54 protein-coding genes, 1 other RNA gene and 2 pseudogenes (2 of these 57 cut by a window edge) are annotated in these 54,828 nt (G+C 72.1%); 29 read left to right on the plus strand and 28 right to left on the minus strand.

Annotation, left to right across the window (positions count from 1 at the left end; all coding sequences use genetic code 11):
• The 4 genes from ACIRDU_RS02590 to ACIRDU_RS02605 form a co-directional block, all read left to right on the plus strand.
• Positions 1–1,692 carry the 3' portion of a protease pro-enzyme activation domain-containing protein gene (locus ACIRDU_RS02590; RefSeq protein ID WP_403573359.1) on the plus strand. 249 nt of this gene lie to the left of the window's left edge, so only the last 1,692 of its 1,941 coding nucleotides appear in the window; the start codon falls outside the window, past its left edge; it ends in the stop codon at positions 1,690–1,692.
• Positions 1,693–1,770: 78 nt separating this feature from the next.
• Positions 1,771–3,525: an NAD+ synthase gene (locus ACIRDU_RS02595; protein ID WP_403573362.1), complete on the plus strand. Its 1,755-nt coding sequence runs from the start codon at positions 1,771–1,773 to the stop codon at positions 3,523–3,525.
• Positions 3,526–3,583: 58 nt separating this feature from the next.
• A complete protein-coding gene (locus ACIRDU_RS02600; RefSeq protein WP_403573365.1) occupies positions 3,584–3,886 on the plus strand; it encodes an ArsR/SmtB family transcription factor in 303 nt (100 codons plus the stop codon).
• Positions 3,883–4,275 carry a VOC family protein gene (locus ACIRDU_RS02605; RefSeq protein ID WP_403573368.1) on the plus strand — a complete coding sequence of 131 codons (393 nt, stop codon included), beginning with the start codon at positions 3,883–3,885 and terminating at the stop codon, positions 4,273–4,275. Before ACIRDU_RS02600 ends, ACIRDU_RS02605 begins: the two co-directional genes overlap by 4 nt.
• A 318-nt stretch (positions 4,276–4,593) precedes the next feature.
• On the opposite strand, the gene ACIRDU_RS02610 is transcribed toward ACIRDU_RS02605, so the two are convergent.
• From ACIRDU_RS02610 to ACIRDU_RS02625, 4 genes are all read right to left on the minus strand, one after another.
• Positions 4,594–5,811, minus strand: coding sequence for an MFS transporter (locus ACIRDU_RS02610; RefSeq protein WP_403573371.1), 1,218 nt, complete (start codon positions 5,809–5,811; stop codon positions 4,594–4,596).
• A 136-nt stretch (positions 5,812–5,947) separates the two neighbouring features.
• A complete protein-coding gene (locus ACIRDU_RS02615) occupies positions 5,948–7,000 on the minus strand; it encodes an endonuclease/exonuclease/phosphatase family protein (protein ID WP_403573374.1) in 1,053 nt (350 codons plus the stop codon).
• 179 nt (positions 7,001–7,179) lie between these two features.
• Positions 7,180–7,818 carry a TetR/AcrR family transcriptional regulator gene (locus ACIRDU_RS02620; RefSeq protein ID WP_403573377.1) on the minus strand — a complete coding sequence of 213 codons (639 nt, stop codon included), beginning with the start codon at positions 7,816–7,818 and terminating at the stop codon, positions 7,180–7,182.
• Positions 7,819–7,892: 74 nt separating this feature from the next.
• Entirely contained in the window at positions 7,893–9,494 is a 1,602-nt protein-coding gene (locus ACIRDU_RS02625) for an MFS transporter (RefSeq protein ID WP_403573380.1), read from the minus strand.
• A gap of 203 nt (positions 9,495–9,697) precedes the next feature.
• On the opposite strand from ACIRDU_RS02625, the gene panB reads away from it, so the two are divergent.
• The 3 genes from panB to ACIRDU_RS02640 all read left to right on the plus strand — a co-directional run bounded on the left by panB (position 9,698) and on the right by ACIRDU_RS02640 (position 12,562).
• Entirely contained in the window at positions 9,698–10,573 is an 876-nt protein-coding gene (panB, locus tag ACIRDU_RS02630; protein WP_403573383.1) for a 3-methyl-2-oxobutanoate hydroxymethyltransferase, read from the plus strand.
• A 151-nt stretch (positions 10,574–10,724) separates the two neighbouring features.
• Positions 10,725–11,744 (plus strand): ATP-binding cassette domain-containing protein, encoded by a 1,020-nt coding sequence (locus ACIRDU_RS02635; protein ID WP_403573386.1) that lies wholly within the window; start codon positions 10,725–10,727, stop codon positions 11,742–11,744.
• On the plus strand, positions 11,741–12,562 hold the full coding sequence (locus ACIRDU_RS02640; RefSeq protein WP_403573389.1) for an ABC transporter permease: 822 nt from the start codon (positions 11,741–11,743) through the stop codon (positions 12,560–12,562). Before ACIRDU_RS02635 ends, ACIRDU_RS02640 begins: the two co-directional genes overlap by 4 nt.
• A 20-nt stretch (positions 12,563–12,582) precedes the next feature.
• Here ACIRDU_RS02640 and ACIRDU_RS02645 read toward each other — a convergent pair whose 3' ends face one another.
• Complete coding sequence (locus ACIRDU_RS02645; RefSeq protein ID WP_403573392.1) at positions 12,583–15,861, minus strand: BTAD domain-containing putative transcriptional regulator; 3,279 nt, start codon at positions 15,859–15,861, stop codon at positions 12,583–12,585.
• Between the two features lie 314 nt (positions 15,862–16,175).
• Here ACIRDU_RS02645 and ACIRDU_RS02650 point away from each other — a divergent pair, with 314 nt between their 5' ends.
• The gene (locus ACIRDU_RS02650; RefSeq protein WP_403573395.1) at positions 16,176–16,976 is read left to right on the plus strand and encodes a site-2 protease family protein; all 801 of its coding nucleotides are present in this window, start codon (positions 16,176–16,178) and stop codon (positions 16,974–16,976) included.
• Between the two features lie 10 nt (positions 16,977–16,986).
• Here ACIRDU_RS02650 and ACIRDU_RS02655 read toward each other — a convergent pair whose 3' ends face one another.
• The 3 genes from ACIRDU_RS02655 to ACIRDU_RS02665 form a co-directional block, all read right to left on the minus strand.
• Complete coding sequence (locus ACIRDU_RS02655; RefSeq protein WP_283969852.1) at positions 16,987–17,166, minus strand: hypothetical protein; 180 nt, start codon at positions 17,164–17,166, stop codon at positions 16,987–16,989.
• A gap of 84 nt (positions 17,167–17,250) precedes the next feature.
• Positions 17,251–17,970 carry an NADPH-dependent F420 reductase gene (npdG, locus tag ACIRDU_RS02660; RefSeq protein WP_403573399.1) on the minus strand — a complete coding sequence of 240 codons (720 nt, stop codon included), beginning with the start codon at positions 17,968–17,970 and terminating at the stop codon, positions 17,251–17,253.
• 38 nt (positions 17,971–18,008) lie between these two features.
• Positions 18,009–19,082 carry an exo-alpha-sialidase gene (locus ACIRDU_RS02665; protein WP_403573402.1) on the minus strand — a complete coding sequence of 358 codons (1,074 nt, stop codon included), beginning with the start codon at positions 19,080–19,082 and terminating at the stop codon, positions 18,009–18,011.
• Between the two features lie 118 nt (positions 19,083–19,200).
• Here ACIRDU_RS02665 and ACIRDU_RS02670 point away from each other — a divergent pair, with 118 nt between their 5' ends.
• Positions 19,201–19,803, plus strand: coding sequence for a hypothetical protein (locus tag ACIRDU_RS02670; RefSeq protein WP_403573405.1), 603 nt, complete (start codon positions 19,201–19,203; stop codon positions 19,801–19,803).
• Positions 19,804–19,848: 45 nt separating this feature from the next.
• Here the strand turns inward: ACIRDU_RS02670 and ACIRDU_RS02675 are convergent, their stop codons facing one another.
• Positions 19,849–20,082, minus strand: a complete 234-nt coding sequence (locus ACIRDU_RS02675) for a hypothetical protein (protein ID WP_392116702.1) — start codon at positions 20,080–20,082, stop codon at positions 19,849–19,851.
• 58 nt (positions 20,083–20,140) lie between these two features.
• Here ACIRDU_RS02675 and map point away from each other — a divergent pair, with 58 nt between their 5' ends.
• Both map and ACIRDU_RS02685 read left to right on the plus strand, forming a co-directional pair.
• Positions 20,141–20,998, plus strand: coding sequence for a type I methionyl aminopeptidase (map, locus tag ACIRDU_RS02680; RefSeq protein WP_403573408.1), 858 nt, complete (start codon positions 20,141–20,143; stop codon positions 20,996–20,998).
• Between the two features lie 125 nt (positions 20,999–21,123).
• Positions 21,124–21,771 (plus strand): heme oxygenase (biliverdin-producing), encoded by a 648-nt coding sequence (locus tag ACIRDU_RS02685; RefSeq protein WP_403573411.1) that lies wholly within the window; start codon positions 21,124–21,126, stop codon positions 21,769–21,771.
• 30 nt (positions 21,772–21,801) lie between these two features.
• Here the strand turns inward: ACIRDU_RS02685 and ACIRDU_RS02690 are convergent, their stop codons facing one another.
• A complete protein-coding gene (locus tag ACIRDU_RS02690) occupies positions 21,802–22,446 on the minus strand; it encodes a PhzF family phenazine biosynthesis protein (protein ID WP_403573414.1) in 645 nt (214 codons plus the stop codon).
• A gap of 163 nt (positions 22,447–22,609) precedes the next feature.
• On the opposite strand from ACIRDU_RS02690, the gene efeO reads away from it, so the two are divergent.
• The 4 genes from efeO (at position 22,610) to ACIRDU_RS02710 (ending at position 27,127) form a co-directional block, all read left to right on the plus strand.
• Positions 22,610–23,758 carry an iron uptake system protein EfeO gene (gene efeO / locus ACIRDU_RS02695; protein ID WP_403573417.1) on the plus strand — a complete coding sequence of 383 codons (1,149 nt, stop codon included), beginning with the start codon at positions 22,610–22,612 and terminating at the stop codon, positions 23,756–23,758.
• 11 nt (positions 23,759–23,769) lie between these two features.
• Positions 23,770–25,005, plus strand: coding sequence for an iron uptake transporter deferrochelatase/peroxidase subunit (gene efeB, locus ACIRDU_RS02700; RefSeq protein ID WP_403573419.1), 1,236 nt, complete (start codon positions 23,770–23,772; stop codon positions 25,003–25,005).
• 4 nt (positions 25,006–25,009) lie between these two features.
• Positions 25,010–25,843 carry an iron uptake transporter permease EfeU gene (gene efeU, locus ACIRDU_RS02705; protein ID WP_403573422.1) on the plus strand — a complete coding sequence of 278 codons (834 nt, stop codon included), beginning with the start codon at positions 25,010–25,012 and terminating at the stop codon, positions 25,841–25,843.
• 291 nt (positions 25,844–26,134) lie between these two features.
• The gene (locus ACIRDU_RS02710; protein ID WP_403573424.1) at positions 26,135–27,127 is read left to right on the plus strand and encodes a hypothetical protein; all 993 of its coding nucleotides are present in this window, start codon (positions 26,135–26,137) and stop codon (positions 27,125–27,127) included.
• Positions 27,128–27,160: 33 nt separating this feature from the next.
• Here the strand turns inward: ACIRDU_RS02710 and ACIRDU_RS02715 are convergent, their stop codons facing one another.
• Entirely contained in the window at positions 27,161–27,901 is a 741-nt protein-coding gene (locus tag ACIRDU_RS02715; protein WP_403573427.1) for a bifunctional DNA primase/polymerase, read from the minus strand.
• Between the two features lie 208 nt (positions 27,902–28,109).
• Here ACIRDU_RS02715 and ACIRDU_RS02720 point away from each other — a divergent pair, with 208 nt between their 5' ends.
• On the plus strand, positions 28,110–28,967 hold the full coding sequence (locus ACIRDU_RS02720; protein WP_403573430.1) for a glycerophosphodiester phosphodiesterase: 858 nt from the start codon (positions 28,110–28,112) through the stop codon (positions 28,965–28,967).
• Here the strand turns inward: ACIRDU_RS02720 and ACIRDU_RS02725 are convergent.
• Positions 28,946–29,587 (minus strand): TetR/AcrR family transcriptional regulator, encoded by a 642-nt coding sequence (locus ACIRDU_RS02725; protein WP_403573433.1) that lies wholly within the window; start codon positions 29,585–29,587, stop codon positions 28,946–28,948. The two genes, ACIRDU_RS02720 and ACIRDU_RS02725, sit on opposite strands and share 22 nt — an antisense overlap.
• Positions 29,588–29,693: 106 nt before the next feature.
• Between ACIRDU_RS02725 and ACIRDU_RS02730 the strand changes: the two genes are divergently transcribed.
• Together ACIRDU_RS02730 and ACIRDU_RS02735 are read left to right on the plus strand one after the other, a co-directional pair.
• Positions 29,694–29,903, plus strand: coding sequence for a DUF6243 family protein (locus tag ACIRDU_RS02730; protein ID WP_403573436.1), 210 nt, complete (start codon positions 29,694–29,696; stop codon positions 29,901–29,903).
• Positions 29,904–30,035: 132 nt separating this feature from the next.
• A complete protein-coding gene (locus ACIRDU_RS02735; protein ID WP_403573439.1) occupies positions 30,036–31,385 on the plus strand; it encodes a S28 family serine protease in 1,350 nt (449 codons plus the stop codon).
• Here the strand turns inward: ACIRDU_RS02735 and ACIRDU_RS02740 are convergent.
• From ACIRDU_RS02740 to ACIRDU_RS02750, 3 genes are all read right to left on the minus strand, one after another.
• Positions 31,382–32,365 carry a small ribosomal subunit Rsm22 family protein gene (locus ACIRDU_RS02740; protein WP_403573442.1) on the minus strand — a complete coding sequence of 328 codons (984 nt, stop codon included), beginning with the start codon at positions 32,363–32,365 and terminating at the stop codon, positions 31,382–31,384. The genes ACIRDU_RS02735 and ACIRDU_RS02740 overlap by 4 nt on opposite strands.
• 353 nt (positions 32,366–32,718) lie before the next feature.
• The gene (locus ACIRDU_RS02745; protein WP_403573444.1) at positions 32,719–33,897 is read right to left on the minus strand and encodes a serine hydrolase domain-containing protein; all 1,179 of its coding nucleotides are present in this window, start codon (positions 33,895–33,897) and stop codon (positions 32,719–32,721) included.
• Complete coding sequence (locus ACIRDU_RS02750; protein ID WP_403573447.1) at positions 33,840–35,147, minus strand: multidrug effflux MFS transporter; 1,308 nt, start codon at positions 35,145–35,147, stop codon at positions 33,840–33,842. Before ACIRDU_RS02750 ends, ACIRDU_RS02745 begins: the two co-directional genes overlap by 58 nt.
• 110 nt (positions 35,148–35,257) lie before the next feature.
• Here ACIRDU_RS02750 and ACIRDU_RS02755 point away from each other — a divergent pair, with 110 nt between their 5' ends.
• Both ACIRDU_RS02755 and ACIRDU_RS02760 read left to right on the plus strand, forming a co-directional pair.
• Positions 35,258–36,292 (plus strand): Gfo/Idh/MocA family protein, encoded by a 1,035-nt coding sequence (locus tag ACIRDU_RS02755; RefSeq protein WP_403573449.1) that lies wholly within the window; start codon positions 35,258–35,260, stop codon positions 36,290–36,292.
• 48 nt (positions 36,293–36,340) lie between these two features.
• On the plus strand, positions 36,341–37,099 hold the full coding sequence (locus ACIRDU_RS02760; RefSeq protein WP_403573451.1) for an SDR family oxidoreductase: 759 nt from the start codon (positions 36,341–36,343) through the stop codon (positions 37,097–37,099).
• 276 nt (positions 37,100–37,375) lie between these two features.
• On the opposite strand, the gene ACIRDU_RS02765 is transcribed toward ACIRDU_RS02760, so the two are convergent.
• From ACIRDU_RS02765 to ACIRDU_RS02775, 3 genes are all read right to left on the minus strand, one after another.
• Positions 37,376–38,518 carry a D-alanyl-D-alanine carboxypeptidase family protein gene (locus ACIRDU_RS02765; RefSeq protein WP_403573454.1) on the minus strand — a complete coding sequence of 381 codons (1,143 nt, stop codon included), beginning with the start codon at positions 38,516–38,518 and terminating at the stop codon, positions 37,376–37,378.
• Between the two features lie 74 nt (positions 38,519–38,592).
• Positions 38,593–39,579, minus strand: coding sequence for an aldo/keto reductase (locus ACIRDU_RS02770; protein ID WP_403573457.1), 987 nt, complete (start codon positions 39,577–39,579; stop codon positions 38,593–38,595).
• 58 nt (positions 39,580–39,637) lie between these two features.
• A complete protein-coding gene (locus ACIRDU_RS02775) occupies positions 39,638–39,964 on the minus strand; it encodes a nuclear transport factor 2 family protein (protein WP_403573460.1) in 327 nt (108 codons plus the stop codon).
• A gap of 157 nt (positions 39,965–40,121) precedes the next feature.
• Here ACIRDU_RS02775 and ACIRDU_RS02780 point away from each other — a divergent pair, with 157 nt between their 5' ends.
• The 3 genes and pseudogenes from ACIRDU_RS02780 (at position 40,122) to ACIRDU_RS02790 (ending at position 41,636) form a co-directional block, all read left to right on the plus strand.
• Positions 40,122–40,679: a DoxX family protein gene (locus ACIRDU_RS02780; protein ID WP_403573463.1), complete on the plus strand. Its 558-nt coding sequence runs from the start codon at positions 40,122–40,124 to the stop codon at positions 40,677–40,679.
• Between the two features lie 56 nt (positions 40,680–40,735).
• Positions 40,736–41,062 (plus strand): annotated as a pseudogene (locus ACIRDU_RS02785) (MazG-like family protein); the annotation flags it as partial.
• Positions 41,063–41,252: 190 nt separating this feature from the next.
• Entirely contained in the window at positions 41,253–41,636 is a 384-nt protein-coding gene (locus ACIRDU_RS02790) for a peptidase inhibitor family I36 protein (RefSeq protein ID WP_403573465.1), read from the plus strand.
• Positions 41,637–41,700: 64 nt separating this feature from the next.
• Here the strand turns inward: ACIRDU_RS02790 and ACIRDU_RS02795 are convergent, their stop codons facing one another.
• The 7 genes and pseudogenes from ACIRDU_RS02795 to ACIRDU_RS02825 form a co-directional block, all read right to left on the minus strand.
• Positions 41,701–42,780, minus strand: coding sequence for a peptidoglycan-binding protein (locus ACIRDU_RS02795; RefSeq protein ID WP_403573468.1), 1,080 nt, complete (start codon positions 42,778–42,780; stop codon positions 41,701–41,703).
• A gap of 100 nt (positions 42,781–42,880) precedes the next feature.
• Positions 42,881–43,864: a helix-turn-helix domain-containing protein gene (locus ACIRDU_RS02800; RefSeq protein WP_403573471.1), complete on the minus strand. Its 984-nt coding sequence runs from the start codon at positions 43,862–43,864 to the stop codon at positions 42,881–42,883.
• 104 nt (positions 43,865–43,968) lie between these two features.
• Positions 43,969–44,415: a peptidoglycan-binding domain-containing protein gene (locus ACIRDU_RS02805; protein ID WP_403573473.1), complete on the minus strand. Its 447-nt coding sequence runs from the start codon at positions 44,413–44,415 to the stop codon at positions 43,969–43,971.
• A gap of 288 nt (positions 44,416–44,703) precedes the next feature.
• Positions 44,704–45,109, minus strand: an RNA gene (gene rnpB / locus ACIRDU_RS02810) — RNase P RNA component class A.
• 115 nt (positions 45,110–45,224) lie between these two features.
• A pseudogene (locus ACIRDU_RS02815) lies at positions 45,225–46,004 on the minus strand (DMT family transporter); the annotation flags it as partial.
• A gap of 19 nt (positions 46,005–46,023) precedes the next feature.
• Positions 46,024–46,863 carry an AraC family ligand binding domain-containing protein gene (locus ACIRDU_RS02820; protein WP_403573476.1) on the minus strand — a complete coding sequence of 280 codons (840 nt, stop codon included), beginning with the start codon at positions 46,861–46,863 and terminating at the stop codon, positions 46,024–46,026.
• Positions 46,864–46,887: 24 nt separating this feature from the next.
• Positions 46,888–47,454, minus strand: a complete 567-nt coding sequence (locus tag ACIRDU_RS02825) for a Uma2 family endonuclease (protein WP_403573479.1) — start codon at positions 47,452–47,454, stop codon at positions 46,888–46,890.
• 132 nt (positions 47,455–47,586) lie between these two features.
• On the opposite strand from ACIRDU_RS02825, the gene ACIRDU_RS02830 reads away from it, so the two are divergent.
• The 4 genes from ACIRDU_RS02830 to eda all read left to right on the plus strand — a co-directional run bounded on the left by ACIRDU_RS02830 (position 47,587) and on the right by eda (position 50,456).
• Entirely contained in the window at positions 47,587–48,342 is a 756-nt protein-coding gene (locus ACIRDU_RS02830; protein ID WP_403573482.1) for a MerR family transcriptional regulator, read from the plus strand.
• Positions 48,339–48,917 (plus strand): hypothetical protein, encoded by a 579-nt coding sequence (locus tag ACIRDU_RS02835; protein WP_403573484.1) that lies wholly within the window; start codon positions 48,339–48,341, stop codon positions 48,915–48,917. The genes ACIRDU_RS02830 and ACIRDU_RS02835 overlap by 4 nt, the downstream gene beginning before the upstream one ends.
• 43 nt (positions 48,918–48,960) lie before the next feature.
• Positions 48,961–49,743 carry a peroxide stress protein YaaA gene (gene yaaA, locus ACIRDU_RS02840; RefSeq protein WP_403573487.1) on the plus strand — a complete coding sequence of 261 codons (783 nt, stop codon included), beginning with the start codon at positions 48,961–48,963 and terminating at the stop codon, positions 49,741–49,743.
• Positions 49,744–49,805: 62 nt separating this feature from the next.
• Positions 49,806–50,456 carry a bifunctional 4-hydroxy-2-oxoglutarate aldolase/2-dehydro-3-deoxy-phosphogluconate aldolase gene (eda, locus tag ACIRDU_RS02845; RefSeq protein WP_403573490.1) on the plus strand — a complete coding sequence of 217 codons (651 nt, stop codon included), beginning with the start codon at positions 49,806–49,808 and terminating at the stop codon, positions 50,454–50,456.
• Here the strand turns inward: eda and ACIRDU_RS02850 are convergent.
• Genes ACIRDU_RS02850 through ACIRDU_RS02860 form a run of 3 tightly spaced genes read right to left on the minus strand, consistent with a single transcriptional unit; the run spans position 50,431 to position 53,287 of the window.
• Positions 50,431–51,672, minus strand: a complete 1,242-nt coding sequence (locus ACIRDU_RS02850; RefSeq protein ID WP_403573493.1) for a bifunctional RNase H/acid phosphatase — start codon at positions 51,670–51,672, stop codon at positions 50,431–50,433. The genes eda and ACIRDU_RS02850 overlap by 26 nt on opposite strands.
• A 20-nt stretch (positions 51,673–51,692) precedes the next feature.
• Positions 51,693–52,436: a zinc ribbon domain-containing protein gene (locus ACIRDU_RS02855; protein WP_403575108.1), complete on the minus strand. Its 744-nt coding sequence runs from the start codon at positions 52,434–52,436 to the stop codon at positions 51,693–51,695.
• The gene (locus ACIRDU_RS02860) at positions 52,433–53,287 is read right to left on the minus strand and encodes a Nif3-like dinuclear metal center hexameric protein (RefSeq protein WP_403573496.1); all 855 of its coding nucleotides are present in this window, start codon (positions 53,285–53,287) and stop codon (positions 52,433–52,435) included. Before ACIRDU_RS02860 ends, ACIRDU_RS02855 begins: the two co-directional genes overlap by 4 nt.
• A gap of 199 nt (positions 53,288–53,486) precedes the next feature.
• On the opposite strand from ACIRDU_RS02860, the gene ACIRDU_RS02865 reads away from it, so the two are divergent.
• Both ACIRDU_RS02865 and ACIRDU_RS02870 read left to right on the plus strand, forming a co-directional pair.
• Positions 53,487–54,746: a hypothetical protein gene (locus ACIRDU_RS02865; protein WP_403573499.1), complete on the plus strand. Its 1,260-nt coding sequence runs from the start codon at positions 53,487–53,489 to the stop codon at positions 54,744–54,746.
• Positions 54,747–54,795: 49 nt separating this feature from the next.
• Positions 54,796–54,828 carry the beginning of a hypothetical protein gene (locus tag ACIRDU_RS02870; RefSeq protein ID WP_403573502.1) on the plus strand. Its footprint extends 174 nt past the window's final position, so only the first 33 of its 207 coding nucleotides appear in the window; the start codon lies at positions 54,796–54,798; the stop codon falls past the right edge of the window.

The raw sequence follows: 54,828 nt of genomic DNA on the forward strand, positions 1-54,828 counted from the left end.
AAGGCGGTCTCCGACCCGGACTCGGCCTCGTACGGCAAGTACCTGACGGCCAAGCAGGCGCAGGCCCGCTTCGGCGCGACCAAGGCGCAGGTGGCGGCCGTGAAGTCCTGGCTGACGGCGGCCGGCCTGAAGGTCACCGGCGTCACGCCGCACTACGTCTCCGTCACCGGTGACGTGGCCGCCGCCGAGAAGGCGTTCGGCACGCAGCTGCACAACTTCGCCAAGGGCTCGAAGACCTACCGCGCTCCCGCGAGCACCGCCTCCGTGCCGCAGGGCCTGGCCGACGCCGTCCTGACCGTGACCGGGCTGGACAACGCGCCGCACATGGCCACGCACGACGATCGACTGCCGCCGCCGGACACCGTGTTCCGCAACGCCGGGCCGTTCTCCTCGTACTACGGCTCGAACACCGCGAGCACGCTCCCGGACGCCTACGGCAAGAAGATCCCGTATGCCGTGAAGGGCTACACGGGCAAGCAGTTGCGGGCCGCCTACGGCGCGGGCAAGCGCACCGGCAAGGGTGTCCGGGTCGCCATCACGGACGCGTACGCCTCCCCGACGATCGCCTACGACGCCGGCACCTACGCCAAGCGCAACGGCGACGCGGCGTGGAAGACGGGCCAGCTGCACCAGGTCCTGCCCGGCAAGTACACGAACACCGAGGACTGCTCGGCGTCCGGCTGGTACGGCGAGGAGACCCTGGACGTCGAGGCCGTACACGCGGTCGCGCCGGCCGCGGACGTGACGTACGTGGGCGCCGCCTCCTGCACGGACGGCGATCTGCTCGACGCGCTCGGCAAGGTCGTCGACCATCACCTGGCCGACATCGTCTCCAACTCCTGGGGCGAGGTGGAGGCCGCGCAGACGCCCGACCTCGCGGCCGCCTACGACCAGGTGTTCCAGCTGGGCGCGGTCGAGGGCATCGGCTTCTACTTCTCCTCCGGCGACGACGGCGACGAGGTGGCGAGCTCCGGGACGAAGCAGGTCGACTCCCCGGCCAACTCGGCGTGGGTCACGGCCGTCGGCGGCACCTCGCTGGCCGTCGGCAAGAACGACACGTACCTCTGGGAGACCGGCTGGGGCACCGACAAGGCGACCCTGTCGGCCGACGGCAAGAGCTGGACGGACTTCCCCGGCGCCTTCACCTCCGGCGCGGGCGGCGGCACCAGCAAGACCGTCGCCGAGCCCTTCTACCAGCAGGGTGTCGTGCCGGACGCGCTGGCGAAGGCCAACAGCGCGGCCGGCAACCGGGTCGTCCCGGACATCGCGGCCATCGCCGACCCGAACACCGGCTTCCTGGTGGGGCAGACGCAGACCTCGCCCGACGGCAGGAAGCAGGCGTACAGCGAGTACCGCATCGGCGGCACCTCGCTCGCCGCGCCGACGATCGCGGCCATCCAGGCCCTGGCCCAGGAGGCCCGCGGCGGCAAGGCGATCGGCTTCGCCAACCCGGCGATCTACGCCAAGGCCGGCTCGAAGGTCTACCACGACGTCACCGACGACCCGACGGGCTCCGGCCTCGCCGTGGCCCGGGTCGACTTCGTGAACGGCTACGACGCCACCGGCGGTCTGTCGACGTCCGTGCGCAGTCTCGGCAAGGACAGCTCGCTCGCGGCCGTGAAGGGCTACGACGACGTCACCGGCGTGGGCTCGCCCGCGAACGGCTACGTCGAGTCGTACGGACGCCGCTGAGCTCCACAACGGGACCGGGGTGGTGTGGGGTGACCCACACCACCCCATTGTGTCGCACTGACGATTACACTGGGCGGCGTGCCTCAACTACGTCTCGCCCTGAACCAGATCGACGCCGGCGTGGGCGACCTCGCCGGTAACACCGAGTCGATCGTCCGCTGGACCCGGCACTCCGCCGAGCAGGGAGCGCATCTCGTTGCGTTCCCGGAGATGGTGCTGACCGGGTATCCCGTCGAGGACCTGGCGCTCAGGTCGTCCTTCGTCGAGGCCTCTCGCGCGGCGCTGCGCTCTCTCGCCGCGCGCCTGGCCGAGGAGGGCTTCGGAGAGCTGCCGGTGATCGTCGGCTACCTCGACCGCAGTGCGACCGCCCAGCCGAAGTACGGCCAGCCGGCCGGCGCGCCGCAGAACGCGGGTGCGGTGCTGTACGGCGGCGAGGTGGTCCTGAACTTCGCCAAGCACCATCTGCCGAACTACGGCGTGTTCGACGAGTTCCGCTACTTCGTGCCCGGCGACAGCATGCCGGTCCTGCGGGTGCACGGCGTGGATGTCGCCCTGGCCATCTGCGAGGACCTGTGGCAGGACGGCGGCCGCGTCCCCGCCGCCCGTTCGGCGCAGGCGGGCCTGCTGGTCTCGATCAACGCCTCCCCCTATGAGCGCGACAAGGACGACACGCGCCTGGAGCTGGTCCGCAAGCGGGCCCAGGAGGCCGGCTGCACCACGGCGTACCTGGCCATGATCGGCGGCCAGGACGAGCTGGTGTTCGACGGCGACTCGATCGTGGTCGACAAGGACGGCGAGGTCGTGGCGCGGGCGCCGCAGTTCGCCGAGGGCTGTGTGGTCCTGGACCTGGACCTGCCGGCGGCGTCGGCCGACGCCCCGACGGGCGTGGTCGACGACGGTCTGCGCATCGACCGCGTGGTCCTCTCGGAGGAACCGCTGGCCCCGTACGAGCCCGAGTTCACGGGCGGCTACGCGGACCGGCTGGAGGACGACGAGGAGGTCTACTCGGCGCTCGTCGTGGGCCTGCGGGCGTACGTCGCGAAGAACGGCTTCACGTCGGTCCTGATCGGCCTGTCGGGCGGCATCGACTCGTCGCTGGTCGCGGCGATCGCGTGCGACGCGGTGGGCCCGCAGAACGTGTACGGCGTCTCGATGCCGTCGAAGTACTCCTCGGACCACTCCAAGGACGACGCGGCGGAACTGGCCCGCCGTACGGGCCTGAACTACCGCACGGTCGCGATCGAGCCGATGTTCGACGCGTACATGGGCTCGCTGGGCCTGACGGGCCTGGCGGAGGAGAACCTCCAGTCGCGCCTGCGCGGCACGCTGCTCATGGCGCTCTCCAACCAGGAGGGCCACATCGTCCTGGCCCCCGGCAACAAGTCGGAACTGGCGGTCGGATACTCGACGCTCTACGGCGACTCGGTCGGGGCGTACGGGCCCATCAAGGACGTCTACAAGACGTCGGTCTTCCGTCTCTGCGAGTGGCGCAACCGTGCCGCCCGGGAACGCGGCCAGACCCCGCCGATCCCGGAGAACTCCATCACCAAGCCCCCGAGCGCGGAGCTGCGCCCGGGCCAGGTCGACACGGACTCGCTGCCCGACTACCCGGTGCTGGACGCGATCCTCGAGCTGTACGTCGACCGGGACCGGGGCGCGGACGAGATCGTGGCGGCCGGGTACGACCCGGAGCTGGTCGCGAAGACGCTGCGCATGGTCGACACGGCGGAGTACAAGCGGCGGCAGTACCCGCCGGGCACGAAGATCTCGGCCAAGGGGTTCGGGAAGGACCGGCGGCTGCCGATCACGAACGGGTGGCGGGAGTCGCTCTGACCGGTCGGGTCGGAAAGAGGGCTTGATAGGCAAGTGCACACTTGCCTATCCTGAGGTCGTGGCCGACGACCTCTTCAAAGCCCTGGCCGACCCCACCCGCCGCACCATCCTCGACGAGCTCGCGGAGCAGTCCGGGCAGACACTGTTCGAGATCTGCTCGCGGCTGAGCATGAGGCATCAGCTCGGCATCTCGCGCCAGGCGGTCTCCCAGCACCTCGCCGTGCTGGAGGCCGCCGGGCTCGTCGAGACCAGGCGGGAGGGTCGCTACAAGTTCCACGACCTGAACACGGCCCCGCTGCGCCACATCACCGAGAGATGGCTCGCAGGCGAGGCACCCGGACCCGAGGAGAGCACTCCATGAAGATCCGCCTCACCAGCGTCTTCGTCGACGACCAGGCCAAGGCCCTCCGCTTCTACACCGAGGTCCTCGGCTTCGTGAAGAAGCACGACGTCCCGGTGGGCGGGGAGGACCGGTGGCTGACCGTCGTCTCCCCCGAGGAGCCCGGCGGCACGGAGCTGCTCCTGGAGCCCGCCGGCCACCCGGCCGTCAAGGCCTACCGTGACGCGCTCGCCGTCGACGGCATCCCACTCGCCCAGTTCGCCGTGGACGACGTCCGGGCCGAGCACGAGCGCCTGAGCGGCCTCGGCGTCCGCTTCACCCAGGAGCCCCTGGAGATGGGCCCCGTCACCACGGCCGTCTTCGACGACACCTGCGGCAACCTGATCCAGATCGCGGCCCAGTCGCGGTAACAGTGAAGCGGGACGAGGGCGTCTTCTTCCACGGCGGTGGCAAGCGGGACGGTCCCCGCAGGGTCGTCGAACTGCTCGCTCACGGTGGCATCCTCGTCCTGGACGACGTCACTCCGTCAGTCGAGTGGCCGCCCCGGTTCGAGGGCGAGGTGGCCGAGCTGGCCCTGTGCTGCCTGCCGCATCCGGACCTGGACGCGGCCGATGCCCGCGCCACGCCCGCCGGTCCGGGGGTCGTCGCGGCGCGGCGCCTTGCGCCCGGGCAGACGGAACGGCAGTCCGCGGGACCGGGTCCCACGGGCTGCGGCGTGCCGGAAGCCATCAGCGGCGCACCGCTTCGGCCTCCTGCGGGACATGGCTCGCCACGATCCGCTCGCGCCCGGCCACCGGAGCCCGGCGCCGGTCCACCGCGAAGGCCAGCGACGCCACGGCCAGACCGAGGACGGCCAGGGCCACACCGGTCAGGGCCGGGGAGGTGACGCCGAAGCCCGCGGCCAGGGCGAGGCCGCCGATCCAGGCGCCGCCGGCGTTGGCCAGATTGAAGGCGGCCTGGTTGGCCGAGGAGGCCAGGGACGGAGCCGAGGAGGCCTTCTCCATGACCATCAGCTGGAGCGGGGAGCCGGTGGCGAAGGCCGCCATGCCGAGCAGGATCACGGCCACGGCGGCCGTCAGCTCCGTGCGCATCAGCAGCGGGAACAGCGCCAGCACCGCCACCAGCGAGGTCAGGCCGCCGAACAGCGTGCCCCGCAGGGAGTGGTCGGCCAGGCGGCCGCCCAGCAGGTTGCCGGCGGTCGCGCCGACGCCGAACAGCGCCAGCAGCAGGGTGACGCTGGCGTCGGCGTAGCCGGCGGCGTCCGTGAGCATCGGCGTGATGTAGCTGTAGGCCGCGAAGAGGGCACCGAAGCCCGCGACGGTCGTGCCGAGCGACAGCCAGACCGGCAGGGAGCGCAGGGCGGCGAGTTCACCGCGCAGGCCCTGCGCGGTGGTGTGCTCGTGATCCTGCGGGATGAGGAACGCGAGCGCGGCGATCGCCGCCAGGCCGATGGCGCTGACGCCGAGGAAGGTCGCCCTCCAGCCGAGGTGCTGGCCCATCAGGGTCGCGACCGGCACGCCCGCGACGTTCGCGACCGTCAGGCCGAGGAACATCAGTGAGACCGAGCGCGCCTTGCGCTCGGGGGCGACCATGTTCGTCGCGACGACGGCGCCCACGCCGAAGAAGGCGCCGTGCGGCAGACCGCTCAGGAAGCGGGCGGCCAGCAGCCAGCCGTTGTCGGGCGCCAGGGCCGACAGGGCGTTGCCCACCACGAACAGTCCCATCAGGCCGATCAGGACCGTGCGGCGGGACATCTTGGCGGTGACCGCGGCCAGCAGCGGGGCGCCGATGACGACGCCCAGCGCGTACGCCGACACCAGATGGCCGGCGCTGGGTATCGAGATGTTCAGGTCGTCCGCGACATCGGGCAACAGCCCCATCATCACGAACTCGGTCGTACCGATGCCGAAGGCGCCCACGGCGAGGGCGAGCAGGGCCAGGGGCATGAAGGAACCTTTCGAGACTTGCTTGGAAATCCGTACGCGTATGTTCAAGTACGGAACAAAGTCTCGCAGGCGCACTATTCCACGAGGTGACGCCGCGGTTGCGGATATCTGTCGGAAGTGCCCTGACCAGCGGTTTTCAGGAGCCGCTTGTGGCGACCCTCACACGGGCCGCGACCGGCAGATGGTCGCTGCCGGTCTGCGGCAGGGTCCATGAGCTCTCCGGCTTCAGGCCCCGGACCATGATCTGGTCGATGCGCGCCATCGGGAACGACGCGGGCCAGCTGAAGCCGAAGCCGTTGCCGGCCGCGCCCTGGGTGGAGCGCATCTGGGACGTGACGGCGTTCAGCGCGCGGTCGTTCATGGTGCCGTTCAGGTCGCCGAGCAGGACGACGTTCTTCAGCGGTTCGTGGGCGATGGCCTCGCCGAGGTAGTCGGCGCTCCGGTCGCGCTGCCGGGCCGTGAAGCCGGCCTCCATCTTCACGCGGACCGACGGCAGATGGGCGACGTAGACCGCGACCTGACCGGCCGGGGCGGTCACGGTGGCGCGCATCGCGCGCGTCCAGCCCATGTCGAGGTCGACGTCCCGCACGCCGGTCAGCGGGTACTTGCTCCACACGCCGACCGTGCCCTGCACCGAGTGGTAGCGGTACGTCGACGCCAGCGCCTTCTCGTACGTCGGGACCGCGGTCGGCGTCAGCTCCTCCAGGGCCAGCACGTCCGCGCCGGAGGCGGCCACGTCACGGGCGGTGCCGGACGGGTCCGGGTTGTCGGCGTTGACGTTGTGGGTGACCACGGTGAGGTCGCCGCCGGTCGCGGTCTTGTCGCTGAGCTGGCCGCCGAAGAGGTTCAGCCAGACCACGGACGGCAGCACCACCGCGATCAGCGCGGTCGCGGACCTGCGCACGAGGGCGAGGACGAACAGCAGGGCGACGGGGATCCCCAGCCAGGGCAGGAACGTCTCGACGAGGCTGCCCAGGTTGCCGATCCTGTTCGGGATGCGCGAGTGCAGCACCATGACCAGGGCCAGCAGCACCGCGCACGCGGCGACGAACAGCCCGCGCCGCCAGATCCGCGGGTCGCCCCGCCAGGGGCCCGCCAGCCGGTCGAACAGGCGCCGAAGCCGGGTTCCCCGGTGCTCGGGCCCCGAGCCGCCGTTGTCCGTCTCCGTCATGTACGCCTGCTGCGCCATACCGTCGCCTCACTGCCTGCCGTGCACACCATCGCCCCCGTGTCTTTACGACCCTAGGGGATGATCCGTTCCGTTCCCGCCGTCCCTCGACGGCCGTACGGGGGCGATGACGTTCGAGTCCCCGCGATGAGTTCCGACCACGCCCGCCGAAAGCGCCGTCTGTGACGAAACGCGCACACTCACCCTGTCCGGTGCGGCTCGGAACTGACGGGACGTAGGCCTTGGAGGAGGGTGTCGACGATCTGTGCGGCGAGGCCTTCGGGGAGGTCGTCGTCCGGGTGCAGTACGGAACGCAGCAGCATCGGGCCGACGAACAGGTCGTAGAGCAGTTCGACGGCGACGTCCGTGCGCAGTTCACCGTTCTCCCGGCCGCGGCGCAGGACTTCCATGCCGAGCCGGCGGCGCGGGGCCACGACCGTGGCGTGGTACGCCGCCCAGATCTTCGGGCTGCTCTTCATCTGGGCGTGCACGCTGTGCAGGATCGCCGACGAGCGGTTGGCCAGACCGCGCTGTCGCGCCTGTTCCAGCAGGGCCACGATGTCGTCGCGCATGGAGGTGCCGGGGAGCGGGGGATCGGCGGGTTCGGCGGCGCGTACGACGTCGACGAAGAGTTCCTCCTTGCCGCTCCAGCGGCGGTAGATCGTGGCCTTGCCGACGCCGGCGGTGCGGGCGACGCGCTCTATGGACAGCTCCGCGAGGGGCACGCCCTCCTCCAGGAGCCTCATGACGCCCTCGATGATGGCGCGCTCGACGGCCTCGCTTCTGGGGCGGCCCCTCGCGGGACCGTCGTGCGGGGTGCGCCGTTCGGCGGGGCTCACGTCGCTGCGTCCTTTCCTGGAATACGGGGCGGAAACCGTTCCCGGCTGCGCGAGAAGTGAATTCTCCCGCAGTTCTACGACCCCGTGGGCGACAACTCCTCGTCCCCCTCGGCGTGCTGGGGCGCCGACGGCCTGCCCGGCAGGAACAGCGCCACGACGACCGCGCCGACCAGGGCGACGCCCGCCCCCCACAGGGCGGTGATGTGCATCGCGTGCAGGAAGGCGTCGTAGGCCGGGGTGACCAGGGACTCGCCCCGCGGGCCCAGCCTGTCCGCGATGCCGAGGGTGGCCTCGATGGACTCCCCCGCGGCGTGGCGCAGGGCCGGGGGCAGCGCGCCGAGCTTGTCCTCGATGCCCGTGCGGTACGCCGTGGACAGCACCGAGCCCAGGACGGCGACGCCGAGGGCGCCGCCGACCTGCCGGAAGACGTTGCTGAGCGCGGAGGCGGAGCCGGCCTTCTCGCGGGGCAGGGCCTGCATGATGACGACGCTGACCGGCGTCATGATGTGCGCCATGCCGGTGCCCATCAGGAAGAAGATCACTTCCAGGATCCAGATGGGCGTGTCGGCGTCCAGGGTGGCGAAGGCGGCCAGCGTGGCGGCGATGAGGAGCAGGCCGGCCGTGGTCGTGGCCTTGATGCCGATGCGGTCGACCACCAGCCGGGCGCGCGGCGCGAAGATCATCTGGGAGGCGGCCAGCGGCAGCATCAGCAGACCGGTCTGCAGCGGCGAGTAGCCGCGCACGCTCTGCGTGTAGAAGACGGAGAAGAAGGTCACGCCCATCAGCGCGAAGAAGACCAGCGCGATGGCGGCGACGGCGGCCGAGAAGACCTTGTTCTCGAAGTACGTGACGTCGATGGACGGGTGGTCGCTGCGCTTCTCGAACACGACGAACGCGACGAGCACGGCGAGACCGGCGCCGATGGTGGACAGCACGGTGGCGTCGGTGAAGTCGGCGAGCTGGCCGCCCTCGATGATGCCGTAGACGAGCAGGACCAGGCCGACGACGGACAGCACCACGCCGACGGGGTCGATCCGGCCGGGGTGCGGGTCGCGCGAGTCGGGCACCAGCCAGAGCATCAGCGCGAGCGCGAGCAGCACGATCGGCACGTTGACGAGGAAGACCGAGCCCCACCAGAAGTGGTCGAGCAGCACGCCGCCGGTGATCGGGCCGATGGCGATGGCGAGGCCGACGCCGCCCGCCCAGATGCCGATGGCCTTCGGCTGCTCCGCGCGCTCGAAGACGTTCATGAGGACGGCGAGGGTGGCGGGCATGACGAACGCGGCACCCAGACCCATCACGGCGCGGAAGGCGATCAGCTCGCCCGGCGAGCCGGAGAACGCGGCGAGCGCGGAGCCGATGCCGAACACGGCGAGACCGCCGAGCAGCACCTTCTTGCGTCCCAGCCGGTCGCCGAGCAGCCCGGCGGTGAACAGCAGGCCGGCGAAGACGAGGGTGTAGGCGTTGATCGCCCATTCCAGCTGGCTCTGTGTGGCGCCCAGGCCGGTCGGGGCCGGGGTGGAGATCGTCTTGATCGCGACGTTCAGGATCGAGTTGTCGAGCACGACGATCAGCAGGCTCAGCATCAGCACGCCGAGGATCGCCCAGCGGCGCCGGTGCACCGCTTCCGGTACGCGCGGGCCGGCGGGGGCGGCCTGGTCGGCAGAAGTAGTCATGTGTGCGAGCCTAGGGCTATTTCGATACGAGACCGTCTCGTATTGGAATACTCTTACCCGGATCTTACGCGGCACTCGCTCACGGGGCCGCCGGGCGGAACTCACAGGGGCTCCCCTAGCCGTCGATGGCACGAGGTGCCACCATGGACGTGGTCCGGGGACGCCGTCAGGGCGCCTCGAGATGACGTGTTAGGAGCCGTGCAATGACGCAGCTTCCGGCTGCCCAGACTGCTCAGACGAAGCCCTCCGACAGCGGCAGGGCGCTGTACGGGGGCAAGGGAACCCGCCGTATCACCGTGCGGGACATCGCCGCCGCCAAGGAGCGCGGCGAGAAGTGGCCGATGCTCACGGCGTACGACGCGATGACCGCGTCCGTCTTCGACGAGGCCGGCATTCCGGTGATGCTCGTCGGCGACTCGGCGGGCAACTGCCACCTCGGGTACGAGACGACCGTGCCCGTCACCCTCGACGAGATGACGATGCTGTCGGCGGCGGTCGTACGCGGCACCTCGCGCGCCCTGATCGTCGGCGACCTGCCCTTCGGCTCCTACCAGGAGGGTCCGGTGCAGGCACTGCGCTCGGCGACCCGGCTGGTGAAGGAGGCGGGCGTGCAGGCCGTGAAGCTGGAGGGGGGCGAGCGGTCGCACGAGCAGATCCGGCTGCTCGTCGAGTCCGGCATCCCGGTCATGGCGCACATCGGGCTGACCCCGCAGTCGGTCAACGCGATGGGCTACCGCGTGCAGGGGCGGGGCGAGGAAGCGGCCCAGCAGCTGCTGCGGGACGCCAAGGCCGTACAGGACGCGGGCGCGTTCGCGGTGGTGCTGGAGCTGGTCCCCGCGGAGCTGGCCGCCGAGGTGACGCGGGTGCTGCACATCCCGACCGTCGGGATCGGGGCGGGCCCCGAGACCGACGCGCAGGTGCTGGTGTGGACGGACATGCTGGGTCTGACCGGCGGGCGGATGCCGAAGTTCGTGAAGCAGTACGCCGACCTGCGTGCGGTCATGGGTGACGCGGTGAAGGCGTTCGCGGACGAGGTCGTGGGCGGAACGTTCCCGCAGGAGGAGCACTCCGTCCACTAGAGCCACAGCGGTACCACGGACAGCCCGTCGATCTTCCCCCAGTCGACGGGCTGTCCCCTTGTGCCGGACCACCGGCTCTGCCGGGGCCACCGACAGGGGGTGTCGGCGGTCTGTCGGTGATTTGTCGGTGGGCGCTGAGACCGTCTGTCCCATGACGCGAATCGACACACGAACCGGCGGCGCCGCTGTCAGCGTGCGGGGGCTGGTGAAGCACTACGGGGAGACCAAGGCTCTGGACGGGGTCGACCTGGAGGTGCCGGAGGGCACCGTGATGGGGGTGCTCGGGCCGAACGGGGCCGGGAAGACCACCCTCGTGCGCATCCTGTCCACGCTCCTCGCGCCCGACTCGGGGCAGGCCACCGTGGCCGGGTACGACGTCGTACGGCAGCCGCGGCAGCTGCGGCGGGTGATAGGGCTCACCGGGCAGTACGCCTCCGTCGACGAGAAGCTCCCCGGCTGGGAGAACCTGTACATGATCGGGCGGCTGCTCGACCTGCCCCGCAAGGAGGCACGCGCGCGGGCCGACGCACTGCTGGAGCGGTTCTCGCTGACCGACGCGGCCAAGCGGCCCGCCGCCACCTACTCCGGCGGTATGCGGCGGCGGCTCGACCTGGCCGCCTCGATGATCGGGCGCCCCGCCGTCCTCTTCCTCGACGAACCGACCACCGGGCTCGACCCGCGCACCCGCAACGAGGTGTGGGACGAGGTGAAGGCCATGGTCGGCGACGGTGTGACCGTGCTGCTGACGACGCAGTACATGGAGGAGGCCGAGCAGCTCGCCTCCGAGCTGACCGTCGTGGACAAGGGCAAGGTCGTCGCGGGCGGGGGCATCGAGGAGCTCAAGGCCAAGGTCGGCGGGCGGACCCTGCGGATCCGGCCGGCCGACGCCCTGCACCTGCGACCGCTCGCCGGGCACCTGGACGACCTCGGCATCACCGGGCTCGCGACCACCACCGTGGACACCGACTCCGGCACGCTCCTCGTACCGATCCTCAGCGACGAGCAGCTGACCGCCGTCGTCGGCGCCGTCACGGCCCACGGCGTCACTCTCGCCGCCGTCACCACCGAACTGCCCAGCCTGGACGAGGTGTTCCTGTCCCTCACCGGCCACCGTGCCAGTGCCCCGCAGGACACCGTGCCCGCCGAGGACCGCGAGGAGGTCGCCGTATGAGCGCCGCCACTGTTTCCACCCCCGCGACGACCGGAGACGCCCGCATCACGCTGCGCGGGCATCTGCGGCACACCGGTGCCCTCGTCCGCCGCAACCTGCTGTGGATCCGCCAGGACCCGGAGTCGATGGCCGACGCGCTGCTGATGCCGGTCATCTTCACCCTGCTGTTCGTGTTCGTGTTCGGCGGCTCGATCGGGCAGGCGCTGGGCGGCGGGCAGGACCAGTACGTGCAGTACGTGATTCCCGGCATGATCGCGATGATGAGCATGACGCTGTCCCAGGGCGTCGGCACCGGCTTCAGCCAGGACTTCAACTCCGGTGTCATGGACCGCTTCCGGTCCCTGCCCATCGGGCGCGGCTCGGTGCTGTTCGCGAAGATCTCGGTGGAGCTGCTGCGGATGATGTTCGCGACCGCCGTGCTGATGATCGTCGCCGTCGCGGTCGGGTTCGAGATCACCAGCTGGCCCGGGCTGCTCGCGACCGTGGCGCTGTCCACGGCGTTCGCCTCGTCGATCATGTGGGTGTTCCTCACCCTCGGCGTGATCATGAAGAGCGCGCAGTCCGTGCAGGCCATGGGCTTCCTGGTGCTGTTCCCGCTCCAGTTCGGCTCGTCGATCTTCGCGCCGACGACGTCGATGCCGGGCTGGCTTCAGGCCTTCACCGACTACAACCCGCTGTCCACGCTCGCGGACGCCGCGCGCGGTCTGATGGTGGGCGGGCCGGTCGCGCACGACCTGTGGGTGACACTCGGCTGGTCGGTGGCGATCACGGCCGTGATGGCGCCCGTGGCGATCCACAAGTTCCGCACGAAGAGCTGACCGGACGGGTCGCAGCCGCGTCAGAGCAGGGCGGCGGCCTCCTCCAGGGAGAGGCCGCCGCCCTCCGCGTACGCGGCCTCGTAGGCCTGGTCGCCGAGCAGCGCCCGGGCCTGCCGCTCCGTCCGCTCGCGGGTCTCACGCTCCTGCCGCTGGGCGACGTGGCCGGACGGCAGCAGGGCGTCGAAGGCGCCCAGACAGCGGGCCGCGTCCAGGGCGCGCCGGCCGCCGTCGAGGGCGGCCAGGGCCCGGGCGCCGATGATCAGATACCCGGAGCGCATATGGGGCGTGATGGCCTCGGACAGCGGGTCGGCGGCCCGCTCCAGCCCCTTGCGTACCCGGCCGAGGCACTCCTCGTACCGTCCCTCCGTGGCGTCCAGCCACGCCTCGGCGCCGAGGATGAACGCGTCGAAGACGATGAAGTGGGCGATACGGAAGTCCTGGCGCAGCCGCCGCAGGTTCTCGCGCGCCTCGGGGACGCGGCCCGTCATGCCGAGCCAGCCGGCCAGGAAGAGGCGGGCGGCGGGCATGGCCTCGCTGTGCGAGTCCTCGTGCTGGGCGATCACCTCGCGCAGCAGCCGCTCGCCGCGTTCGTCCTCGCCCGCCTCCAGCAGGGCGCTGCCCAGCCGGGCGCTGAGGACGGCGGTCTGGGCGCGGGCGCCGAGGTGTTCGGCGTGTTCGATGGCGGCCTCGTAGTCGGCGGCTGCCCGGGCGTGGTCGCCCTTGCGTTCGTGGGCCTCGGCGCGGGCGGAGAGGGCCTCGGCGGTGCCCCAGGAGTCGCCGAGGCGCCGGTAGATGTCCAGCGCCTCGTCGGCGTCGCGGGCGGCGTCGCCGGCCCAGTCGGTGCGGTTGGCGAGGAAGTTGGCCCGCATCTGGAGGCCGGAAGCGAGCTCCCAGTCGAAGCCCGGGGTCTGCCGGCAGGTGCGGATGGACGCGTCGATGATGACGCGCAGCCGGTCCATGTCGCCGGTCAGCATCACGGCGAAGAACCAGAGCAGGCCGGGCAGCCGGCAGTTCTGCGGCAGGCCGGGTTCGTAGGTCCGGGCGATGGTCCGCAGCTTCTGCTGGGACCGGGGGTTCTGCCAGGCGTCCAGCTCGGTGTCCATGCAGGCGAGATGGGCGAGATGGATGCCGCGCCGGGCCTCGGCGAGGACCTCGCCCGTCATCGGGGGCGGGGCGTCGGTGCAGCGCTGCCAGACCGCGGTGGCGGGGCGGACGGGCTCGGTGAAGGGGTCGGGGCCCAGCGCCATGACCTCGCGGCACCAGTTGCGCGCCTCGATGCGCAGGTCGCGCATCTGCCAGTACCAGACGAGGGACAGCGCCAGGCACAGCGCCTCCTGCTCGTCGCGCAGGGCGACGGCGTGGCGCAGGGCGGTGCGCAGGTTCTCGTACTCCCGCTCCAGCCGGTGGATGGCGGCGAGCTGGCCGGGACCGCGCAGGAACGGGTCGGTGGTGCGGGCGAGTTCGCGGAAGTACCTCAGGTGGGCGCGCTCGGCGTCGGCACGCTGCCCGGACTCGTCCAGCCGTTCGGCGGCGTACTCGGCGACGGTCTCCAGCAGCCGGTAGCGCATCTCCCCGGCGGCGGACTCGCCGGGCGGGGCGGCCACGACCAGGGAGCGGTCGACGAGGGAGCCGAGCACCTCCAGGGCGGCCGGGCCGCACACCGCCTCGGCGGCGGGCAGGTCGCAGCCACCGGCGAACACCGACAGCCGCCGCAGGACGTCCCGTTCGTCCTCGTCGAGCAGGTCCCAGGACCAGTCGACGACGGCTCTGAGGGTCTGCTGGCGGGGCAGGACGGTACGGCTGCCGGAGGTGAGGAGGCGGAAGCGGTCGTCGAGCCGGTCGGCGATCTGGCGGGGCGTGAGCATCCGCAGCCGGGCGGCGGCGAGTTCGATGGCCAGCGGCAGGCCGTCGAGGCGCCGGCAGATCTCGGCGCACGCCTCGGGGTCGTCCTCGATCCGGAAGCCGGGCCTGGCCGCCGCGCCCCGGTCGGCGAGCAGGCGCAGCGCGACCGGCTCGGGCAGCGGCTCCACCGGGCGCAGCAACTCCCCCGGCACGCCGAGGGGTTCACGGCTGGTGGCCAGGACGGTGAGGTCCGGGCAGCGCGCCAGCAGTTCCTCGGTGAGCCGGGCGGCGGCGTCGGCGACGTGCTCGCAGTTGTCCAGGATCAGCAGCATGCGCGGGCGGGAGCAGTGCTCGGCGAGCCGCCCGACGGGGTCGTCGAGCCGTTCGGCGACGGCGGCCCGGATACCCTCGGCGCCGGCGCCGTACAGCACGGTCTCGCGGGCGCCGACGGCGGTGAGCACGGCCTCGGGGACGGCGGCGGGGTCGTCGACCGGGGCGAGTTCGGCGAGCCACACGCCGCCGGGCATGGCCTGCCGTACGGTCTCGGCGGCCTCCTGGGACAGCCGGGTCTTCCCGGCGCCGCCGGGCCCGAGCAGGGTGACCAGCCGGGCCGCCCCGAGATCCCCGCGGATGGTCTCGATGTCCGTTTCCCGGCCGATGAAGGAGGTGAGGCGGGCCCGGAGGTTGCCGACGGATCTGCCCGGCCCCTCGGTGGCGGGGGTGGGTGGGGGTGTGTCCCCCAGGCGGAGCAACTCCGCGTACAGGGAGCGCAGTTCCGACCCCGGGTCGGCGCCGAGACGGTCGGCGAGCAGGCGCCGCACGTCCTCGTACGCGTCCAGCGCCTCCGCCGTGCGGCCGACGTCGCGCAGGGCGCGCAGGCGCAGCGTCTGGAGGGGCTCGTCCAAGGGGTGGCCGTCGCACAGCGCGGTCAGTTCCGGCAGGGACTGCTCGGCCCGGCCGAGGGTGAGGGCGGCGGTGTGGCGGGCGCGCAGCACGTCCAGGCGGCGGGTGTCCCAGCGGGCCGCCTCGGCGGTGCGGTCGGGCAGGTCGGCGAGGGCCGGGCCGTGCCACAGGGCGAGGGCGTCGTCGAGGACCACGGCGGCCTTGGCGGGGTCGCCGTCGGCCAGCGCCCGCATCCCCTCGCCGGCCAGCCGCTCGAACCGGTGCAGGTCGACGTCGTCGGGCGCGGCCGTGAGGCGGTACCCGCCCTCGGCGGAGGCCACCGCGTCCGCCCCGAGCGCCCGCCGCAACCGCCCGACCAGCGCCTGCAGCGCCCCCGGCGCGTCGGCGGGCGGGTCCCCGCCCCACACCTCGTCGACGAGCATGCTCGCGGGCACGGTACGCCCCGCCCGCAGCGCGAGCACGGTCAGCAGCGCACGCAACCGCGCCCCACCGACCGAAACGACCGTCCCGTCGGTGCGGAGCGCCTGCGTGGTGCCGAGGATGCGGTAGTGCACGGACTCATTGTCTCCGGTGATACGGCGGCGGGTCACGGCGGTTGACGGCGGCGCGGCGGGGCGTTCAGTGGCCGGTGGCGGAACGTCAGTCTCATCGACGGCCCCGCCCCCGCCCGGCCGGGGCGGGCGCGAACGGGCCGGGCGGGGCGAGGGGCCCGGAACGGAACGCCGGGCCCGGAGCGGGATGGAAGGCACGTGCCGGAGCACCGTCCCCCCACCCTCCCCGGAACCGACCGCCCCGCGCGAGACGTTTTTCACCTGCGCCCAGTACTGTCGGGCCGTCCCACCCCGTGTTCGAGAGTGCAGGGAGCCCCATGACCACCGCCACCACCCGCCACAGCGAGCGGCGGATCAGTCCCGTGTTCGTCGGGATCCTCGCCGTGACGGCGGTCACGGGATGGGCGACCTGGACCGGGTTCGCCGAGCAGCCCGGTGTCGCCGTGTTCCTGTTCGTGACGGCGGCCTGGATCGTCTCGCTGTGTCTGCACGAGTACGCGCACGCGCGCACCGCCCTGCACAGCGGCGACATCTCGGTCGGCGCGAAGGGCTATCTGACCCTGAACCCGCTGAAGTACACGCACGCGCTGCTCAGCATCGTGCTCCCGGTGATCTTCGTGATCATGGGCGGCATCGGACTGCCCGGCGGCGCCGTGTTCATCGAGCGGGGGCGGATCCGGGGGCGCTGGAAGCACAGCCTGATCTCGGCGGCGGGCCCGCTGACGAACGTGCTGTTCGCCGTCGTGTGCACCGCCCCGTTCTGGCTGGACGCGCTGGACGGCGTGCCGAACGACTTCCGGTTCGCGCTGGCCTTCCTCGCGCTGCTCCAGGTGACGGCCGCGCTGCTGAACTTCCTGCCGGTGCCGGGCCTGGACGGCTACGGCGTGATCGAGCCCTGGCTGTCGTACGGCATCCGGCGCCAGGTGGAGCCGTTCGCGCCGTTCGGCCTGCTGTTCGTGTTCGCGCTGCTGTGGCTGCCCGCGGTCAACGGCGTCTTCTTCGACGTGATCGACACGATCCTGAAGTCCCTCGGGATCAGCGACTTCGAGACGTACTGCGGTCAGGAGCTGTACCGCTTCTGGCAGGGCTCGAACGAGTTCTGCTCGGCGGCTCCCTGACGGGCGCGGGTCAGCCGGTGACGGACTTCCGCTGCTTGGCGCGCTTGGCGTAGTACCAGCACATGTTGGACGACAGGCCCGCCAGCAGCACCCACACGATCCCCAGGAAGCTGCCCCGTGTGAAGGAGACGACGGCGGCGGCCACGGAGAGGACGCAGACGATCAGGGCGTAGAGGGCAAGGCGGGGCATGTCGGTCGGCTCCTGTCGGGGGGACACTTCTGGCACAGCTGGTACCGCTTGTGCCGTCCAGTGTCCCCCATGCGCCTCACCGGCTCACACGTCGGTGACGCGGAGCCCCGCGTGCGCCTTGTAGCGGCGGTTGACGGAGATCAGGTTCGCCACGAGCGACTCCACCTGGTGGGCGTTGCGCAGCCGTCCGGCGAAGATCCCGCGCATCCCGGGGATGCGCCCGGCCAGGGCCTGGACGATCTCGACGTCCGCCCGCACCTCCCCGAGCACCATCACGTCGGTGTCGATCTCGTCGATCTCCGGGTCCTGGAGCAGGACGGCCGACAGGTGGTGGAAGGCGGCCGTGACCCGGGAGTCCGGCAGCAGGGCGGCGGCCTGCTCGGCGGCGCTGCCCTCCTCGGGCTTGAGCGCGTAGGCGCCCTTCTTGTCGAAGCCGAGCGGGTTGACGCAGTCGACGACGAGCTTGCCGGCCAGTTCCTCGCGCAGGGATTCGAGGGTCTTGCCGTGACCGTCCCACGGCACGGCGACGATCACGATGTCGCTGCGGCGCGCGGTCTCGGCGTTGTCGGCGCCCTCGACCCCGTGACCGAGTTCACCGGCGGCGGCCCGGGCGCGCTCGGCCGCCCGCGAGCCGATGATCACCTTCTGGCCGGCCTTGGCGAGCCGGTAGGCCAGGCCCTTGCCCTGCGGCCCGGTCCCGCCGAGCACCCCGACCACGAGTCCGGAGACGTCGGGCAGGTCCCAGGGGTCCTTGGCGGGCGCCTTCTGGGCGTTGTCGGTGGCAGCACTGTCGGTAGAGGTCATGGCCCCGACTCTACGACCGCGCCACCGCCCGGGGAGGCTCAGGTCAGCTCCGTCACGGGCACCCGCCGGAAGGTGATCGTCTCGTAGGCGCCGAAGTCGCCGGTCTCGTACAGCAGGCCCACGGTCCCGGCGTCGATCCGTACGAGATCCGAGTAGGCGGCGGGCAGGCCGTCCACCGTGTACGCCGGGCGCCAGGTGGTGCCGCCGTCGGTGGAGGCGCGGATCGTCATCAGGGCGCGGAAGCCCGGGTCGGCGGGACCGGAGTAGAGCAGCAGGTCGGGGTCGCGGAGCTGGAGGACGGCGGCCTCGCAGACGGGGGCGGCGAGAGCTGCTTGCGGGCGGAAGGGCTTCACCAGGGTCTGTCCGCCGTCGGCCGAGTGGGCGTCGGCGCGGGTGCCGGGGGACGGCGAGTCGTTGCGGGTGTTGAAGTAGACGCGCCCGTCGGGGAGTTCGGCGGCGGTGGTCTCGTTGGCGTTGATGTAGCCGTCGGTGTCGTCGTCGACGTAGCCGATCCGCCAGGTGGCGCCCCCGTCGTCGCTGAGCAGGCAGTGGCCGCCGTTGTACTTCCCCTCGGTGCCGTTGTCCGCGCCGGTGGGCGGCAGGGAGTGGTTGGCGGGGACGACGACCCGGCCGGTGCTCAGCTGGATCGCGTGGCCGGGGGTGGTGGCGTACCAGCGCCACTCGGGCCGCTTGGTCTCCTGGGTGATCTCCTTCGGCGCGGACCAGGTGCGGCCCTCGTCGTCGCTGTGCTGCACCCAGACCCGGCGCCCGTCCGCCGCGCTGACCTTGCCGCGCCGGATGGCGTCCTCGGTGGCGAGGGCCGCGTTGCGCACGTGCACGAGGAGGACGCGGCCGGTGTCGAGGACGACGGGGGCCGGGTTGCCGGCGAGGGCGTCGCCGTTGCGTGCGGCGACCTGGAGCGGCCCCCAGGTGCGGCCGCCGTCCGAGGAGCGTTTCAGCACGACGTCGATGTTCCCGAAGTCGTCCCGGGAGCCGACGCGGCCCTCGCAGAAGGCGAGCAGGTCACCGGTGCGGGTGGCGACGACGGCGGGGATACGGAAACTGGCGTAGCCCTCCTGCCCGGCACGGAAGGGGACGCTGGTCTCGGTCATCGGCGGGTTCCTCCGGTCGTTCGACGGCGGTACGGGTGACCGGTCGGCCTACCCAGGCCGGGCGAATGCGCGGTGAACTCCACGTCACGAGTGACCGATCGGGGCAGGATGCGGTCCCATGGATGCGGTACGGGTCGCGCTGCTGCGGGAAGTGCTCGCCGGGACGGAGTGGCTGGGTGCCACACGGCGGTTCGCCGGGGCGCTGCGCGGCTCGGTGGTGTCGCACGGGGGCGGGCTGCTGCTCGTCGGCACGCCGGAGTACGAGCCGTGGCACCTCGCCGCGCACCTGGTGGACGAGGCCGCCTGGTCGGGCACGCCGGAGCTGGCCCCGACGCTGGTACGGCACCATGCGCGCCCCTCGGATCCGGCGCACCTGGCGGTCGGTCCTGGCCGGCTGCAGGCGGCCCGGCGGGGCGAGACCCTGCTGGTGGTGGCCCCCGAGGATCCCGCCGCACCACTGCTGGAACGGGTGTCCGACGCCCGCCGCGCGGGTGCGACGGTCATGGCCCTCGGCCCGGCCCGGGGTGAGCTCCCGTCCGTGGCGCACGAGGCCCTGGCCGTCCCCGACGGCTCGGAGCTGGACCTCGACACGGTGCAGCACCTGGTCAGCGCCGCGGCCGGGGAGAACGCCCTGCCGACCCCGCGGGGGCGGCGTCGGCTCCGGGACCGGATGGCGCGGCTGGCGGAACACCTGACGGCACCGCCGCCGGCCCGCTGGTGACGAGGCCCGGGGCCGCGGCTGCCGCGGCCCCGGGCGCCGGTGGGATCAGTTCTCGTCGTCCCGGCTGCCCGCCGGGGCGTCGTGCCACTTGGGGTCGTTCTCCCACTGGAGGTTGCGCTCGCGGGCGGTCGCCATCGCGTGTTCGGCCTCCGTACGGGAGGCGTACGGCCCGAAACGGTCCTTGTTGGGGCACTCCGGCCCCTCCTCGACCTTCTTGTGCTCCAGGCAGTAGTACCACTCACCCGGCTTGCCGACCGTGCGCTTCTTGAACAGGGCCATGACCAGCTCCTCTCGCCATCGACATGTTCCCCCATGGCCGCTGGTTAGACTCGCTGGCATGTCTGGCCAGTCGCTGCTCGTACCAGGGGAACTGTCCCCCACCCGTCCCGTGCCCGGAAACATCCGCCGTCCCGAGTACGTCGGCAAGCCCGCGCCGACGCCGTACACCGGACCGGAGGTGCAGACGCCCGAGACGGTCGAGGCGATGCGCGTGGCCGGCCGGATCGCGGCCCGGGCGATGGCGGAGGCCGCGAAGCTGATCGCCCCCGGGGTGACCACCGACGAGCTGGACAAGGTCGCGCACGAGTACATGTGCGACCACGGCGCCTACCCCTCGACGCTGGGCTACCGCGGTTTCCCGAAGTCGCTGTGCACGAGCGTCAACGAGGTGATCTGCCACGGCATCCCGGACTCGACGGTGCTGCGCGACGGCGACATCGTCAACCTGGACGTGACGGCGTACATCGGCGGGGTGCACGGCGACAACAACGCCACGTACCTGGTGGGTGACGTCGACGAGGAGTCGCGGCTGCTGGTGGAGCGGACCCGGGAGTCGCTCGAGCGGGCCATCAAGGCGGTCAAGCCGGGCCGGCAGATCAACATCATCGGCCGGGTCATCGAGTCGTACGCCAAGCGCTTCGGCTACGGAGTGGTCCGGGACTTCACCGGGCACGGCATCAACTCGTCGTTCCACTCGGGCCTGATCATCCCGCACTACGACAGCCCGCACGCGACGACGGTCATCCAGCCCGGCATGACGTTCACGATCGAGCCGATGCTGACGCTGGGGACGCACGAGTACGACATGTGGGACGACGGCTGGACGGTCGTCACCAAGGACCGCAAGCGGACGGCCCAGTTCGAGCACACGCTGGTGGTGACGGACTCGGGCGCGGAGGTCCTCACGCTGCCGTAGCACGCCCATCCGCACCCCACCGCACGGCCCGCTCTCCCCGGAGGGCGGGCCGTTCCCTTCGGGCTCGGATCCCCGGCACCTCGAAGCGAGGTTTTTACCGACACCTTGTCGGGAAGAGTGTGCCCATGGATTCCTTCTCGACGCTCCTTCGGACCGCCTCGCGCGAGCAGCACGAGGAGGTCAGGGGCTCGACCTTCATCAGTGACCTGCTGGGGCACAAACTGGGGGTCGACGCGTTCGCGCGCTACACGGAGCAGCTGTGGTTCGTGTACGGCGCGCTGGAGTCCGGCGCCCGGCACCTGGCCGAGGACCCGGTGGCCGGCCCCTTCGTCCGCCCGGAGCTGTTCCGCATGGCGGCGCTGGAGCGGGACCTGGAGCATCTGCGCGGCCCCGGCTGGCGGACGACGCTCAGCGCGCTGCCGGCCACCCTGGAGTACGCGGAGCGGATCACCGCATGCGCCCGCGGCTGGCCGGCCGGCTACGTCGCCCACCACTACACCCGCTACCTCGGCGACCTCTCCGGCGGGCAGATCATCCGCGACACGGCCGAGAAGGCGTGGGGCTTTTCGAAGAAGGGCGACGGGGTCCGCTTCTACGTCTTCGAGGAGATCCCCAACCCGGCCGCCTTCAAGCGGACTTACTGCGAGCTGCTGGACGCGGTGCCCGGTGACGAGCTGGAGCGGCAGCGGATCGTGGCCGAGTGCAGGCGGGCGTACGACCTGAACAACGGGCTGTTCGAGGCGCTGGGCGAGGAGTTCCCCCTGACGGCGTGAACGGCGTCACGCGCGGTCGCCCCGCCCGGGTCAGCGTTCGAGGTGGACCCTGCCGCCGACCTCGGTCCATCCGCCCGGCTGGGGCGCTGTCAGGATCTGGGAGCCCGCGCCCTGGGTGATGTTGAGGGCCCGGCCCAGCCGGTCGGTGAGCAGCAGGGCCGCGGCCCCGGTCGCCTCGTCCTCGTCGATGCCGTCACCCCGGCCGGGGAAGGCCCGGGCCCGGATCCGCCCGGCAGGCTCGTCCTCCCACGCCCAGGCGTACACCCACTCCCCCGGCGGCGGCACGGCCAGGTCGTCGACCTCGGCGGCGCTGCCGTACTGCCGCAGCGTCCGCGCCGGCACCCACTCCGCCCGGGCCTCGATCCAGCAGAACTCCCCGTCCTGCCGGGCACCGACCACCCCCGCGGGCGTGACCAGTTCGGGCACGTCGAGCAGCCATGCCGTCCCCACACAGGGATGCCCGGCGAAAGGCAGCCGCAGCGTCGGCGTGTAGATGTCGATCACTCCGCGCTCGGGGTCGTCGACGAACACGGTCTCGCTGAACCCGACCTTCGCGGCGAACGCCTGCCGCTCACCCCGCTCGGGCATCACGGACCCCTCACGCACGACCCCGAGCTCGTTGCCGTACCCACCGCTCGGCCCGCAGAAGACGCGAAGCACGTCGTAGTCAGTCACGAGGAGCATTCTCGCCGGTCAGAGGCGCAGGTCGGCGAGGCGGGGGTCGCGATGCGACCTTTGACCGTCCCTTGACTCAATCATGGCAGCGACTTTGAGCCACTTAGGTCATCCTTATGTGCTGTCTTAGGTGAGCCTCACCTTCCTCTCTCCTGGAGTCCCCATGCGACCCGCCCGTCCCGCTTCCGTCGTCATCGCCGCCGCGGCGGCCCTGGCCGCCGTCACCGGCTGCACCGAGAAGAGCGGCGCGAAGGACGGTGACCACGTCATCAACGTGACGGCGACGGACGACAAGTGCCAGGTGTCGAAGAAGGAGTTCCCGGCCGGGCACGTCGAGCTGGCCGTCGAGAACAAGGGCTCCAAGGTCACCGAGGTCTACGTCCTCTTCCCCGACGACCGCGTGGTCACCGAGCGGGAGAACATAGGCCCCGGCACCAAGCAGCGGGTCACCGCCGAGGTGAAGGCCGGTGACTACCAGATCGCCTGCAAGCCCGGCATGAAGGGCGACGGCATCCGCCAGGCCGTCAAGGCCACCGGCGGCAAGGCCGTCAAGCGCGACCCGCGCCTGGACAAGGCCGTGGCGGCCTACCGCGCCTACGCACAGCAGCAGGCCGACGAGACGCTGCCGAAGGCCGAGGTCTTCGCCAAGGCCGTCAAGGACGGCGACCTCGAAGCGGCGAAGAAGGCGTACGCCCCCTCCCGCGTCGGCTGGGAGCGCACCGAGCCGGTCGCCGAGTCGTTCGGCGACATCGACCCCAAGGTCGACGTCCGCGAGGACGGCCTGGAGGACGGCCAGGACCCGGCCACCGACTGGACGGGCTGGCACCGCCTGGAGAATGCCCTCTGGCAGGACAAGAAGATCGGCGACCGTGAGAAGGAACTCGCCGACCAGCTGATCACCGACCTGAAGGACTGGCAGAACCGGGTCGGCAAGGCCGAGATCACCCCCACCTCCATGGCCAACGGCGCCAAGGAACTCCTCGACGAGGTCGCCACCGGCAAGGTCACCGGTGAGGAGGAGCGCTACTCCCACACCGACCTGGTCGACTTCAAGGCCAACGTCGAGGGCGCGCAGAAGTCGTACGACCTGCTGAAGCCGGTCGCGAAGGAGAACGACGCGGCCCTCGTCACCGAACTCGACCAGCAGTTCGCGGCGCTGAACAAGCTGCTCGACCAGTACCGCCCGAACACGACGTCGTACGACTTCACCTCCTACGACAAGGTCGGCAAGGCCGACCGCAAGGAGCTCTCGGACGCGGTCAACGCCCTGGCGGAGCCGCTGTCGAAGCTCGCCGCGGCCGTGGTGAAGTAGCGGGGGCCACGATGACGGACACCGACTCCCCCTCCCCCAGCCGCCGTTCCCTGCTCGGCTGGGGCGGCGCCGGCCTGGCGCTCGGCGCGGCCGCGGCAGGCGGCGCGGTGGCGATGGCCCGCACCGAGGACGACACCGAACCGGCCGGCTCGGCCATCGCCTTCCACGGCCCGCACCAGGCGGGTATCGCCACCCCGGTGCAGGACCGCCTGCACTTCGCCGCGTTCGACGTGACGACCGAGGACCGGGAGGCCTTCGTCCAGTTGCTGAAGGACTGGACGGCGGCCGCCCGGCGCATGACGGCCGGGCGCGCCGTCGGCGAGGGCGCCTACGGGGGACTGGCCGAGGCGCCCCCGGACGACACCGGCGAGGCACTGGGCCTGAAGCCCTCCCGCCTGACCCTCACGATCGGCTTCGGCCCGTCCCTGTTCGGGAAGTTCGACCTCACGGACCGCCGACCGGAGGCCCTGGTCGACCTGCCGAAATTTGCGGGCGACAACCTGGACAAGAACCGCAGCGGCGGCGACCTGTGCATCCAGGCCTGCGCCGACGACCCCCAGGTCGCGGTCCACGCCGTCCGCAACCTGGCCCGCATCGGCTTCGGCAAGGTCGTCATCAAATGGTCGCAGCTCGGCTTCGGCAAGACCTCCTCGACGACGCCCGAGGCGCAGACGCCGCGCAACCTGATGGGCTTCAAGGACGGCACCCGCAACATCGCGGGCACGGAGACGGACCGCCTGAAGAAGTTCGTCTGGGTGGACGAGAAGGACGGCCCGGCCTGGATGCGGGGCGGCTCCTACCTCGTCGCCCGCCGCATCCGCATGCACATCGAGACCTGGGACCGCACCTCGCTCCAGGAGCAGGAGGACATCTTCGGCCGCGACAAGGGCGAGGGTGCCCCGGTCGGCAAGGCCAAGGAGCGCGACGAGCCGTTCCTGAAGGCGATGAAGCCCGACGCGCACGTCCGGCTCGCGCACCCCGACACCAATCACGGGGCGACGATCCTGCGCCGCGGCTACTCCTTCACCGACGGCACGGACGGCCTCGGCCGTCTGGACGCGGGCCTGTTCTTCCTGGCCTACCAGCGGGACGTCCGCAAGGGCTTCATCCCCATCCAGCGCAGCCTGGCCGCGGATTCGCTCAACGAGTACATCCAGCACGTGGGTTCGGCGCTCTTCGCCATCCCGCCGGGCGTCCGCGACAAGGACGACTGGTGGGGCCGGACGCTGTTCTCCAAGGAGGCCTGAGCCCGTGTTCTCCAACTACCTGATCGGTCTGCGCGAGGGCCTGGAGGCGAGCCTCGTCGTCTGCATCCTCATCGCCTACCTGGTCAAGACGGACCGCAGGGACGCCCTGAAGCCGATCTGGGCCGGCATAGCCGTCGCGATCGCCCTCGCGTTCGGCTTCGGCTGCGCCCTCGAATTCGGCTCCCAGGAGCTGACGTTCCAGGCGCAGGAGGCGCTCGGCGGCTCGCTGTCGATCCTGGCGGTCGGCCTGGTGACGTGGATGGTGTTCTGGATGCGCCGCACGGCCCGGCACCTCAAGTCGGAGTTGCACGGCAGACTCGACGCCGCCCTCGCGATGGGTACGGGCGCGCTGGTCGCCACGGCCTTCCTCGCGGTGGGCCGGGAGGGCCTGGAAACGGCCCTGTTCGTCTGGGCGTCGGTCCACGCGGCGAGCGACGGCACGCCGCGCCCCCTGCTCGGCGTCGCCCTGGGCCTCCTGACGGCGATCCTCCTGGGCTGGCTGTTCTACCGGGGCGCGCTGCGCATCAACCTGGCCAAGTTCTTCACGTACACCGGAGGCATGCTCGTGGTCGTCGCGGCCGGGGTCCTGGCCTACGGCTTCCACGACCTCCAGGAGGCCGACTTCCTGCCCGGCCTCACCGACAAGGCCTTCGACGTCTCCGGCACGATCCCCCCGGACAGCTGGTACGGCACCCTCCTCAAGGGCGTCTTCAACTTCCAGCCCGACCCCACCACGCTCCAAGTCACCGTCTGGCTCCTGTACTTGATCCCGACCTTGGCCCTGTTCCTCGCCCCGACCCGGACCACGACACCAACTCCGGTGCGCGACAAGGCGTGAGCGCACCCGCACCCGCGCACGGCGAGAAGGGGCCGTGTCGGGGGTGTCCGTCCGCCCGCAGCGGTTGGCGCGTCAACCCAGTCAGTCGGTGAGTGGGTCCATCGCGCCGTTCCGAGGACGGACACCCCCGGCGCGGCCCCGACCCACACCCGGCGGTCAGGCGAAGCGGACGCGCGCCCCCACCCGGCACAAGGCGCAGCACGCGCACCCCCGCCCCACCCCACCCCCGGCCCAACCGCCGGAGGCACCCGGTAGGGTTCGCCTCCGGAAAGGGGAAGGTGAAGGTACCCGATGAGCAGGGATCGCGACCCTCGAACGCTCCGCAGGCCCGCCCGGAGCGCCCTCATAGCAACCTCGGTGACCGCTTTGTCGCTGACGGCCAGTGGATGTGTCGTCGTGCACGGCGAACGGGAGATCCTCCCGGCCACGACCCGCGCCGAAGCCGCCAAGGCCCTCCAGGAGTTCACGACCGCGTACAACGAGGCCGACAAGGCCTACGACGGCACCCTGGACGCCGACCACACCACCGGCGCCCTCGCCGACATCGACTCGGCCCGTCTGAAGGCCGGGAGGGCGAACAACCCGGACGGCAACCCGAACCACACCCCGCTGAAGCTGACGGACGCGAAGTTCACCATCCCCAAGAAGGCCGGCTGGCCCCGCTGGTTCGTCGTCGACGCGGCCGGCAACAAGGGCGGCACCGCCCGCTGGCTGCTGGTGTTCACCCGCAGCAGTCTGGACGACCCGTTCCAGGTGGCGTACCTGACGCTCGTCGCCCCGGGCAAGGTCCCGCAGTTCAAGAAGGACGCCGACGGCTGGGCCGAGTCCGTCCCCGCCGACTCGGCCGGCCTGGCCGCCGGTCCCGGCGACCTGAGCCGGACGTACGCGACGTACCTGAAGAGCGGCGGAGAGACCTTCGCGGACGGCGCCCACACCAGCCAGTGGCGTGCCCTGCGCCAGAAGAACGCCAAGAAGCCGGGCATGGTCACCCAGTACATCGACGAGCCGCTGACGAACGGCGACTACGCACCGCTGGCCCTGCGTACCACGGACGGCGGGGCGCTGGTGTTCTTCACCACGCGCCACTACGAGAAGCAGACGGCCTACGCGGGCACGTCCGTCCCCGCCCCCGGCAAGGACGTCCTCGCGTTGACGAAGGGCGAGATCAAGCAGTCCCTCACGATGGAGTTCGTCTCCAACGAGGTGGCGCTGGATCCCGAGGGCCAGGGCAAGGTGACGATCCTGGGCCGGATCCAGGGCCTGACGTCGGCGGAGGGCTCGTAGCCCGGGCCCTCCCGGCAGGGTCGGCGACAGGCTTCAGTGCCGCCGCGTGGGCCAGGCCGCCCCGGCGGCGTGGTCGGTGCCCTCACCGGCGTACCGTCCGCCGGCCTCCGTGAGCACCTCCAGCAGGCTCAGCGGATCCGGCAGCGCGTGCTCGGGCCCGCGCACCCACCGCACCGCCTGGCCCTCACCGGGCAGCCGCGCCGGCGGCACGAGGACGTAGGAGCCCCGGCAGTGCCAGCGCAGTCCGGGGTGTTCGTCCGCGGTCTCGGGGTGACAGTCGAGTTCGCACGGCCACCACTCGTCCTCGTCCTCGGGCGTGCCGCGCGTGAGCGTGAAGAAGAGGAGGCGGCCGTCGTCGCTCTCGGCGACCGGCCCGACCTCGACACCGGCGGCGAGCAGCCGCTCCAACGCGTCGCGACCGGCGTCGAGGGGCACGTCGAGGACGTCGTGCACCATGCCGGTCGCGGTGATGAAGTTGGCCTGCGGCTGATGGCGGGCCCAGCGCTCGATCTGGGCGCGGTCGGTGGTGGACTGCGTCTGCCAGGCGAAGGACACCGGGTGCCGGGCGGGGGTGGGACAGCCGACCCGGTCGCAGGAGCAGCGGTACCCGGACGGGTGGGCGGCGGGCGCGAGGGGCAGTCCCGCGTCGGCGGCGGCGAGCAGCAGGGCTTCACGGCCGCCGTCCCCGGCGGTCTCCTTCGGCCGGCGCCCGGCGCGCAGCCACTGGGTGAGTTTGCCCTGCAGGCCGGTCCGGCCGCCGAACTCCGCGCTCATCTATCCCCTCGCCTCGCCGTCGTGCGGAACAGCATGCCTCATGGTCCCATCTTCCCGCGCACCGGGGGGCCAGTGCCCACATCCGGGACAGGAGGGGCGCAACGTACACCGTGCATCCCATGGGAGGAGAACCGGCGAGCCGCGCTCTCCCGCATGATCGGGTGTCATTGCCCGCTTTGCCGTGACATGGCGTCTTACCGTGGTCGCCATGGTCACAAGGATCGCGCTGACGGGTCTGGCCTCCGTGGCTTCCGTGGTCTCGCTGACCCTGGCAGGGCCCGGCGGCCGTGCCCCGGCTCCGCTGGAGTGGGGCCCGGGTCCGCTGACCGTGGCGGCGCTGCCCCGGATCACGTACGTCGCGCACCGCGGCGGCGCCCGCGAGGTCCCCGAGAACAGCATGGCGGGACTGGCCGCCGCCTACGAGCGCGGGACGGCGCAGGTGCTGGACTTCGACACGCGGCTGCTGCGTGACGGCACGCCGGTGGTGTTCCACGACGAGACCCTGAACCGCACCACCTACCTGGGCGGCGCGGTGCGCGGCCTGGACGCCCGGGAGTGGCGGGGCGTACGGCTGCGCCCGAAGGACAGGCTGCCGGGGAGCTGGCGGTCGGAGCGGCCGCCGACGGTCGCCGAGGTGCTGGATCGTTTCGGCGGGCGGATCGTGCTGATGCTGGAGGCGAAGGACCCGCGCGGTCTGGGCCGGCTGGCCGAGCTGATCCGGGCCCGGGGCCTGACCCGCTCGGTCTTCGTGAACTCCAACGACCCCGAGGTGGCCCGGCGCGTCCACCGCCTCGGACTGCTCTCGCAGTTGTGGCGCTCGGCGCGGCAACTGCGCACGGACCGCCCGGAGCGCTGGCGGTCGTACGTGGACCTGCTGGACGTGGACCACCGGGCGCGCGACGCGGATCTGGTGCGGGCGGTGAACTCGGGGATCGCGCGGGTGTGGGCGCACACCGTGGTGACGGACGCGCAGCGGGACCGGGTGCTGGCGCTGGGCTGCGGCGGCGTGATCACGGACGCGCCGGGGCGGCTGGCCCGGGCCGCTCAGCGCGGGGCCAGGCCGTGAAGGGCGTAGTCGACGAGGGTGTCGGTGTACTCGTAGGAGATCGGGCCCGTGTGCTGGAGCCAGCGCTGGGCGAGCGGGGAGATGAAGAACTCCAGGGCGATGCGCGGGTCGATCTCGGGCCGTACCTGGCCGGCGTCCTGCGCGGCGCGCAGCCGGCCGATGTAGAGGTCCAGTGAGGGCTGCATCAGCTTGGCCACGAGCTCGCGCCCGAGCTGCTCGTTGACGACGCCCTCGGCGGCCAGCGCGCGCGAGGGCGCCTCGAACCTCGGGTCGCGCAGTTCGTCGACGGTGGCGCGCAGGACGGCCTTCAGGTCGGCGGCGAGGTCGCCGGTGTCCGGGAAGGTGTACGGCGCCGGCCCGGCCTCCGGCGCGGACTGCTCGGCCAGGTCGAGGAACGCCTCCATCAGGACGTCCGCCTTGGACGACCACCATCGGTAGATCGTCTGCTTGCCGACACCGGCTCGGGCGGCGATGCCCTCGATGGTGGTCTTCGGATAGCCGACCTCGACGACCAGCGCGAGGGCGGCGTCGTAGATGGCGCGGCGGGACTTCTCGCTGCGCCGGGTGGAGTCGGGGGCGGGCTTGCCGGGGGCGGGCTGGGCGGACTTCTGGACGGCCATGGGTCGAACTTATCAGGTTGACAAGACGGAGCGTCTCGCGGACAGTGGAGCGGTATGCACGAGACGAACCGTCTCGTCACGGAAAGAGTCAGGGAAGGAACCCGAGATGGCCCGAGGCGGAGCCGGAAACTTGCTGGGTGTCGGCGGATCGCGCAGGAACCTCGGCCGCAAGGCGCTGCGCGGCGGCGGCCGGGACGACCGGATCGGCGGCGGTCTCGACCCGCAGGCCCAGAAGCGCGAACTGCTGCGCAAGCTCCAGGAGAAGCGACAGCAGCAGGAAGGGCGACCGGGGGGCGCGGCCGGCGAGGCGTCATGAGCCTCCCCCGCGCGAGGGAGAGCGGCCCCCCGCGCGCGGGATCCTCCCGGGCCGTCCGGCGGATGTACTGAGGCGGTCGCGCCCCGCGACCGGCGGACACCCGCCCCACGGACACCCGGGAGGACTCGGCTCATGACCGTATGGACCAGACGACGGCTGCTCACCTCGGCGGCCACGGCCGTCTCGGCGGCGGGCCTCGCCACGGCGGCGGCCCCACCCGCGCGGGCGGCGGGCGCGACGGCCCGCCCCGGGGACGCCGACGTGGCCGACGCCTTACGGGCCCTGCCGGGCCTGCGCCTGATCGAGGAGCGGCAGGACGCCGAGCCGGGTTACCGGCACTTCGTCCTGGGCCTGCGCCAGCCGGTCGACCACAACGACCCCGCCGCCGGCGCCTTCGAACAGCGCCTCACCCTGCTCCACACCGCCGCAGACCGCCCCACCGTGCTGTTCAGCACGGGCTACCAGGCTGTCCTCATCCCACGGCGTACCGAACCGGCGGTCCTGCTCGGAGCCAATCAACTCCAGGTCGAACACCGCTACTTCGGCGTCTCACGCCCCGCGGCCCCCGGCTACACCCACCTGACCATCCGGCAGGCGGCCGACGACCACCACCGCGTCGTCCGGCTCTTCCGCCGGCTCTACCCCGGCGCGTGGATCTCCACCGGCGGCAGCAAGGGCGGGATGACGAGCGTCTACCACCGCCGTTTCCATCCCCACGACGTGGTGGGCACGGTCGTCCACTCGGCCCCGAACAACGTCGACGACCGCGACGACTCCGCGTATCTCCGCTTTCTGGAAACGGTCGGCACCGCCGCCGGCCGGGAGGCCCTCAAGGCGGCACAGCGGGCGATCCTGCTGCGCCGGGCCGACCTGGTCGCCCGCTACGAGGCCTGGGCGGCCGCCACCGGCGACACCTTCCGGCTCGTCGGCAGCGCCGACAAGGCCCTCGAAATCGCCGTCCTGCGCGCGCCGTTCATGTTCTGGCAGCGCGGCACACCGGCCGATGTCGCCGCCGTCCCCGGTCCCGGGGCGACAGCCGACGAGCTGTACACCTGGCTGGACGGCACGGCAGGTCTGGCCCTGTACGCCGACACGACCGCCCGGAACTACATCCCGTACTGGTACCAGATCGGCACCCAACTGGGGTACGGCAGGTTCCCCACCGCCCACTTGGCGGACCTGCTGCGCCACCCCGGCGCCGCAGAGCCGCGCAGTTTCGTCCCCCGGGACATCCCCCTGCGCTTCGACCAGGACGCCATGCCGGACATCGACCGCTGGGTCCGGCGGCGCGGCAGCCGGCTGCTGTTCGTCAACGGCACCCAGGACCCGGCCGTGGCCGAGCACTTCCATCCCGGCGGTCCGGACTCACGGATGCTGTGGGTGCCGGGCGGGAATCACGGCGCCGACCTCGCGGACCTGTCCCCGGCCGACCGGAAGTGGGCGGAGGACGCCCTGGTCCGCTGGGCGGGTTCTGCCGGCTAGGAGGGCGGCCAGGCGTCTCCCCAGTCGGCGTCCCGTGCCGCCTTGTACAGGTCGCCGTGGCGCTTGGTGACGGTGCCGCGGCGCAGGGACGGTTCGCTCTCGCACAGGTCGAGGAGGACCTGGCCCTTGCGGATCTGGGGGCGCCGGACGACCCGGGAGGGGGCCGGCTCGACGGGGAAGCGGGCGGCGGCGACGTAGGCGAACTTCTCGTCCTCGTAGGCGAGGGAGCCGCCCTTGACCTGGCGGTGCAGGGAGGAGCGGCTGACCCGGGCGGAGAAGTGGCACCAGTCCGTGCCGGGGACGATGGGGCAGGCGGCGCTGTGCGGGCAGGGAGCGGCGATGCGGAAGCCGGCGGTGATCAGCCGGTCGCGGGCCTCGATGAGGCGGGCGTAGCCGTCGGGGGTGCCGGGCTCGACGATCACGACGGCCCGGGCGGCGGCCGCGGCGGCGTCGACGAGGGCGGCGCGGTCGGGGGCGGTCAGCTCGTTGAGGACGTAGGAGACGGTGACGAGATCCGTGCTCTCGAGGGTGAGCGCCGCTCCGATCCGGGAGCGCTGCCAGCGTACGTCCCGCAGCTCCGGGTTGGCCGCGGCGATCTCGCGCCCAAGGGCGAGCGCGGGCTCGGCCCAGTCGAGCACCGTGACGGGCCGCCCCCCGCCCCAGACCGCACTGACGGCCCAGGCCGCGGCGCCCGTGCCCCCGCCGAGGTCGGTGTGCCCGCCGGGCACCCACTCCGGCGCGGCGTCCGCGAACGCCTCCAGCGCGGAGCGCACCGCCTCGAAGGTCGCGGGCATCCGGTAGGCGGCGTAGGCGGCGACGTCGGCCCGGTCCCGGAGGATGGGGGCGTCGGTCGGGGTGGTCCCCCGGTAGCTGGCGATCAGCCTCTCGACGGCCTGCGAGGCCTGCCGGGGCGGCAGCCCGTCGAGCAGACCGGCGAGAGCGGCACGGAGGTTTTCGGCCGGGGGTGCGGGGGCGTTCACCCGGCGATTCTACGAGGCGGGCCGGGTCGGGCGCGGCGCTCACCCAAGGCGGTCCCCGCCCGGGCTTCCGACCACCGTCCGACGGCGCCGCCGCCGTCCGCCTCCACCCCGGCTCCGGGCCCGGGCTCGGCCCGGCTCGGCTCGGCGGCCAGACCATGACCGCCGTGACTGCCCTGACCACTCGGACCACGGCGCGACGGGCCGGGAACCGGCCGGGCTCCCGCGGGCCGCCCGTGCCGGTCACCGCGGGACGACGCGGCGGCCCCCACGGAGTCCGCGTCCGCCGCCGAGGCCGTGAGGTGACGACACCACTGCCCGACCGGGCGCCCCCGGCTCACCCCTCACCGGAAGGGTCACCGCACCGCCCGGGCCACCCGTGACGCCGCTGCCGCTCTCGGCGCGCTGTCCGGGCGGCGGCGGCGCGGGTGGACCGCGTTGGTGAGGAGGATAAGGAACGTGTCCGTGGCCGGGTCGAGGACGAGGGACGTGCCCGTGAAGCCCGTGTGGCCCGCCGCGCCGCTGCCCGCCAGGTCGCCCATGAACCACGGCTGGTCGAGGGAGAAGCCGAGGCCCGGCGGGGTGAAGAGCAGCTCGACGAAGTCGGGGCCGAGGATGCGGGCGGGGCCGTAGGAGCCGCCGGCGAGGAGGGTGCGGCAGAACACCGCGAGGTCCCGGCCGGTGGAGAACAGACCGGCGTGGCCGGCCACTCCCCCGAGCGCCCAGGCGTTCTCGTCGTGGACCTCGCCGCGCAGCATCCCCCGGTCCGCCTTGGCCCACGGCCGCCGCTGGTCCTCCGTCGCCGCGGCGCCCGGGCACGGCCCGAAGTCCGTCGCCGTCATGCCCAGCGGCCGCGTGATGCCGTCGTGGACGAGGACGTCGAGGGTGCGGCCGGTGACGCGCTCCAGGACGTATTGGAGGAGGAGCATGTTCAGGTCGGAGTAGCCGTACGTGCCCGGCACCCCGACCGGCTGCTCCGCCCGGAGCGCCGCCAGCCGCTGCGCGTCGTCGGCGCAGTCGTACAGCGGGAGTTCGGGCCGCAGCCCGGAGGTGTGGGTGAGCAGCTGCCGTACGGTGATGCCGTGCCGGGCGGCCGCCGTGAAGTCGGGCAGGTACGCCCCGACCTTCGCGTCGATGCCGAGCGTGCCGCGCTCGATCTGCTGCACGGCGGCCACGGACGTGAACAGTTTCGTGAGGGACGCCAGGTCGAAGGGCGTGCCGACGGTCATCGGAACCCGGTCCTCGGGCGGCAGTTCCACCCCGGCGTCGGCGTCGGGGTCGTAGGCCGCGTAGCGCACGGCCCAGCCCGCCGCCTCCTCGACCGCGACCACCGGGCCGCGCCCGACGACCAGGACGGCTCCGGGCGCCCAGGGGCGCTGCCCGGTGGTGAGGACGTGTACCTCCCGCACGAGGTGACGCAGCTCCGCGGGGTCGAGTCCGGCCCGCTCCGGCGTGCCGTCGCGCAGTCTGGGTGCGCTCAGCTGACTGCCCCCTCCGTGCTCGGACGGCTGCTCTCCTTCTTCCAGGGTCGGCACATTCCCATGAAGCAGGCAAGTGCCACCAGTGCGGCGGCCAGTTGGACGACGGCCATCGGGAGGGCGGTGTCCTCCCCGGCGACCCCGACGAGCGGGGAGGCGATCGCGCCGATGAGGAAGGAGGACGTGCCGAGCAGGGCCGATGCGGACCCGGCGGCGTGCTTGGTGCGCATCAGCGCGAGGGCCTGGGTGTTGGGCAGGGTGATGCCCATCGCGGACATCAGCACGAACAGCGCGGCGGCGACGGGCACGAGGCCGACCTCGCCGAACACGCCCAGCGACATCAGCAGCAGCGCGGTCGCGGCGGTGATGACGATCGCGAGGCCGATGCCCAGGACCCGGTCGAGGCTGACCCTGCCGACGAGGATCTTGCCGTTGATCTGGCCGACGACGACCAGTCCGACGGAGTTGACGCCGAACAGCAGGCTGAACGTCTGCGGGGAGGCGCCGTAGATCTCCTGGATGACGAACGGGGAGGCCGAGATGTAGGCGAAGAGGGCGGCGAAGGCGAAGCCGCCGGTGAGCATGTAGCCGGTGAAGGAACGGTCGGCGAGCAGGGTGCGCATCGAGCGCAGGGCCTCGCCGACGCCGCCGCTGTGGCGCCGCGCGGGTTCGAGGGTCTCGGGCAGTTTCGCCCAGACCAGGGCGCCGATGAGAACGCCGATGACCGTGAGGACGGCGAACACGCCCCGCCAGTCCGTGACGCGCAGGACCTGCCCGCCGATGAGCGGCGCCACGATCGGGGCGACCCCGGAGATCAGCATGAGGGTGGAGAAGAAGCGGGCCATGGCCATGCCGTCGTAGAGGTCGCGGACGACGGCCCGGGCGATGACGATGGCGGCGGCGCCCGCGAGGCCCTGGGCCAGGCGGAAGGCCACCAGCAACTCGACGGTGGGGGCGAGGGCGCACGCGACGGTGGCGACGACGAAGACGGCGAGCCCGGCGAGCAGCGGGCGGCGGCGCCCCCACCGGTCGCTCATCGGCCCGACCACCAGCTGCCCGAGCGCCATGCCGGCCAGGCAGGCGGTGAGCGTGAGCTGCACGGTCGCGGCGGGCGCGTGGAGGGAACGGGTGACCTCCGGCAGGGACGGGAGGTACATGTCCATCGCCAGCGGGGGCACGGCGGTCAGGCTTCCGAGGAGGAAGGTGACCAGAAGCCCGGTGCGGCGGTGCGGTGTGCGGTCGGGCCGCTCCGTCCCGGCTGCGGCCTCCTGCGCGGTGTTCGATATGGACGCCCCACCCTCGGGCATGAGCCCCTCCCTCTGCGAGTCGATCGCCACCTATGCTCTCAGCTCGTGAGGACTGCTCGTACGACTGCTCGTACGAACTGCTCGGGGTCACGAGGTGGAGGCGGGGCGCAATGACGGCGGACACGGTGCGGTGGGGGATCCTGGCGACCGGCGGGATAGCGGGCTCGTTCACCGCGGGTCTGATCGACCTGCCGGACGCGGAGGTCGTGGCGGTGGCGTCACGGTCCGAGGCGTCGGCGAAGACGTTCGCGGAGCGGTTCGGGATCCCCCGGGCCTACGGCGACTGGAACGCGCTCGCGCAGGACGAGGACATCGATGTCGTCTACGTCGCCACCCCGCACACGGCGCACCGGACCGCCGCCGGGCTGTGTCTCGCGGCCGGGCGGCACGTGCTGTGCGAGAAGCCCTTCACGCTGAACGTGCGCGAGGCGGAGGAACTCGTCGCGCTGGCGCGGGAGCACGGACGCTTCCTGATGGAGGCGATGTGGATGTACTGCAACCCGCTGGTGCGGCGGCTGAAGGCGCTGGTCGACGACGGCGCGATCGGCGAGGTGCGCAGCGTGCAGGCCGACTTCGGGCTGGCCGGCCCCTTCCCGCCCTCGCACCGGCTGCGCAACCCGGAGCTGGGCGGCGGCGCGTTGCTCGATCTCGGGGTGTATCCGGTGTCGTTCGCGCAGTTGCTGCTCGGGGAGCCGTCGGACATCGCGGCGCGGGCGGTGCTCTCCGAAGAGGGCGTCGATCTCCAGACGGCGGCGGTGCTCTCCTTCGACAGCGGCGCGCTCGGCTCGGTGCACTGCTCCATCGTGGGCGGTACGGCGACCTCCGCCTCGGTCACCGGCTCCAAGGGCCGGATCGACATCCCGCACGGCTTCTTCTTCCCGGACCGTTTCGTCCTGCACCGGGACGGCCGTGACGCCGAGGAGTTCACGGCCGACCCGGCGGACGGGCCGCGCAACAGCATGCGTCACGAGGCGCTTGAGGTCATGCGGGCGCTGCGTGCCGGTGAGACCGAGTCCCCGCTGGTGCCGCTGGACGGCACGCTCGCCGTGATGCGGACGCTCGACGCGATCCGGGACCGCGTCGGCGTCCGCTACCCGGGCGAGACTCCTGACGAGGACCTGACGGCGGAGCTCGCGCCGGCCTGAGCCCTGATCCGCAGGGGCATGGGAGTGGCTCCCGTACGCTGCGGGCCCATGAATGCCAAGGACAATGCGATCGCGGTGGTGACCGGGGCGGGTTCCGGCATCGGCCGGGCGGTCGCCGTGGAACTGCTGCGTACGGGCTGGTCGGTGGCGCTGGCGGGCCGGCGCGTCGAGACGCTGGAGGAGACGGCGGCCCTGGCACCCGGGGCCGCGTCTTACGCGGTACGGACGGACGTCTCACGCCCCGAGGACGTGAGCGCCCTCTTCGCCGCCACCGTGGAGCGCTTCGGGAGGGTCGACCTGCTGTTCAACAACGCGGGCACGTTCGGCCCCGGTGGCGTGCCGGTCGAGGAGCTGCCCTACGAGGCCTGGCGGCACGTGGTGGACACCAACCTCAACGGGGCGTTCCTGTGCGCGCAGGCGGCGTTCCGGCAGATGAAGGACCAGGACCCGCAGGGCGGCAGGATCATCAACAACGGCTCGATCTCGGCGCACACGCCCCGCCCGCGCTCGGTGGCCTACACGGCGACCAAGCACGCGCTGACCGGCCTGACGAAGTCGCTGTCGCTGGACGGGCGTCCGTACCGGATCGCGGTGGGGCAGATCGACATCGGCAACGCGGCCACGGACATGACCTCCCGCATGCAGACGGGAGCGCTCCAGGCAAACGGGGAAGTCGCCCCGGAACCGGTGATGGACGTCGCGGACGTGGCCCGCACGGTGCGGCACATGGCGGAGCTGCCGCTGGAGGCGAACGTGCAGTTCGCGACCGTACTGGCGACGGCGATGCCGTACGTCGGACGCGGCTGAGCACGCCGCGCAGTTCGTCAACTCGTCAACTTGCACAACCGGAATAGGAACGTCCGCACCATTGCGGCCGCTAGGCAGCCTATGCTCAAATCTCCTACACGAAAGCTTCACAGTTGGAGCAGAGCGCTTCCGTCGGCCACATCCAGGGGGGAGGCGGCAGTCGTTCCACCGCACCGGGTGGGGGTGGACTTCGCGAGGGACCGCGGAGTACGCACCGGTGCGCGTGGAACGACTGCCGCACACGTCAAGGGCCGGACGGCGTGCGGCCGGTGGACGTCACTCACGGTGCCGTCCCCTCGCCCGCTTGGGCGCCCCGCGCCGGCGCAGCACCCAGGCCCCGCCCGCCAGCAGCGCGACCGCCGTGCCGGCGCCTTCCACCAGCCGCCCCGCCGAAGGCCCGCCCGCGACCGTACCGGTGGCGGCGGATCCGCTCGTGGGTGACGGCTTCGCTCCGTGCCGCAGGCCCACCGGCTCGACCAGCGTGCCCACCGCCCGGGCCGACGCCCCGTGCCCGAAGCCCCAGTCGAGCAGGGCGGCCGCCTCCTCGTACACGGCGTCGGCACGGTTGCCGGGGTGCATGACGGTGACGAGCAGGGTGCGCCCGGCGCGCGTGGCGGCACCGGTGAAGGTGTTGCCGGCGTCGCTGGTGTAGCCGTTCTTCACACCGACCAGCCCCGGATACGCCCGCAGCCCCCACGCCCCGCTCAGCAGCCGGTCGGTGTTCTGGATCTGGAACGTCTTCCCGCCCCCGGCCGGGAAGTCCGCCGTCCTCGTCCGGCAGTAGGCACGGAAGCCGGGGTCACGCAGCCCGTGCCGGGCGAACAGGGTCAGGTCGTACGCCGAGGACAGCTGCCCCGGGTGGTCGAAACCGTCCGGGCTGACCACGTGCGTGTCCAGAGCCCGCAGTTCCCGCGCCTTGGCCTGCATCTCGGCGACCGTCTTGGCCACACCGCCGTTCATGTGGGCGAGGACATGCACGGCGTCGTTCCCCGAGCGCAGGAAAACGCCCTGCCAGAGCTGGTCGACGGTGTACGTGGTCCCGGCCCGGATGCCGACGAGGCTGGAGCCCGCCGGGATGCCGGCGAGGTCGGCGGCGGTGACGGTGTGCCGGCCGCTGCGCGGGAACCGGTCGAGCACCGTGTCGGCGAACAGCATCTTCAGCGTGGACGCGGGCGGCAGCCGCCGGTGCGCACGGTAGGCGGCCAGCACCTCGCCACTGTCCTGATCGGCGACGAGCCAGGAACGGGCGGTGAGCCGCCGGGGCAGTCCGGTGGTACGGCCCACCTGCACGGTGTCGCGGGCGAGGCGGTCACCGCCGAGCACCGGGCCCGTGGCGGGGGCCGGTGCGGCGGCGGCAACCGGGGCGGTCGCGGCGAGGGCGAGCAGGGCACGTCTGGACAGCCGGGCTGAGTCACGCATCCTGCGACGTTACGAAGCGGGCGGCCGTCGCCGTGCCCGGGACGTACAAAGACTGGCCCAAGGTCCCGCAAGGATCACCGCCCGAGCAGCCGGTCGACCTCTGCCAGCTGCGCGCCGGTCAGGGCCCCCTTCTCCAGCGCCCCCGCGTTCTCCTCCGCCTGGGCGACCGACCGGAAGCCGGGAATGGGAACCGTGCGCGGACTGCGCGCCCACAGCCAGGCCAGGGCGCCCTGGGCGAGCGTACGGCCCTCACTGGTGAGGACTTCCCTGAGGGCGTCGACGCGGGCCAGCCACTCCGGATCGGCGCCGGACCCGTCACCGAAGCCCTGCAACCAGGCCGGGGGCCTGCTGCGGATGTCCCCGGCCTCCAACGGCTGCCGGTCCCGGCGCTTCCCGGTGAGCAGCCCCATGGCGAGCGGACTGCGGTTGATGCTCGCGAGACCCGCCTCCTCACACAACCGGAGCATCGCGGGCGCGTCCTGGAGGACGTTGAGAGCGTGCTGGACGGCGGCGCAGTGCGGCCCCTCGGCGAACACGGCGGCGCGTGCGGGGTCGTCGGTGCTCCACGCGTAGGCCCGTATCAGCCCCTCGCGGACCAGTTCCTCGCACGTCTCCCGCAGCAGGGCGGCCCGCTCGGGATCGGCGTCGGAGAGATGGAACTGGTAGAGGTCGACGTAGTCGGTGCCGAGCCGGCGCAGGGACGCGGTCAGGGCGCGGCGCAGATGGGCCGGAGAGTCGTCGCTGCCGATGAGGGTCCTGGTGCCCTCGTCGAACACGTTGCCCCACTTGGTGGCGACGACGGCATCGGCCCGCCGCTTGCCGAGGGCCCGGCCCAGCACGCGTTCGCTGTGCCCGGCGCCGTAGGTGTCGGCGGTGTCGAAGAAGGTGACGCCCAGGTCGAGGGCGCGCCGCACCGCCCGCACGGACTCCTCGTCGTCGACTGTGCCCCATCCCAGCGGCTGCCCGTCGGCGGCCTGCCACTCTCCGCCGATCGCCCAGCAGCCGAAGCCGAGTGCGCTCACCTCGATGCCGCTGCGTCCCAGCGGCCGTGTCGTCTCCATACCGGGAGAGGCTAGAAGTTGGAGCGCACACGAGGACAAGCACCCAGGGGGACGGATTTCAGGCTTGCCCGGTCTCGAAGCGCGTGATCCTGCCGTCCTCGTCCACGATGAAGCTCCACCGGGTACGCATCTCGCCCCAGGTGTCGTTGCTGTAGCGGGCGATGAGGGAACGGCCGCCGTTGGACTCGTTGTCGACCTCCATGTGGCCGTGGGAGGAGAAGATCTCCCGGTCCACCCAGTCGGCGAGGTCCCGGTCGGAGCCGTCGTCCGCCATGGTCGCGCCCGGCGCGAGGAGCGCCATGAAGCTCTCGCGGTCGTGGTTGTTCACGGCGGCCACGAAGGCCCGGACGGCCGGATCGCTGAGGCGCGTGATCTGAATCGTCATACGAGCCAGCCTCGTACCCGCCGCCGCCCGACGCCACCCGTGCCACCCGAACGGCGTCCCCCGGAGGTCCGCCGGGTGTCGCGGGGCGTCGGCGATGCGACGGTGGAAACGCGACGAGGAGTCCCCCCTTTTTCTGCTGCCTGCTCCGGGAGAAGACGTGAGGCGTAACGACCGACGTGATCTGGGCCTGCTGCTGCTCCGGCTGGGGGCGGGCGGTGTGCTGGCCGCCCACGGCACGCAGAAGCTGTTCGGCTGGTTCGGCGGCCACGGCATCGAGGGCACAGGCCAGTTCATGGAATCCGTCGGCTACGCCCCCGGCAAGGCGAGCGCGACGGCGGCGGGCCTCGCGGAGACCGGCGGCGGCACGCTGCTGGCCCTGGGCCTGGCCACCCCGGCCGCGGGCGCGGCGGCGGCCGGCGCGATGGCCGGCGCGGCGGCGGTGCACGCCCCGAACGGCTTCTTCAACCAGAGCGGCGGCTACGAGTACGCGGCGACGCTGGGCCTGACCGCCGCCGGCCTGGCCGTCACGGGCCCGGGCCGCCTCTCCCTGGACCACCTGCTCGGCCACGCGGTGAACCGCGGCTGGATGATCCCGGCGGCCTTCGCGGCGACGGCGGCGGGCACGGCGGTGGTGGTGGGGGGCCGGGCGAGGCGGCTGCGGAAGGTGAAGGAGGGGGAGCAGGAGGCGCTGTTCGAGGAGGAGTACATGGAGTAGGGGCGGGCCGGGGTCCGGGCCGGGGCGTTGTCAGACCCTCGTGCCAGGCTGCGTCCATGAGCGACCAGACACCGCCCGGACCCGACCTGTGGGCCACCGTCGACGCGTTGACGCAGTGGCTCGCCACCAACCGCCCCGTCGAGGGCCGCGAGGGCGTCCTCCTGCGCATCCTGAAACTGTCCGAGGAGGTCGGCGAGGTCTCCGAGGCGGTGATCGGGGCGACGGGGCAGAACCCGCGCAAGGGGGTCACGCACACGTGGGACGACGTGCAGGCGGAGCTGTGCGATGTCGTCATCACGGCGCTGGTGGCGTTGCGGACGCTGACGCCGGAGGCTCGGGAGGTGTTCGGGGGGCATGTGGAGCGGGTGCGGGAACGGTCGCTGCGGCGGCCTTCTCCCTCCCCCGCGGCATCCCGCCTCGCCGAGGAAGAGCAGGCCGGCAAGGGTGGGACATCCCCGTCTCCCACAGCAGTCACCAGCGATTGATCCTCCGTGTGCCGGCGTGAGAGACCTCTTCGTGGCTCGGCGCGCAAGGACGTGAGCGCTGAGTTCCGAACCGACGAAGGGGGAACGGATGAACGGGTTCAAGGGCGTGCGTGCAAAGGCGGGGGTCGTCTCGGGCACCGTACTGCTGGCGGGTCTGGGACTCGGCGCGACAAGTGGTACCGCGGCGGCCGCATCGGGGGACTGCCCCAAGGGCTGGCTCTGCGTCTGGGCCGGCGAGAACTACACCGGCCGGATGCAGAAGGTCGAGTACGACAACGCGGACCTGTCCATGCACACGGTCTTCGCCAACGGCTTCCGGTCGGTCTTCAACAACGGCAACAGCTGCGACGTGCAGCTGTACGGCGGCAAGAACTACACCACGTACCTCGGCAAACTCGAACGTGGCCAGAAGGGCAGCTCCGACGAGCAGACGCTGAAGGCTCTCTCCAACAAGTGGGTCAACTGCCGCTGAGCGGCACACGATCCGCTACTGGAACCGGCCCACCGACCGGCGGCGTCGCGACGGCCTGAGCCGATCAGGGAGCGACGCCGCCCTCGTCCGGTGGAGGGTCCTCGGCGGCCGCGGCGCAGTGCGGCCAGTCGGAGAAGTCCTCGTCCTGAGCCCACAGGCGGTGCGCCGCCCGGATGTTCCAGTCCGGGTCCATGGCCTTCTCCGGAGTGCCCCGCAGATCGCGCAGCCGAGCGTCGGAGATCTGGAAGACGCCCCAGTTCCGGGTGCCGTTGGTGTTGGGGGTGATGTAGAGCGGGTCAAGGAACGACTGGCACCGAGCGATCCGGACGGCCGTGTCCGCCTTGTCCCCGAAGACCTCGTGGATACGGTCCGCCACGCGCTTCTTGCTCCAGGTCTTCAACGACACGTCCTCGTCGTACAGCGCCCGCTTGGTGTCGTCGTCGACGATGCCGTCCACGTTCAGGCCGACCCGCAGCTGGAACGCCTCGACCCGGCGCAGGGTCTCGGGTCCGAAGATGCCGTCGATCCCTATGGTCACCCCGGTTCTGGCCAGCAGTCGCTGGACCTCCCGGACGCACTCGTCGCTCTGGCCGTCGCGTACCGGTTCCTGGCACTCACCGGTGAACAAAGGACGGTTGTCGGCCACAGTCCCGGACGGTTCGTCACCGCCGACCTGCGACAGCAGGACGGCAGCGAGTGCGGCGGCACCGAGCAGGGCGGCGACGGCCCACGGCCACCGGCGCGAGGCGTGGCCCTCCGCCGCCACGGTTTCCTCTTCCTTCTCAGCACCGGACGTTGTCGAGCTCGGCTCTTCGTCGCCTGCGGGTTCGCCTTCGGGCGCCGCCGGCCCGGAGGCTTGGGCGGCAACGGATTCCTGCGCCGGTGTGCGCGGCTCGCTCGCCAGCACCCACAGCCGGTGCAGCTCCGTCAGCTCCGCCCGGTCGGCGTGGGCCTGCCGAGCCAGCCGTCTGACCACTTCGAAGTCGGCGGGCACGGCCCTGCCCGAGCAGTACCGATGCAATGCGGACCGGCTGATGTCCAGCCGGGCGGCCAGCGTCTCGTAACTGTGCGGGGTACGCTCCTTGAGAGCGAGGAGCGCCCCGGCGAACTCCCTGACCCGGGCCTCAGCCCGATCGTCCTGCATCTTTCGGACCTCCGCAGCAGGATCCCCCGACGCACGCGGTGCGCATGCTACGGAGAACCGGGTATTCGGGCAGCGAACAGCCAGCCGGAACCAGGCACGTTCAGAACTGATCCACGGGCTCCACGGTGACGTTGCAGCGCGGCCAAGCACGGAAGTCCTCGTGCCGTGACCACAGCCGGTGGGCGGCCTGGATGTTCCACTCCGGATCCAGCGAGTCCACGGGGGTTGCGTCCAGTTCCCGCAGTTGGGACTCCGAGAGCTGGAAAACGCCCCACGTACGGGTGGAATCGGCCTGGGACGTCGTGGCGAGCGGCTCCAGCAGCGACTGGCACTCAGCCGTGCGCACGGCCTGCTCGGCATCCCTGTCGAAGACCTCGCGGATACGGTCGGCCACGCGCTTCTGGCTCCACGTCTTCAACGACACGTCCACGTCCTCGTCGTACAGCGCCTGCTTCGTCGCATGGTCGACGACACCGTTGTCGTGCAGTCCGGCCAGCGTCTGGAAGGCCACCACCAGGCTGCGGGTGTCCCCGATGAAACGCCCGGTGACGTCGAGGTTCCCGCCGGCTTCGACCAGCATGCGCTGCACCTCCCGGACGCATTCGCCCCTCTCCCCCATACCGATCGGCCCCTTGCAGGCCTCCGAGAGCAGCAGTCTCTCCTCACCCGACGCGCCCGCGGTCCCCCGTACGACCCCCAGCAGCCCGGCACCGACGACGACGGCGATCACCGCGCCGGCCAGGTTCCGGGCCCTCCACCGAGGCCACGCGGCCACGGTCCGCCGGGCGGCACGTCCGGGCTTCTCCGCCTCGGCCGACCGCGGTTCACTCCCCGGCGGTTCCGGTTCGGTCGCCTGTACCCACAGCCGGTGCAGTCCGACCAGTTCCCCCCGGTCTGCCCCGCACTGCTTGGCGAACCGCTCCACTGTCGCGAAGTCGGCCGGAACCGACTTGCCCGAGCAGTAGCGATGCAGCGCGGACCGGCTGGTTCCGGTCCGCGCTGCCAACGTCTCGAAACTGTGCGGTGTGCGTTCCTTCAACTCACGCAGTGCCGCTGCTAAGTCGGTCCCACCGCCGTGCCCCATCCCGGTCCTCCCCCGATGACCCGGTCCGCATGCTGACGGAGTGATGGTATCGGCCCTGGACGGGAGACGGAGGTTCAGTTGCGCCTCACCGCCTGAGGCGCTGCTCAGAGCCTGCCGCAGTACCAGAGGTTGCGGTTCTCGTACCAGCGCCACCTGAGATGCGTGCGCGACTGCTCGCCGTACTTGCCGTCCTTGCCGATCCTCTCCCGGCCCTGCGCGTACTCGAGCGCTTTCCTGGTGTCGTCGCCGAAGATCCCGTCGACGTCGAGGTCGCGCTCGTAGCACCAGTTCAGGTTCTTCTGCAGTGCCTCGACGGCGTCGCTGTCCGCCCCCTGGTTCATGTAGCAGTCGACATCACTGCCGTGGGCCGGGAGGTACGCCTTGTAGGAGCCGCCGGAAGCGGCAGGCCTCTTCTTCGTCACCTCGGCATTGCAGTAACCCGCATAGGCGGCGGCCGGTGTCGCGGTGGCCAGACCGATCCCGGCGCAGGACAGCAGAACGGTGGCGGCGGAGATCCCCGCCTTGGAGCGCAGTGCGCGGGTCTTCTTCATGTGGTTCTCCCCCATGGGTCGGTGGGTGTGCGTGTGCTGCGGGCTCAGCGCTCTTTCGAGGCGGTAAGCCGACGGGGTGGATCGTCGTCATGGGCCGCCAGGGGGCGTCAACCGGATTCGAGCGGCACAGGAGACAGGGATGTCCCACGCGGCCTGAGCTGCTGGTTCTACACGAGACGGGACGCACGGTGAGACGACTGCAAGCACACGACGAGACCCCGCACGCCGGTGCTGCGCGGGGTCCGGGTGTCTCAGAGGGTGTGCCAAGAAGCAAGTGTGCCGAAGCGGCAGACGAGCCGGGCTGTACGCCGGGTTCTGTTCCCGGAGTTCCTCGCGGAGCTCCGGGCGACGGCCATCCATCTAGGGCCGGCGTTGCCACCGGCCTCGTGCGGTCTACCCGCGGACTCGGGCGGGCAGCCCTCGATCGTCCGCGCAGGAGCACCGAGGTGCTCCCTCTTGACCTTGCTCCGGGTGGGGTTTACCTAGCTGCCCAGGTCACCCTGGGCACTGGTGGTCTCTTACACCACCGTTTCACCCTTACCGAGGACCGAGGTCCCCGGCGGTTTGCTTTCTGTGGCACTGTCCCGCGGGTCACCCCGGGTGGCCGTTAGCCACCACCCTGCCCTGTGGAGCCCGGACGTTCCTCGGGAAGCTCCCCGTCAGGGGGACTCCACGCGGCCGTCCGCCCGGCTCGTCTGCCGTGTCGACCATGGTACCCGGCGGACGTCCCGCTTCGGCGCCGCGGCCGTGGCCAGCACCGAGCCCGCCAGGATGAGGGTGAACGCGACGCCGATTCCGAGGGTCAGCTCCTCGTCCAGGAAGAGGGCGCCCGCGGCGACGGCGACCGCCGGGTTGACGTAGGTGATCACGCCGGCCCGGGTCGGGCCGACCTCCTTGATCAGCTCCAGGAAGGCCACGAACGCGATGGCGGTGCAGACGACGCCGAGCCCGGCGAGGGCGGCCAGGACCTCACCCGGGGGCATGGTGGCGGGCCGGGTCAGGAAGGCGGCGGGGGCGTAGACGACGGCGGCCAGCGTGAGGCAGGGGGTGATCAGCTGGAGGGTCGGGACGTCTTTGAGGTGCCGGGCGGCTATCAGCGGGGCGGTGGCGTAGCCGACGACCGTCACCAGCACCTCGGCCAGGGAGCGGGCGTCGCCGCCGGTGAGGTGCGGCAGGGTGAGGACGGTGACGCCCGCGAGGCCGAGGGCGAGACCAGCGATCCGGCGGGCTCCCACGTGTTCCTCGGCGCCGAAGAAGCGGGCCAGGAGGACGGCGACGATCGGCACGCCCGCGATGAGGAGCCCGGCGGTGGAGCTGGACAGATGGCGTTCGGCGTCGGTCAGGGTCCACCAGGGGCCGACGATCTCGATGACGGCGAAGGCCAGCATCGGCTTCCAGTGGGTCCGGACGGTACGGCCGAGGCCGCCTTGGCGCAGGGCGAAGGGGAGCAGGAGTGCGGCGCCGAGGGCGCAGCGCGCGAACACCACCATGGACGGGGACAGGTCGTCCACCGCCACCTTGATCATCAAGTAGGGGACGCCCCAGATGACTCCCATCAGGGAGAACAGGAACCAGCCGCGTGCAGTCATGTGCCGAGTTTCGGGCGTCTCAGCCTGCCGTGTCTTGAACGCTGTTGCGGTACGCCGCCGGGGTCACGCCCAGCACCCGGCGGAACCAGCGGGTGAGGTGGGCCTGGTCGGCGAAGCCGACGAGGCCGGCGACCTCGGCGGGGCGCAGTCCGGCTTCCAGGAGGCCGCGGGCCCTGGCCACCCGGTGCTGGGCGAGCCAGGCGTACGGCGGTACGCCCATCGTCGCGCGGAAGGCGCGCAGGAGCTGGTAGCGGGAGAGGCCCAGGTCGGTGGCGAGGGCGGCCAGGGACGGGGGGTCCAGCAGTTCGTCCGCGAGGCGGTCGCGTATGGCCCTGGCGATGTGGCCGGCGCCGGGCACGGTGTCGTCGGTGGCCCGGGCCGTGGAGTGGCGGCGGGCCAGGGCCGTGAGCAGCCAGGGCAGCCGGGACTCGGCCTCCAGCGGGTCGGGGCAGGCGCTGATGTCGGTGTGGGCGGCGCGGAGGGCTGCCGCCAGCTCCGGGTCGTGGAGGACGGGGTTCCTGAAGTGCGGGAGGCCGCCGAGGGTGCCGTCGGTGAGGAGGGCCGGTTCGGCGTAGAGGGCCTGGTAGGCGTAGCCGTCGCAGGCGGCCGGGCCGCCGGTGTGCATCTCGCCGGGCTCCAGGACGACGATCGAACCGGGGTAGGAGCGGATGTGCCCGCCCCGGTAGGCGATGACCTCCGAGCCGCCGACCGTGACGCCGATGGTGAATTCGTCGTGGGCGTGGGGTGCGTAGACGTGCTGGTCGAATCGGGCGGTGAGGAGGTCGAGGGGCGGGCCGGCCCGGCCCAGGCGTGCCCTGGTCCAGCGCGTCTGTTCTTGTATCCGATGCCGTGAGCTCACCTCGTACCCCCCGCCCACAGGGGATCAGAGGAAGTCGGTGGTGTCCAGGTCGAAGGCGAAGGGTTCCGGGAGAGTGAGCGGTCTGCCGAAGGCCGCGGTGAAGGAGCGGAGGTAGTCGCCCGTCTCGGGCTCGGTGAAGAGCGTTGTCGAGGAGACGTCGCGGTCGACGAGCAGGTAGAACGGAATGCCGCCGCGGGCGTAGCAACGGCGTTTGGCCACTCGGTCGATCTCCGGCCTGGTGGAGGTCACCTCCAGCACCATGGTGATGCCCTCGCAAGGTATCCAGGGTGGCGCGCCCTGGAAGAGCCGTGGGGCGCAAGCAACGATCGTGCCGTCGGGGACCACATGGTCCTGGGGGCGCCCGTCCGCGTTCCTCAGCCTCAGCCCCTTGTTCGCGGAGAACTGGACGTCGAAGTGGGAGCGCCGGTAGAGCTGACGCACGATCCTGCTGATGCAGTGCTCATGATGCCCGTCCGGCAGCGATGTGAGGACGAACTCGCCCTCGATCAGCTCCGCCCGGAAGCCCTCCGGAGTGTCCAGTTCGACGAACCAGTCCAGTAGCAGTTTCTGCGTGTGCGGGTCCAGCCCCATGGCGAGGATGCTCCTTCCCGCGGTCACCGACCAGACTGGGACATGGCGCGGATCATGTACGCGGGATCACGATCCGTTCCCCCGATCGTGCCCGCTTGACCCTGCCGCAACGTCAACGTCTTCACTGGTGGCATGCGGATCGGAGAACTCGCCGCGGTCGTCGGCGTCACCACGCGGGCCGTGCGGCACTACCACCATCTGGGGCTGTTGCCCGAGCCCGAGCGGCGGGCCAACGGGTATCGGGAGTACGGGTTGCGGCATGCCGTCGTGCTGGCGCGCATCCGGCGGCTGACCGAGCTGGGGCTGGGGCTCGCGGAGGTGCGGGACGTGCTCGCGGACGATGCCGGGAAGGACCTCGTCGAGGTGCTGACCGAGCTGGACGAGGATCTGGCGCGGCAGGAGGAGGCCGTGCGGGAGCGGCGGGCGCGGTTGCGGACCCTGCTGGACGCGGAGGGCGGGGTGCCGGCCGAGGGGCCGGTGTCGCCCGAGCTGGCCGCGCTGTTCGCCGGGACCGCTCATCTGTCCGACTCGCCCATGGCCGTGAAAGACCGCGAGATCATCGCGTTCCTGGAGACCGCCATGCCCGCCGAGGACCGGGAGCGGCTGGTGTCGTCGGTGGGTGAGGCGCTGGGGAGTCCTGGGGCCATGGCCCGGGCCGGTGAGGCGTACGCACTGCTCGACGCGCTCGCCGACGCCGAGCCCGATGACCCGCGCGTCGAGGAGGCTGCCGTGGCGCTCGCCGACTGCGTCCCGCCGGGGCTGTTCCCGGAGGCCGGGGAGCTCGACCAGGACGACAGCTTCCTGCGCGCGTTCTACGACGACCTCGCCCCGGCGCAGGCGGAGGCGGTCCGCCGTACGCTGCGGATCCTCGTCGTGGAGCGGCGATGAGGGTCGGGTGGCTGCTGGTCCGGCACGAGGTGCGATTGCTGGCGAGTCTTGCCCTGTGGGTGGCGCGGCGTACGCACGGGACGGGCGACGGCCGGGCCTTTGGGTATGCGGGCGGGCAGGGCGTGATGATGGCCGGGTTCGCGTTCGTGTGCCTGGTCGAGACGGTCGCGCTGTCCGTGCTGCTGCGGGACTGGCCGGCCGTGCACGCGGTGGTCCTCTTCCTGGACGTGTACACGATTGTGTTCGTCGTGGCGCTGCACGCCTCGTCGGTCGTACGCCCGCATGTGCTGGATGTGGGGCGCGGCTCGCTGCGGATACGGCGGTACGTCCATGTCGACCTGTGCGTGCCGCTGGAGCGGATCGCCTCCGTGCGGCGTGAGCTGCGGATGACGCACGAGCGGGCCGACGGTGAGCTGGACGTCGAGGTGGGGTCCCAGACCACCGTCACGATCGAACTGACGGAACCGGTCATCCACAGCACCTTCCTCGGCCGGCGCCGCGAGGTGCGGGTCGTCCGCTTCCACGCCGACGACGCCGACGGGCTCGTGCGCGCCCTCGGCCAGGCCCGCCTCTGAGCTCCCCGTACGCTGTCGGCGGAGTTCGATCGAAGGAGTACGCGTGCTTGTCCTGCTGCCGCCGTCCGAAGGCAAGGCCTCTTCCGGCCGCGGTGCCCCGCTGAAGCCGGAGTCGCTGTCGCTGCCGGGGCTGACCGCCGCCCGGGAGGCCGTCCTCACCGAGCTGGTCGAGCTGTGCACCGGCGACGAGGACAAGGCACGTGAGGTGCTGGGGCTGAGCGAGGGGCTGCGGGGCGAGGTCGCGAAGAACGCGGAGCTGCGGACCGCGGGGGCGCGGCCGGCCGGGGAGATCTACACCGGCGTGCTCTACGACTCCCTCGGCCTGGCGTCCCTCGACACGGCTGCCAAGCGGCGTGCCGGGCGGTCGCTGCTCGTGTTCTCGGGGTTGTGGGGTGCCGTGCGGGTGACGGACCGGATTCCGTCCTACCGGTGCTCGATGGGCGTGAAGCTGCCGGGGCTCGGGGCGCTGGGCGCGCACTGGCGTGCGCCGATGGCGTCGGTGCTGCCCGAGGTGGCCGGGAGCGGGCTGGTGCTGGATCTGCGGTCCGCCGCGTACGCCGCCGCCTGGAAGCCGAAGGGTGAGGTCGCCGGGCGGACGGCGTCCGTGCGGGTGTTGCACGCGCCGACGCGGAAGGTGGTCAGCCACTTCAACAAGGCGACCAAGGGGCGGATCGTGCGCAGCCTCCTGACCGCCGGGGCCGAACCGAAGGGGCCGGCCGAGCTGGTGGAGGCACTCCGGGATCTCGGGTTCGTCGTGGAGGCGCAGGCGCCTGCGAAGGCGGGGCAGCCGTGGTCGCTGGATGTGCTGGTGGACGAGGTGCACTAGAGGGCGTTGCACACTGCGCAATGACTTTTGCGCAGCCTGCACGCCGACGGCAGGATGAGGCCATGGCCTCCCCTGCCCTGCCCGCCTCCGTGCTGGACCTCGCGCCCGTCGTCCCGGTCGTCGTCATCGAGGATGCCGGCGACGCCGTACCGCTCGCGCGGGCCCTGGTCGCGGGCGGGCTGCCCGCGATCGAGGTGACCTTGCGGACGTCCGCTGCCCTGGAGGCGATCCGGGAGATCGCCCGGGAGGTGCCCGGGGCCGTGGTCGGGGCCGGGACGGTGATCCGTCCCGGGCAGGTCGGGGAGGCGGTGGCCGCGGGCTCCCGCTTCCTGGTCAGTCCGGGCTGGACGGACGTGCTGCTGGAGGCGATGCGGGCGTCCGGAGTGCCGTTCCTGCCGGGGGTGTCGACCGCGTCCGAGGTCGTGGCGCTGCTGGAGCGCGGGGTGCGGGAGATGAAGTTCTTCCCGGCGCAGGCCGCGGGCGGTACGGCGTATCTGAAGTCGCTGTCGGGGCCGCTGCCGCAGGCCCGTTTCTGCCCGACGGGCGGGATCGGCCCGGCCTCCGCGCCGGACTACCTGGCCCTGTCCAACGTGGGCTGTGTGGGCGGGAGCTGGATGCTGCCGCGGGACGCCGTCGCGGCTCGCGACTGGGGCCGCGTCGAGGCGCTGGCCCGGGAGGCGGCGGCGCTCAGCGCAGGTGGGACGTGTCGTTGAGGAGGCGGACGCTGGCATTGCCGTCCGCGTAGTACGCGACCACCGACAGGGACGCGGCCGACAGTTCCATGCGGAACAGGGACTCCGGCGGGGCGCCCAGGGCGAGCCGGACGAGCGTCTTGATCGGGGTCACGTGCGTGACGAGCAGGACCGTACGGCCCGCGTGGGCCGCGACCAGCTTGTCGCGGGTGGCGGCGAGCCGGGTGGCCGTCGCCGCGAAGCTCTCGCCGCCGCCGGTGGGTTCGGCGTCCGGGGAGGCCAGCCAGGCGTTCAGGTCGTCGGGGTGGCGCTCGCGCACCTCGGCGAAGGTGAGTCCCTCCCAGGCACCGAAGTCGGTCTCGCGCAGCCCGTCGTCGATGCTCACGTCGAGCCCGAGCCGGGCGGCGACGATCCCGGCGGTCTCCCGCGTCCGGGCGAGCGGCGACGACACGACGGCCTGGATGGTGCCCCGCCGGGCCAGCAGCGCGGCGGCCCGCTCGGCCTGCTCCCGGCCGGTGTCGGAGAGGGAGGGGTCGGTACCGCCGCTCCCGGAGAAACGCTTCTGGGGCGTCAACGGCGTCTCGCCGTGGCGCAGCAGGACGAAGGTGGCGGGGGCGCCCATGTCGGCGGGGGCCCAGCCGGGGGCGGCAACGGCTTGGGCGGCGCGGGTGTCGGCGCCGGCCTTCGCCGTGTGCGCGTCGGAGGCAGCACGGGCGTCGGTATCAGCAGCGACCCCGGGTCCAGCAGTCTCAGGAACCGCGGAGACTCCGGCGCCCACGGCCGCCGCGTCCAGCTCGGCCGTGGAGTCCGCCTCCGCCCACCGCTCACCCCTGGCCCCGGCGTCCATCGCCTCGTTGGCCAGCCGGTCCGCGTGTTTGTTCTGTTCCCTCGGCATCCACTCGTACGTGACCCGGCCGGGCGGGAAGACCCGGGCCGCCTGCGCGGCCAGTGGCTTCATGTCGGGGTGCTTGATCTTCCAGCGGCCCGACATCTGCTCGATGACGAGCTTGGAGTCCATCCGGACGTGGACCGTCGCTGCCGGATCCAGTTCGTGGGCGGCGTGCAGGCCGGCGAGGAGGCCGCGGTACTCGGCGACGTTGTTCGTGGCGACGCCGATGTACTCGGCGGTCTCCCGCAGGGTCTGCCCCGTCGCCGCGTCGCTGACCACGGCCCCGTAGCCCGCGGGCCCCGGGTTGCCCCGCGACCCGCCGTCGGCCTCGACGATGAACTCCCGCACCGCAGCGGCTCCCTGAAGGCCTAGAGGCCGGACTCGGACGTGCGCACCAGGATGCGGCGGCAGTTCTCGCAGCGGACCACCGTGTCGGGCGCCGCCTTGCGGATCTCGGCCAGCTCGGTGATGGCGAGCTCCTGCCGGCAGCCCTGGCAGCTGCGCGCGTACAGCTTCGCCGCGCCGACGCCGCCCTGCTGCCCGCGCAGCTTGTCGTAGAGCTTCAGCAGGTCGGCGGGGATCGAACCGGCGATGACCTCGCGCTCCTTGGTGACCGTGGCGACCTCGCCGTCGATCTGCTCGAAGGCCGCGTCGCGACGCGCGGTCGCGTCGTCGATCTTCGACTGGACGGAGGTGACGCGCTCGGTCAGCTCGGCGACACGCTCCTGCGCGGACTCCCGGCGCTCCATGACCTCCAGCACCACGTCCTCCAGATCGCCCTGCCGCTTGGCGAGGGAGGCGATCTCGCGCTGGAGGTTCTCCAGGTCCTTGGGGGAGGTGACGGCACCCGAGTCGAGGCGCTGCTGGTCGCGGGTGGCGCGCTGGCGCACCTGGTCCACGTCCTGCTCGGCCTTGGTCTGCTCGCGGGCGGTGTCGCTCTCCTCGGTCTGCGCGGCCACGAGCAGGTCGCGCAGCTGGGTGTGGTCCTTGGTCAGCGACTCGATCTCGGCGTGCTCGGGCAGCGACCTGCGCTTGTGCGCGAGCTGCTGGAGGCGGACGTCGAGGTCCTGGACGTCGAGGAGTCGGATCTGGTCGGCGGGCGCGGCGTTCAGTTCGGGGCTCCAAGGGGGTCGGAAGTGGCAGAGGCCGCGTGCGCGGTCCAGGGGTCGGTGACCGTCTTCGAGACGTGGACCCGCAGGTCCCATCCGTGCCGGTCGGAGATCTCGTCGAGCTGGCTCGCGGCCAGCTCGCACCAGGGCCACTCGGTGGCCCAGTGCGCCGCGTCGAGCAGCGCGAGGGGGCTGTGGGCGCGGGCCTCCGACACGGGGTGGTGGCGCAGGTCCGCGGTGAGGAAGGCGTCGACGCCCGCCGCGCGCACGTGGTCGAAGAGGCCGTCGCCGGAGCCGCCGCTGACGGCGACGGTGCGCACGAGCGCCTCGGGGTCGCCGGCGACGCGGATGCCCTGCGCGGTGGCGGGCAGCCGCTCGGCGGCGCGGGCGGCGAGATCGCGGACAGTCAGCGGGTGGTCCAGCGCGCAGAGCCGGCCGAGGCCGCGGCGGCCCTCGGAGTCGGTGGGGTCGGGCACGAGCGGCCCGGTGACCCGCAGGTCCAGCGCGCCCGCGAGGGCGTCGGAGACACCCGGGTCGGCGGTGTCGGCGTTGGTGTGGGCGACGTGCAGGGCGATGTCGTTCTTGATGAGGGTGTGGACGACACGGCCCTTGAAGTGCGTCGCCGCGACCGTCGTCGTGCCGCGCAGGTAGAGCGGGTGGTGGGTGACGAGCAGGTCGGCGCCCAGTTTCACCGCTTCGTCGACGATCTCCTGGACGGGGTCCACGGCGAACAGGACCCGCGTGACCTCCTGGTCCGGGTCGCCCACGACGGTGCCGACCGCGTCCCAGGACTCGGCCCGCTCGGCGGGCCACAGGGTCTCCAGGGCGGCGATGACTTCAGACAGACGGGGCACGGGAGCAAGGCTACCCGCCTGATCTGTGGCGTTGCACCGCCACCGCCCGCTCCCGGCACACATCGCCCCGCTCAGCACAATCGCCCCCTTCTCCTCAGGCGAATCGTTCCTGGAACACCCTTATGTGTGAAGTCGGGGGCCAGGGAATTCCCCGCCCGCACGTGCGAAAACTACGTTCGTCACTGGAGGTGACCGAACGATGACTGCCTGTGCGATCGAGCCTTCGGCGGGGCACGAGGACGGGGACGGTGCCGCGCCGGCACGCTGCACGCTCTCCGCGGACGGCTCCTACGCCGCTCGCCTGGCGTCGGCGGGCGACTCCTGGTTCCCGGAGCGCTGGACGCTGGACGGCCCCGAGCCCTACGCGGTGCCCCTGCCCCGCAACCAGCCGGAGGAGCCCGGCACCGAGGTGCAGCCGATGGGCGACGGGCGGGTCCTCATCCACCGGGTGGTGGCCGGGCGGCACACCTTCTCGCTGCTGTACCCGACCGGGCCCGGTACCGGCGAGCTGCCCCTGGGCGCGGTCGAGTCCCCGGACGAGACCGCCCGGCTGTGGCTGCTGCCGCCCGCCCCGGGCGGTGAACGGGCCTACGCCCTCGCTGTCGGGCCGCGGTCGACGTCGGTGTGGCTGGTGGCGGGCGGCGCCTTCGGGCCCGAGCGGCTGGCCGAACTGCCCGGCCGCTGCTCGGGCGGGGTCTGGCTGGACCGGACGGGGCGGCTGCTGGCGCTGGACCGGGAGACCGGCGGCCGCACCAAGTCCGTCGTGGTGGACCTGGACCGCGGTGGCGAGGTCTCGCCCCTGCTGCAGATCGCCGCCGAGAGCGACGACCGGCTGCTGCTCGCCGACCACGACAGCGGGCTGCTGATCGTCCGCTCGGACGCGCCCTCGCCGGGGCAGGACCGGCTGGGCTGGGGTGTCCTCGGCAGCACGCTGCCGGTGCGTTTCCCGGAGTGCCTGCGGCTGCGGGACTGCTCCGTCACGCCGTTCGCGATCCAGCCGGGGCAGGTGCTGACGCCGGAGAGCTGCGCGGTGGCGCTGCGGGTGGACGGGCCGGCGGGCAGCTGGGTCGGTGTCTGGCGGCCCGCCGAGCGGCGGATGCATCATCTCCGGGCGCCGGAGGGGTGGTTGGCGGGCACGGGCCTGTGGACGCCGGAGGGGGTGCTGCGGCTGCCGTACGCGACGGAGGCCGTGCCGTGCGGGGTGGCGCGGGTGAGCCCGCCGCCCGCCGCCGAGCAGGAGCCCGGGACCGCTTCGGCGCCGCATCCGGAGCCGCAGCCGCCGGAGCCGCCGGCCCCGGACCCGGACCCGGCCCCGGAACACTCCGGACAGCCCGCCCCGCCTCCGGCGCCCTCGGCCCCACGTCCTGTGCCCCTTCAGGAAGCGCCGTTGGGACGCCTTGTAACGAACCAGTGCCGGTTGGCGCGGCTGCCTGGATCCGAGGTCAGGGGTGCCGGTTAGACTCACCCGGCTGTAAAAAAGATCATGTTGACGGGGTGAATTCCATCCGATGAGCGACGCCAGCACGCACCAGCCGCGTAAC

Source organism: Streptomyces sp. NPDC093598, assembly GCF_044764825.1.
Classification (GTDB): domain Bacteria; phylum Actinomycetota; class Actinomycetes; order Streptomycetales; family Streptomycetaceae; genus Streptomyces.

Bases quoted from the DNA above. Each gene is read 5' to 3' on its own strand.
- efeO (WP_403573417.1), top strand. From the start codon at position 22,610: ATGCGACCCGCCCGTCCCGCTTCCGTCGTCATCGCCGCCGCGGCGGCC.
- panB (WP_403573383.1), top strand. From the start codon at position 9,698: ATGACGCAGCTTCCGGCTGCCCAGACTGCTCAGACGAAGCCCTCCGAC.
- ACIRDU_RS02835 (WP_403573484.1), top strand. From the start codon at position 48,339: ATGAGGGTCGGGTGGCTGCTGGTCCGGCACGAGGTGCGATTGCTGGCG.
- ACIRDU_RS02665 (WP_403573402.1), bottom strand. From the start codon at position 19,082: ATGACCGAGACCAGCGTCCCCTTCCGTGCCGGGCAGGAGGGCTACGCC.
- ACIRDU_RS02635 (WP_403573386.1), top strand. From the start codon at position 10,725: ATGACGCGAATCGACACACGAACCGGCGGCGCCGCTGTCAGCGTGCGG.
- npdG (WP_403573399.1), bottom strand. From the start codon at position 17,970: ATGACCTCTACCGACAGTGCTGCCACCGACAACGCCCAGAAGGCGCCC.
- ACIRDU_RS02610 (WP_403573371.1), bottom strand. From the start codon at position 5,811: ATGCCCCTGGCCCTGCTCGCCCTCGCCGTGGGCGCCTTCGGCATCGGT.
- ACIRDU_RS02865 (WP_403573499.1), top strand. From the start codon at position 53,487: ATGACTGCCTGTGCGATCGAGCCTTCGGCGGGGCACGAGGACGGGGAC.
- ACIRDU_RS02750 (WP_403573447.1), bottom strand. From the start codon at position 35,147: ATGCCCGAGGGTGGGGCGTCCATATCGAACACCGCGCAGGAGGCCGCA.
- ACIRDU_RS02715 (WP_403573427.1), bottom strand. From the start codon at position 27,901: ATGAGCGCGGAGTTCGGCGGCCGGACCGGCCTGCAGGGCAAACTCACC.
- ACIRDU_RS02655 (WP_283969852.1), bottom strand. From the start codon at position 17,166: ATGCCCCGCCTTGCCCTCTACGCCCTGATCGTCTGCGTCCTCTCCGTG.
- ACIRDU_RS02830 (WP_403573482.1), top strand. From the start codon at position 47,587: ATGCGGATCGGAGAACTCGCCGCGGTCGTCGGCGTCACCACGCGGGCC.
- ACIRDU_RS02710 (WP_403573424.1), top strand. From the start codon at position 26,135: ATGAGCAGGGATCGCGACCCTCGAACGCTCCGCAGGCCCGCCCGGAGC.
- eda (WP_403573490.1), top strand. From the start codon at position 49,806: ATGGCCTCCCCTGCCCTGCCCGCCTCCGTGCTGGACCTCGCGCCCGTC.
- ACIRDU_RS02725 (WP_403573433.1), bottom strand. From the start codon at position 29,587: ATGGCCGTCCAGAAGTCCGCCCAGCCCGCCCCCGGCAAGCCCGCCCCC.
- ACIRDU_RS02770 (WP_403573457.1), bottom strand. From the start codon at position 39,579: ATGGAGACGACACGGCCGCTGGGACGCAGCGGCATCGAGGTGAGCGCA.
- ACIRDU_RS02790 (WP_403573465.1), top strand. From the start codon at position 41,253: ATGAACGGGTTCAAGGGCGTGCGTGCAAAGGCGGGGGTCGTCTCGGGC.
- ACIRDU_RS02735 (WP_403573439.1), top strand. From the start codon at position 30,036: ATGACCGTATGGACCAGACGACGGCTGCTCACCTCGGCGGCCACGGCC.
- map (WP_403573408.1), top strand. From the start codon at position 20,141: ATGTCTGGCCAGTCGCTGCTCGTACCAGGGGAACTGTCCCCCACCCGT.
- ACIRDU_RS02825 (WP_403573479.1), bottom strand. From the start codon at position 47,454: ATGGGGCTGGACCCGCACACGCAGAAACTGCTACTGGACTGGTTCGTC.
- ACIRDU_RS02795 (WP_403573468.1), bottom strand. From the start codon at position 42,780: ATGCAGGACGATCGGGCTGAGGCCCGGGTCAGGGAGTTCGCCGGGGCG.
- ACIRDU_RS02670 (WP_403573405.1), top strand. From the start codon at position 19,201: ATGGATGCGGTACGGGTCGCGCTGCTGCGGGAAGTGCTCGCCGGGACG.
- ACIRDU_RS02760 (WP_403573451.1), top strand. From the start codon at position 36,341: ATGAATGCCAAGGACAATGCGATCGCGGTGGTGACCGGGGCGGGTTCC.
- ACIRDU_RS02730 (WP_403573436.1), top strand. From the start codon at position 29,694: ATGGCCCGAGGCGGAGCCGGAAACTTGCTGGGTGTCGGCGGATCGCGC.
- ACIRDU_RS02755 (WP_403573449.1), top strand. From the start codon at position 35,258: ATGACGGCGGACACGGTGCGGTGGGGGATCCTGGCGACCGGCGGGATA.
- ACIRDU_RS02650 (WP_403573395.1), top strand. From the start codon at position 16,176: ATGACCACCGCCACCACCCGCCACAGCGAGCGGCGGATCAGTCCCGTG.
- ACIRDU_RS02765 (WP_403573454.1), bottom strand. From the start codon at position 38,518: ATGCGTGACTCAGCCCGGCTGTCCAGACGTGCCCTGCTCGCCCTCGCC.
- ACIRDU_RS02775 (WP_403573460.1), bottom strand. From the start codon at position 39,964: ATGACGATTCAGATCACGCGCCTCAGCGATCCGGCCGTCCGGGCCTTC.
- ACIRDU_RS02625 (WP_403573380.1), bottom strand. From the start codon at position 9,494: ATGACTACTTCTGCCGACCAGGCCGCCCCCGCCGGCCCGCGCGTACCG.
- ACIRDU_RS02800 (WP_403573471.1), bottom strand. From the start codon at position 43,864: ATGGGGCACGGCGGTGGGACCGACTTAGCAGCGGCACTGCGTGAGTTG.
- ACIRDU_RS02605 (WP_403573368.1), top strand. From the start codon at position 3,883: ATGAAGATCCGCCTCACCAGCGTCTTCGTCGACGACCAGGCCAAGGCC.
- ACIRDU_RS02805 (WP_403573473.1), bottom strand. From the start codon at position 44,415: ATGAAGAAGACCCGCGCACTGCGCTCCAAGGCGGGGATCTCCGCCGCC.
- ACIRDU_RS02675 (WP_392116702.1), bottom strand. From the start codon at position 20,082: ATGGCCCTGTTCAAGAAGCGCACGGTCGGCAAGCCGGGTGAGTGGTAC.
- ACIRDU_RS02615 (WP_403573374.1), bottom strand. From the start codon at position 7,000: ATGGCGCAGCAGGCGTACATGACGGAGACGGACAACGGCGGCTCGGGG.
- ACIRDU_RS02685 (WP_403573411.1), top strand. From the start codon at position 21,124: ATGGATTCCTTCTCGACGCTCCTTCGGACCGCCTCGCGCGAGCAGCAC.
- efeB (WP_403573419.1), top strand. From the start codon at position 23,770: ATGACGGACACCGACTCCCCCTCCCCCAGCCGCCGTTCCCTGCTCGGC.
- ACIRDU_RS02640 (WP_403573389.1), top strand. From the start codon at position 11,741: ATGAGCGCCGCCACTGTTTCCACCCCCGCGACGACCGGAGACGCCCGC.
- ACIRDU_RS02720 (WP_403573430.1), top strand. From the start codon at position 28,110: ATGGTCACAAGGATCGCGCTGACGGGTCTGGCCTCCGTGGCTTCCGTG.